48 protein-coding genes and 1 pseudogene (1 of these 49 running past the window's edge) are annotated in these 57671 nt (G+C 36.9%); 16 read left to right on the top strand and 33 right to left on the bottom strand.

The window, feature by feature from the left end; translation table 11 throughout:
* Window positions 1–61: 61 nt before the first annotated feature.
* Complete coding sequence (gene coaBC, locus CNR22_21755) at window positions 62–1258, top strand: bifunctional phosphopantothenoylcysteine decarboxylase/phosphopantothenate--cysteine ligase CoaBC (protein PBQ34285.1); 1197 nt, start codon at window positions 62–64, stop codon at window positions 1256–1258.
* Between the two features lie 4 nt (window positions 1259–1262).
* On the top strand, window positions 1263–2168 hold the full coding sequence (locus tag CNR22_21760; GenBank protein PBQ34286.1) for a DUF4835 domain-containing protein: 906 nt from the start codon (window positions 1263–1265) through the stop codon (window positions 2166–2168).
* A gap of 43 nt (window positions 2169–2211) precedes the next feature.
* Here CNR22_21760 and CNR22_21765 read toward each other — a convergent pair whose 3' ends face one another.
* Window positions 2212–3039, bottom strand: a complete 828-nt coding sequence (locus CNR22_21765; protein ID PBQ34287.1) for a hypothetical protein — start codon at window positions 3037–3039, stop codon at window positions 2212–2214.
* A gap of 129 nt (window positions 3040–3168) precedes the next feature.
* Here CNR22_21765 and CNR22_21770 point away from each other — a divergent pair, with 129 nt between their 5' ends.
* The 4 genes from CNR22_21770 to CNR22_21785 all read left to right on the top strand — a co-directional run bounded on the left by CNR22_21770 (window position 3169) and on the right by CNR22_21785 (window position 7338).
* Window positions 3169–3702, top strand: a complete 534-nt coding sequence (locus tag CNR22_21770; GenBank protein PBQ34288.1) for a 30S ribosomal protein S16 — start codon at window positions 3169–3171, stop codon at window positions 3700–3702.
* A 67-nt stretch (window positions 3703–3769) separates the two neighbouring features.
* Window positions 3770–4618 (top strand): ATPase, encoded by an 849-nt coding sequence (locus tag CNR22_21775; GenBank protein PBQ34289.1) that lies wholly within the window; start codon window positions 3770–3772, stop codon window positions 4616–4618.
* Window positions 4619–4622: 4 nt separating this feature from the next.
* Window positions 4623–6062, top strand: coding sequence for a hypothetical protein (locus CNR22_21780; protein PBQ34290.1), 1440 nt, complete (start codon window positions 4623–4625; stop codon window positions 6060–6062).
* Window positions 6063–6552: 490 nt separating this feature from the next.
* Window positions 6553–7338 carry a hypothetical protein gene (locus tag CNR22_21785; protein PBQ34291.1) on the top strand — a complete coding sequence of 262 codons (786 nt, stop codon included), beginning with the start codon at window positions 6553–6555 and terminating at the stop codon, window positions 7336–7338.
* Window positions 7339–7434: 96 nt separating this feature from the next.
* Here the strand turns inward: CNR22_21785 and pnp are convergent, their stop codons facing one another.
* From pnp to CNR22_21800, 3 genes are all read right to left on the bottom strand, one after another.
* Window positions 7435–9585: a polyribonucleotide nucleotidyltransferase gene (gene pnp, locus CNR22_21790; protein PBQ34292.1), complete on the bottom strand. Its 2151-nt coding sequence runs from the start codon at window positions 9583–9585 to the stop codon at window positions 7435–7437.
* Between the two features lie 244 nt (window positions 9586–9829).
* Window positions 9830–10099, bottom strand: a complete 270-nt coding sequence (locus CNR22_21795; protein ID PBQ34293.1) for a 30S ribosomal protein S15 — start codon at window positions 10097–10099, stop codon at window positions 9830–9832.
* Between the two features lie 131 nt (window positions 10100–10230).
* Entirely contained in the window at window positions 10231–12621 is a 2391-nt protein-coding gene (locus CNR22_21800) for a hypothetical protein (protein PBQ34294.1), read from the bottom strand.
* A 175-nt stretch (window positions 12622–12796) separates the two neighbouring features.
* Between CNR22_21800 and CNR22_21805 the strand changes: the two genes are divergently transcribed.
* Together CNR22_21805 and CNR22_21810 are read left to right on the top strand one after the other, a co-directional pair.
* A complete protein-coding gene (locus CNR22_21805; GenBank protein PBQ34295.1) occupies window positions 12797–15979 on the top strand; it encodes a hypothetical protein in 3183 nt (1060 codons plus the stop codon).
* Between the two features lie 133 nt (window positions 15980–16112).
* Window positions 16113–19916: a hypothetical protein gene (locus tag CNR22_21810; protein ID PBQ34296.1), complete on the top strand. Its 3804-nt coding sequence runs from the start codon at window positions 16113–16115 to the stop codon at window positions 19914–19916.
* A 165-nt stretch (window positions 19917–20081) separates the two neighbouring features.
* Here CNR22_21810 and CNR22_21815 read toward each other — a convergent pair whose 3' ends face one another.
* From CNR22_21815 to CNR22_21835, 5 genes and pseudogenes are all read right to left on the bottom strand, one after another.
* Window positions 20082–20468: a hypothetical protein gene (locus tag CNR22_21815; protein PBQ34297.1), complete on the bottom strand. Its 387-nt coding sequence runs from the start codon at window positions 20466–20468 to the stop codon at window positions 20082–20084.
* 101 nt (window positions 20469–20569) lie between these two features.
* Window positions 20570–23383, bottom strand: a complete 2814-nt coding sequence (locus tag CNR22_21820; GenBank protein ID PBQ34298.1) for a carbamoyl phosphate synthase large subunit — start codon at window positions 23381–23383, stop codon at window positions 20570–20572.
* Window positions 23384–23452: 69 nt separating this feature from the next.
* A pseudogene (locus tag CNR22_21825) lies at window positions 23453–23795 on the bottom strand (RNA-binding protein).
* Between the two features lie 114 nt (window positions 23796–23909).
* A complete protein-coding gene (locus CNR22_21830; GenBank protein PBQ34299.1) occupies window positions 23910–24290 on the bottom strand; it encodes a reactive intermediate/imine deaminase in 381 nt (126 codons plus the stop codon).
* 65 nt (window positions 24291–24355) lie between these two features.
* Window positions 24356–26404 (bottom strand): phenylacetic acid degradation bifunctional protein PaaZ, encoded by a 2049-nt coding sequence (locus tag CNR22_21835; GenBank protein PBQ34300.1) that lies wholly within the window; start codon window positions 26402–26404, stop codon window positions 24356–24358.
* 138 nt (window positions 26405–26542) lie between these two features.
* On the opposite strand from CNR22_21835, the gene CNR22_21840 reads away from it, so the two are divergent.
* Entirely contained in the window at window positions 26543–27259 is a 717-nt protein-coding gene (locus CNR22_21840) for a hypothetical protein (GenBank protein ID PBQ34301.1), read from the top strand.
* A gap of 4 nt (window positions 27260–27263) precedes the next feature.
* Here CNR22_21840 and CNR22_21845 read toward each other — a convergent pair whose 3' ends face one another.
* Both CNR22_21845 and CNR22_21850 read right to left on the bottom strand, forming a co-directional pair.
* Complete coding sequence (locus CNR22_21845) at window positions 27264–27875, bottom strand: DEAD/DEAH box helicase (GenBank protein ID PBQ34302.1); 612 nt, start codon at window positions 27873–27875, stop codon at window positions 27264–27266.
* A gap of 16 nt (window positions 27876–27891) precedes the next feature.
* On the bottom strand, window positions 27892–28590 hold the full coding sequence (locus CNR22_21850; GenBank protein PBQ34303.1) for a DNA-binding response regulator: 699 nt from the start codon (window positions 28588–28590) through the stop codon (window positions 27892–27894).
* Window positions 28591–28669: 79 nt separating this feature from the next.
* Between CNR22_21850 and CNR22_21855 the strand changes: the two genes are divergently transcribed.
* Window positions 28670–28963 carry a hypothetical protein gene (locus CNR22_21855; protein ID PBQ34304.1) on the top strand — a complete coding sequence of 98 codons (294 nt, stop codon included), beginning with the start codon at window positions 28670–28672 and terminating at the stop codon, window positions 28961–28963.
* Between the two features lie 167 nt (window positions 28964–29130).
* On the top strand, window positions 29131–29349 hold the full coding sequence (locus CNR22_21860; GenBank protein ID PBQ34305.1) for a hypothetical protein: 219 nt from the start codon (window positions 29131–29133) through the stop codon (window positions 29347–29349).
* 191 nt (window positions 29350–29540) lie between these two features.
* Here the strand turns inward: CNR22_21860 and CNR22_21865 are convergent, their stop codons facing one another.
* The 3 genes from CNR22_21865 to CNR22_21875 all read right to left on the bottom strand — a co-directional run bounded on the left by CNR22_21865 (window position 29541) and on the right by CNR22_21875 (window position 31710).
* Window positions 29541–29789, bottom strand: a complete 249-nt coding sequence (locus tag CNR22_21865) for a hypothetical protein (protein PBQ34306.1) — start codon at window positions 29787–29789, stop codon at window positions 29541–29543.
* Between the two features lie 744 nt (window positions 29790–30533).
* Window positions 30534–30794, bottom strand: a complete 261-nt coding sequence (locus tag CNR22_21870) for a hypothetical protein (protein ID PBQ34307.1) — start codon at window positions 30792–30794, stop codon at window positions 30534–30536.
* Window positions 30795–31107: 313 nt separating this feature from the next.
* Window positions 31108–31710, bottom strand: coding sequence for a hypothetical protein (locus tag CNR22_21875; GenBank protein ID PBQ34308.1), 603 nt, complete (start codon window positions 31708–31710; stop codon window positions 31108–31110).
* A gap of 402 nt (window positions 31711–32112) precedes the next feature.
* Here CNR22_21875 and CNR22_21880 point away from each other — a divergent pair, with 402 nt between their 5' ends.
* Window positions 32113–32787 carry a uracil-DNA glycosylase gene (locus tag CNR22_21880; protein ID PBQ34309.1) on the top strand — a complete coding sequence of 225 codons (675 nt, stop codon included), beginning with the start codon at window positions 32113–32115 and terminating at the stop codon, window positions 32785–32787.
* On the opposite strand, the gene CNR22_21885 is transcribed toward CNR22_21880, so the two are convergent.
* The 7 genes from CNR22_21885 to CNR22_21915 form a co-directional block, all read right to left on the bottom strand.
* Complete coding sequence (locus CNR22_21885) at window positions 32768–33451, bottom strand: hypothetical protein (protein PBQ34310.1); 684 nt, start codon at window positions 33449–33451, stop codon at window positions 32768–32770. The two genes, CNR22_21880 and CNR22_21885, sit on opposite strands and share 20 nt — an antisense overlap.
* Before the next feature lie 81 nt (window positions 33452–33532).
* Window positions 33533–33979, bottom strand: coding sequence for a GNAT family N-acetyltransferase (locus tag CNR22_21890; GenBank protein ID PBQ34311.1), 447 nt, complete (start codon window positions 33977–33979; stop codon window positions 33533–33535).
* A complete protein-coding gene (locus CNR22_21895) occupies window positions 33979–34341 on the bottom strand; it encodes a CoA-binding protein (GenBank protein PBQ34312.1) in 363 nt (120 codons plus the stop codon). The genes CNR22_21890 and CNR22_21895 overlap by 1 nt, the downstream gene beginning before the upstream one ends.
* Window positions 34341–35600 carry an MFS transporter gene (locus CNR22_21900; protein PBQ34313.1) on the bottom strand — a complete coding sequence of 420 codons (1260 nt, stop codon included), beginning with the start codon at window positions 35598–35600 and terminating at the stop codon, window positions 34341–34343. Before CNR22_21900 ends, CNR22_21895 begins: the two co-directional genes overlap by 1 nt.
* Window positions 35601–35638: 38 nt before the next feature.
* Window positions 35639–37555 carry a hypothetical protein gene (locus CNR22_21905; GenBank protein ID PBQ34314.1) on the bottom strand — a complete coding sequence of 639 codons (1917 nt, stop codon included), beginning with the start codon at window positions 37553–37555 and terminating at the stop codon, window positions 35639–35641.
* The gene (locus CNR22_21910; GenBank protein ID PBQ34315.1) at window positions 37542–38261 is read right to left on the bottom strand and encodes a hypothetical protein; all 720 of its coding nucleotides are present in this window, start codon (window positions 38259–38261) and stop codon (window positions 37542–37544) included. The genes CNR22_21905 and CNR22_21910 overlap by 14 nt, the downstream gene beginning before the upstream one ends.
* A 192-nt stretch (window positions 38262–38453) precedes the next feature.
* Window positions 38454–39305, bottom strand: a complete 852-nt coding sequence (locus CNR22_21915; GenBank protein PBQ34316.1) for a hypothetical protein — start codon at window positions 39303–39305, stop codon at window positions 38454–38456.
* 131 nt (window positions 39306–39436) lie between these two features.
* On the opposite strand from CNR22_21915, the gene CNR22_21920 reads away from it, so the two are divergent.
* Window positions 39437–40525 (top strand): hypothetical protein, encoded by a 1089-nt coding sequence (locus CNR22_21920; GenBank protein PBQ34317.1) that lies wholly within the window; start codon window positions 39437–39439, stop codon window positions 40523–40525.
* A 3-nt stretch (window positions 40526–40528) separates the two neighbouring features.
* Here the strand turns inward: CNR22_21920 and CNR22_21925 are convergent, their stop codons facing one another.
* A complete protein-coding gene (locus CNR22_21925) occupies window positions 40529–41104 on the bottom strand; it encodes a protoporphyrinogen IX oxidase (protein ID PBQ34318.1) in 576 nt (191 codons plus the stop codon).
* A gap of 49 nt (window positions 41105–41153) precedes the next feature.
* On the opposite strand from CNR22_21925, the gene CNR22_21930 reads away from it, so the two are divergent.
* On the top strand, window positions 41154–41663 hold the full coding sequence (locus tag CNR22_21930; protein PBQ34319.1) for an acyl-CoA thioesterase: 510 nt from the start codon (window positions 41154–41156) through the stop codon (window positions 41661–41663).
* Here CNR22_21930 and CNR22_21935 read toward each other — a convergent pair.
* Genes CNR22_21935 through CNR22_21950 form a run of 4 tightly spaced genes read right to left on the bottom strand, consistent with a single transcriptional unit; the run spans window position 41652 to window position 47042 of the window.
* The gene (locus CNR22_21935; protein PBQ34320.1) at window positions 41652–43241 is read right to left on the bottom strand and encodes a hypothetical protein; all 1590 of its coding nucleotides are present in this window, start codon (window positions 43239–43241) and stop codon (window positions 41652–41654) included. The genes CNR22_21930 and CNR22_21935 overlap by 12 nt on opposite strands.
* Entirely contained in the window at window positions 43234–44400 is a 1167-nt protein-coding gene (locus tag CNR22_21940) for a hypothetical protein (GenBank protein ID PBQ34321.1), read from the bottom strand. Before CNR22_21940 ends, CNR22_21935 begins: the two co-directional genes overlap by 8 nt.
* Window positions 44393–45652 (bottom strand): hypothetical protein, encoded by a 1260-nt coding sequence (locus CNR22_21945; GenBank protein PBQ34322.1) that lies wholly within the window; start codon window positions 45650–45652, stop codon window positions 44393–44395. The genes CNR22_21940 and CNR22_21945 overlap by 8 nt, the downstream gene beginning before the upstream one ends.
* On the bottom strand, window positions 45594–47042 hold the full coding sequence (locus CNR22_21950; GenBank protein ID PBQ34323.1) for a hypothetical protein: 1449 nt from the start codon (window positions 47040–47042) through the stop codon (window positions 45594–45596). Before CNR22_21950 ends, CNR22_21945 begins: the two co-directional genes overlap by 59 nt.
* A gap of 60 nt (window positions 47043–47102) precedes the next feature.
* On the opposite strand from CNR22_21950, the gene CNR22_21955 reads away from it, so the two are divergent.
* The gene (locus tag CNR22_21955) at window positions 47103–47852 is read left to right on the top strand and encodes a glycosyl transferase family 2 (protein ID PBQ34324.1); all 750 of its coding nucleotides are present in this window, start codon (window positions 47103–47105) and stop codon (window positions 47850–47852) included.
* Window positions 47853–47857: 5 nt separating this feature from the next.
* Complete coding sequence (locus CNR22_21960) at window positions 47858–48532, top strand: hypothetical protein (GenBank protein PBQ34325.1); 675 nt, start codon at window positions 47858–47860, stop codon at window positions 48530–48532.
* A gap of 3 nt (window positions 48533–48535) precedes the next feature.
* On the opposite strand, the gene CNR22_21965 is transcribed toward CNR22_21960, so the two are convergent.
* From CNR22_21965 to CNR22_21995, 7 genes are all read right to left on the bottom strand, one after another.
* Entirely contained in the window at window positions 48536–49078 is a 543-nt protein-coding gene (locus CNR22_21965) for a hypothetical protein (protein ID PBQ34326.1), read from the bottom strand.
* An 84-nt stretch (window positions 49079–49162) separates the two neighbouring features.
* Window positions 49163–50629: a hypothetical protein gene (locus CNR22_21970; GenBank protein ID PBQ34327.1), complete on the bottom strand. Its 1467-nt coding sequence runs from the start codon at window positions 50627–50629 to the stop codon at window positions 49163–49165.
* Window positions 50630–50837: 208 nt separating this feature from the next.
* Complete coding sequence (locus CNR22_21975) at window positions 50838–51926, bottom strand: hypothetical protein (protein ID PBQ34328.1); 1089 nt, start codon at window positions 51924–51926, stop codon at window positions 50838–50840.
* A 70-nt stretch (window positions 51927–51996) separates the two neighbouring features.
* Complete coding sequence (locus tag CNR22_21980; protein PBQ34329.1) at window positions 51997–52752, bottom strand: hypothetical protein; 756 nt, start codon at window positions 52750–52752, stop codon at window positions 51997–51999.
* Window positions 52745–55753: a hypothetical protein gene (locus CNR22_21985; protein ID PBQ34330.1), complete on the bottom strand. Its 3009-nt coding sequence runs from the start codon at window positions 55751–55753 to the stop codon at window positions 52745–52747. The genes CNR22_21980 and CNR22_21985 overlap by 8 nt, the downstream gene beginning before the upstream one ends.
* 113 nt (window positions 55754–55866) lie before the next feature.
* Window positions 55867–56163, bottom strand: a complete 297-nt coding sequence (locus CNR22_21990) for a hypothetical protein (GenBank protein ID PBQ34331.1) — start codon at window positions 56161–56163, stop codon at window positions 55867–55869.
* Window positions 56164–56277: 114 nt separating this feature from the next.
* Window positions 56278–57671, bottom strand: partial view of a hypothetical protein gene (locus CNR22_21995; GenBank protein ID PBQ34332.1) — the 3' portion only. 43 nt of this gene lie beyond the right edge of the window; the window shows 1394 of its 1437 coding nt (coding positions 44–1437); the start codon falls outside the window, past its right edge; it ends in the stop codon at window positions 56278–56280.

Below are 57671 nucleotides of genomic sequence, written 5' to 3' on the forward strand. Positions count from 1 at the left end.
AGCACATTCATTAAAAGGCAGTAGTAATTATTCTACTGCCTTTTTCCATTCATGATAAAACATGCTTGAGCAAAAGAAAATAATACTTGGAATTACCGGTGGCATAGCGGCGTATAAATGCGCTCAGCTGGTGCGCCTCTTAGTTAAAGCAGGCGCTGAAGTTAAAGTAATTTTAACGCCGGCAGCATCACAATTTGTTACCGCACAAACACTTTCAGTACTTAGTAAAAACCAGGTAACTACCGATTTTTTTGACGCAAACTTCAACTGGAATAATCATGTGCATCTGGCAGAGTGGGCCGATGTACTTTTAATAGCTCCGCTTACAGCAAATACGCTTGCTAAAATGGCAAATGGTATTTGTGATAATAGTTTACTAGCCACTTACCTTTCTGCAAAAACCAAAACCATAGTTGCTCCGGCGATGGATCTGGACATGTACCAACACCCTACAGTAAAAAAGAATCTCGATGCGTTGCGTTCCTATGGAAATACGATTATTCCGGCAGAAAGCGGCGAACTTGCCAGCGGACTTGTAGGAGAGGGCAGAATGGCGGAGCCTGAACATATTGTGGATTTTATTGTCGATTTTTTTTCTAAAGACCTACCTTTAAAAGGATTTAGTGCTTTGGTAAATGCAGGACCTACTTATGAAGCCATAGATCCTGTTCGCTTTATTGGTAACCGAAGTAGTGGAAAAATGGGTGTAGCTATCTCTGAAACCCTTGCTGCAATGGGCGCAAAGGTAACACTAGTGCTTGGTCCATCATCTTTAGTTATTAAAAACAAAAACATAGATCTTATTCGCGTTGAATCTGGAGAGGAAATGTACCATGCAATGCTTTCTAATTTTTCGGAGAAGAGCATCGTAATTTGTAGTGCAGCTGTGGCTGATTACAAGCCGGCAAACGTAAGCGATGTTAAAATTAAAAAGAAAGAAGAAAATTTTAAGCTGGATCTGGTAAAAACAAAAGATATTTTAAGTGAATTAGGAAAACAAAAAACCAACCAATGTCTCGTTGGTTTTGCATTGGAAACAAACAATGTTGAAGAGTATGCCCGTGAAAAACTAAAAAACAAAAACCTTGATTTAATTGTAGCAAATTCGGCGAGTGTTGCAGGAGCTGGCTTTGGCGTTGACAGTAACCAGGTAATGATAATTGACAAACACAATAAAATTACTAATTTTGAGTTAAAAAGTAAGCAGGAAGTAGCCGAAGATATAGTTCACTACATTATTGCCTTTATAAATAATTGATCTTATGAAACTAAAAGTTCTCTTTATCTTATTCATTTTTGTACTCGTTAATCCTTCGTTTTCGCAGGAGTTAAATTGCCAGGTGGAGATTAATTCAACACAGGTTCAGGGCTCTGCAAACAAGCAGATTTTTGATCAGTTGAAACGTTCCATCCTCGAATTTATGAATAACACCAAATGGACTAATGAAGTTTTTACTCAGCAGGAGAAAATAGAATGTTATATTCTTATCGTTATTAAAGAACAGGTAGGAACTGACGATTATTCAGGAACTATTCAGGTAAGTAGTGGCCGCCCGGTCTTTAAAAGTTCTTTCTCTGCAAAGGTTTTAAATATTGAAGATGAGTACTTTCAGTTTAAGTTTCAACAATTTTCTCAGTTGGAATATAACATGAACACCTTTCAAAATAATTTGACCTCGGTTTTACAGTACTATGCCTATGTAGTTCTCGCTTCAGATTACGATACATTTGCTCCGCAAGGCGGAACAACTTATTGGCAAAAAGCTCAGCTGGTAGTTCAAAATGCGCAGTCAGCAAATGAGTCGGGATGGAAACAAAGCCAAACAGGACAAAAAAACCGGTATTGGTTAGTTGAAAATGCTTTACAACCACTATTTAAAGGCATCAGAGATTGCATGTATTCGTACCATATGCAAGGCCTCGATCATATGCAGGAGAGTGCAGACGAGGCCCGGGCGGCTATTTTAAAGTCCTTAGATTACCTTGTACCTGTTGCCAAAGCCAGACCAGCATCTTATAACATGCAACTCTTTTTTAATGCTAAAAGAGATGAGTTAGTTAGTATATTTAAAGGAGGAACTCCTGAGGAAAAAACAAAGGTTTTGGAGCTTCTAGGTACTGTAGACCCTTCGGGAACAACAAAATATTCGAAAATAACTGAAAGCTAATTAGTTTCGTTTTCTTAGACTTCTTAATTTGAACAAGATTTTTCTATAGTCCCGTACCAAAGCTCATTATGCTTTCACGTTTCATTGGCTGAATCGTCATTACCGGGATAGCACTTATATCAACTATTTTTTGAGAATCTGTTCCTTTAAAAAATTCGCGAACGCCCAGGTCAGGTTTGTTCATGATCATAATTAGATCGGCTTCAATCTTATCAGCGTAATCTACTACACTTTGAGCGATATCGAGAGTAGGAATAGACTTATTTGTGCAGGAGATTCCTTTGCTCTTAATAAATTGTTTTACCTGGTGAGAGTAGGCTAGAAGCTTGTTTTCATAATCAGCATCTTTGGCATCAAAAACGCCAAGAATACGTATACTCGCGCCAAAGTATTTAGCAAATTGTATCGCTATATCTGTTTTTTCGCGGGTTTCCGCAGAAAGATCAAGGGGTAATAAAATATTTTCACAACCATCGCGGTGATCATTTCCACGAATGGTAATTACCGGGCAAGGTGCTTTTCTTATCAGTTTGCTGGCGCTGGAACCTATAATGTTACGGAACTTCATATGACTTTCAAGTCCTGCAATTATAAGAGTAGCATTAATTTCCCCCGCAACTCTATCAGTTTCATCATAAATATCGCCCTTAACGCTCATAAAGTCTGTAGGGACAGTACTTTCTTGTTCGGTTTGTTTGGCAAGTTTGGCCAGAGCTTCGAAGCTTTCGTCGCCAGGAGCCTGATAAACATGTAGCAACACCAATTTTGAGTGCGTGTATTTTGCTAAATTGTAGGATTGCTTTACAGCAGCTAATGATTGTTTGGTAAAATCAATGGGAATTAGAATAATTCCTCTTTCTTTAATTTGCATAGGGAAAATAATTAGCAGGTACGAAATTAGGAGTTTTAATCGGTTTTACCTGTATTTTTGTTAGGTTTTTTTGGTAAAACCAGATTAAAGTTGGATATTTGCATCCTCAAATTTTAAAACAATAAAAAAATGGCAGTAAAGATTAGACTACAAAGACATGGTAAGAAAGATAAAGCTTTCTTTCATTTAGTAGTTGCGGATGGTCGTGCACCACGTGATGGAAAATTCATTGAAAAATTAGGAACTTATAATCCTAATTCAAACCCTGCAACTATTGACCTTAATTTTGATTCAACTTTAAGTTGGTTAATGAAAGGCGCTCAACCTACAGATACAGCTCGTGCGATTCTTTCGTACAAAGGTATTATGATGAAAAAACACTTATTAGAAGGTGTTAAAAAAGGCGCTTTAACCGAAGCTCAGGTGGAAGAAAAATTCAACAAATGGGTTGGCGAAAAAGCAGGTAAAATTGTTGGAAAAAGCGATCGTTTAAAAACTGAGTCAAGCAAACAAGCTTCTGAACGCCACAAAGCAGAAACAGCAGCAAAAGATGCGAAAGCAGCTAAAATTGCAGCTAAAAATGCAGCAGCAGCAGAAACACCAGCAGTTGAATCAGAAGCTCCAGCTACAGATGCACCCGCTTCAGAAGAAACTAACGGATAAATAAAACTCTTAATTATATTTAAACCGTCCCGCTTCCGGGACGGTTTTTTTTTGTTATTTTGCGCCCATGTACGTGATATTAGCCGATAGCGGATCAACGAAGACTGACTGGATACTTTTAAAAGACTCTGAAGTTATTAAAGAGGTAAAAACCATTGGCTTTAATCCTTATTTTCAAACAGTAGAGCAGATAAGCGCTGAACTGATCAATAACCTAAAGCCACACTTTCATAACCACCTTCAAGAAGTTGAGGAGGTACATTACTATGGTACTGGCTGTTCTACGGATGCGAATCGTAATTTGATAAAAGAGAGTATAACTAAGGCTCTTGGTATTTCTAAAGTAAATGTCGATCATGATCTTTTAGCAGCGGCACGGGCATTGTGTAAAAAGGAGTGGGGAATAGCCTGTATTCTTGGTACCGGCAGCAATAGTTGTCTTTACAACGGCAAAGATATTCTTGAAAATGTTCCTTCAACAGGTTATTTATGGAGCGATTACGGTGGAGGATCACAAATAGGAAAGTATTTTATACGTGATTATTTTGAAGGAAGAACACCTTCTGAAGTGGTTAAAGCTTTTGAAGATGCCGGCTACAACAGAGAAGTTATTCTGGATAATGTTTATAAACACAGTGTACCTGGAAGATATCTCGCTTCGATAAATGGGTTTGTTTGTACGCATTTAAATCATCCTTACATTATTAGCCTTTTAAAGGAATGCTTCGAATCTTTCTTTGTTCAGCAGATTAATAAGTATTCAGAATCAAGAAAATACACCGTGCATACTGTTGGATCTATTGGGTATTATTATAAAGACCTTATAGCCGAGGTTGCAGCAAAACATGGTTACACAATGGGCACAGTAATTAGATCGCCTATGGAAGGTTTGATAAACTTTCATTCAAATTTATAAATCCATGCTAAAAAAATTGCTGCTACTTAGTTTTGTTGAAGGCGCTGCAGTAATGGCTGCAGAGTTGTGCGGAGCGAAACTTTTAGCACCTGTTTTTGGAAGCAGTCTTTATGTTTGGGCTTCTGTAATGGGCATTACGCTGGCTGCGCTGGCTTCTGGTTATTTTTTCGGCGGAAGGGTCTCCGAAAAAAAAAACAATCATTCTCTTAATCTATTTCGCTTGCTGAGTGCGGCAGCTATGTTTCTTTTGATAATGCCGGTTATCAGTTATTATCTGGTACCTCGCATCTCGTATCTTCCTTTTTTAACAGGCGTGGTTGCAAGTACTTTGGCTTTGTTATTTCCTCCCATTTTTTTTTTAGGAGCAAGTTCTCCCTTATTTATTTTAGTACAAACTTCAGAAAATGAAAAAGCAGGAAAAGTAAGCGGTACTGTTTACGCGGTTTCTACGCTAGGTGGTATTTTTGCAACGTTTCTATGCGGCTTTTATTTCATTCCTGAATTTGGATTAAACACTTGTTTACTTGCGTTTGGAGCTGTTTTATTTGTAATGAATGTTTTTGTATTCCGAGTTTTTAAAGGGCTTCATTTTTTTTTAGCAATTTCTTTCGCGTATCTTAACCTTCAGTTTACTGAAAAGAAAAAAGATTTTTTGCTGAGTTCTGATAGCATACTCGGATACTTACAAGTAAGAGATCTAATGGATGGAAGGAAAAAACCTTACCGCATTTTAACCATCAATGATATCATTCAAAGTGAGATGGATTTACAAAGTAAAAGATCACTTTCAAAATATGTAACGTTAATTGACACACTGTTGAAGAACATCTCGGTTAAGCAGAACGCCCTGGTATTGGGTTTGGGGGGAGGATTAACCGCTAATCTTTTAGTGAAAAAAAATTATAGAACAGAAGGAGTAGAGTTGGATGCAAGAATTACCAAAGCTGCAAGAGATTTTTTTTACCTTGATGAAACTGTAAAAACATATGACGAGGACGCGCGTTATTTTTTAAATCATTGTGATAAGAAATACCAGGTTATACTTGTGGATATATTCAAAGGAGAAGAACAGCCTTCTCATGTGCTTACTTTGGAAAGTCTTAAGAAACTAAAACAAAATATCACAGATTCTTCGGTTATCCTCATTAACTGGCATGGTTACACAAGCGATGCAAAAGGTTTGGGTACAGCTATTTTAAACAATACGTTGCAAAGGGCAGGATATAAAGTGAAGTTATGTTCTTATTCTTTAAACGAAGCTTACCGCAATATTCTCTTCGTAGCCTCTCTGAAAGAGTTAGGTATTTTGCCATATGAATTAAACGAAAAATTGCAGGAGGTTACTTTATGTAACACTGATAACGCTCCACTACTTGAAAAATATAATGCAAAAGCAAACAAAGCCTGGCGCTTAAATTATTTGCGCTACTACCAGGGAAATTAAATCAGTAAAAAAGTAATTTGTCTTGGTGCTTTTGTTTTCTTTATAGTTTAATTCGTAATAATACTGCCGGCGGGAAGTCCTGGTTCACTGAAGGTTTCAATCGAAGTAAGTTCGGTTCAAAAAGCTTTTGTCCACATGAATTTTAATTAAAAAGTTCCTTTCAATAAACACGGCATTTCTGATTATACTGAGCAAACGTTTTAAGAAATTGCCAGACATTAATTGAAAATCAGAAATTCTACCTTTTTAAATAATGTAATTGCTTTTTGCCGTGGGGTAAATTCTCATTATCTTTTATAGCGCCGTAAAGATTTGTTATAGTACTAAAACCGATGTTTTGCAGAAGATATGTTGCGGCCTGTATCAAGTATTTACCAGATAGCGATTTGCCTGAATGTTTTTTTTAGTTTTTTATAAAGGATTACTGAAAAGGTATTATTAATTTTAAGATTGAGTGTGGCGGACCTTTACATATGCTTTACTGATTTTTTTGTTAGGATGCAGAAAGGATCCTGTTATATGGCAAATCGAAAATTTAAACAATAATAGTATTTCGGTATTCGGTCACGGCGGAATGGGGATATATAATAGTTATCCTATGAACTCCTATGAATCTTTGTCAGAGTGTATGGACAAAGGAGTTGATGGAACTGAAATGGACGTCTGTGTTACAAAAGACAGTGTACTTATATTATGTCATACGCAAGATCTCGACGAAAATACAGATTGCAGTGGTTTAATTAGGAATAGCAACTCACGTGACCTGCAGGGATGTCGTTTTAAAAAGCCCTTATTTTCAAAGGCAAATCTTATTGAGGCGTCCTATTTTTTTGAAAGGGTGCAGAGGAGCGAAAAACAGATTTTTACTTTTGATTGTAAAACTATGGATGATAGCTACGAGTATTACGAACTCTTTGCAAGAGCCTTACTAAAACATATTAATAAATATAAATTACAGAACAACTGTTTTATTGAAAGTTTCAATGTAGACTTTTTGAAAATTGTTCAATCGAAAAATAAAGATCTTCGTTTGTTTTTATATACTGATGAGAGTACGGTTGGTTTGGCAACTGCAAAAGAAATATCTCTTTACGGGCTTACCATGGATATGGCGAAGATTAGTGAAGAGGAAATTGAGCAAGCTCATAAGCAAAATCTAAGAATTGCATTGTTCAACGCATCCACAGAAAAAGACAATTTGGAAGCTATTCAAAAAAATCCTGATTATATACAAAGTGATAAAGTTGAATATTTAATAAATGCTTTGAAGGAATAAGTTTCGTTTAAAGTTTAAGTTTTACAAAAAAACCGCCCTTTATTAAGAGCGGTTTTTTATTAGAGTTAACCAGGCCAGATTCAAGCTTTAGTATTTTTAAGCTTCTTTTTTCTCAGGTCTTTCAACATGCCCTTCCGGTTTCGGTAAAAGAACTTTGCGGCTTAATTTGATTTTTTTGGTTTTAGGATCATCTCCCACATATTTTACTTCGATGGTATCACCTTCTTTTAATAAACCTTCTAAAGTATCAATACGTTTCCAGTCGTATTCGCTGATGTGTAATAAACCATCTTTACCTGGCATTATCTCTACAAATGCACCGTAAGGCATAATTGTTTTTACTTTAGCCTGGTAAACGTCTCCTAGTTCAGGAACGGCTACTATACCTTTAATGCGATTCTTCGCAGCTGTTACGTCTGCTAAGTTTGTACCAAAGATCTCTACAATACCATTTTTTCCATCTTCAGTAATGACGATAGTTGTATTGGTAGTTTTTTGCATCTCTTGAATAACTTTTCCTCCTGGTCCGATTATGGCACCAATGAATTCACCAGCTATAACAATCTTCTCAAAACGAGGAGCATGTGGTTTGTAATCTTCACGTGGTTTTTCAATGGCTTTCAGCATTTCGTTCATAATGTGTAAACGTCCTTCTTTAGCTTGTGCCATAGCTTTCGCCATTACTTCATAAGGTAAACCATTTACTTTTAAATCCATTTGAACTGCTGTGATACCGTCTTTTGTACCACATACTTTAAAATCCATATCACCTAAATGATCTTCATCACCTAATATATCCGATAAAATAGCATAACCGCCTTTGTCATCTGTAATTAAACCCATAGCGATACCAGCAACCGGCTTCTTAATTTGAACACCCGCATCCATTAAAGCTAACGAACCTGCGCAAACAGTTGCCATACTTGATGAACCATTACTTTCTAAAATATCGCTCACTACACGAATGGTATATCCTGAATCAGATGGAACAACTTTTTTCAAAGCACGTAAAGCTAAGTTACCGTGACCAACTTCGCGGCGACCAACGCCACGGTTAGGTTTTGCTTCACCTGTACTGAACCCGGGGAAGTTGTAATGTAAAATAAAAGTTTCTTCGCCTTGATTAAAGGCTCCGTCAATTCTTAATTTGTCCATTGGAGTTCCTAAAGTCACTGTGGTTAAAGATTGCGTTTCTCCACGTGTAAAAACTGAACTACCGTGTGGTGAAGGGAGGTAACCTACTTCAGCCCAGATAGGACGGATCTGATCGGTTTTACGACCATCTAAGCGTACTTTTTCATCAATCGCTAAACGACGAACCGCAACGTATTCTACTTCGTGGTAATATTTGTTAATTAACGACTCAATTGGCTTCAATTCCTCAGGAGTGTATTGTTTTTTGAATTCTTCTAAAGGAGCTTTGAAATTTACTTTACGGTTGTTTTTGTTCGGATCTAATTTTTTAGCGGCCGCGTAAACTGCATCGTAAGTTTCTTTCATTACTTTTGCTTTCAAATCGGCATCATTGGTTTCGTGGTTGTATTCACGTTTTGGTTTTAAACCAGCTTTTACAGCAAATTCGTTGATAGCTTTGATTTGAACTTTAATAGCTTCGTGCGCAAATTTAATTGCTTCTAACATTTCTTCTTCACTTACTTCGCTCATTTCACCTTCTACCATCGCTATATCCGTAGCCGAAGCTGCAACGATCATCTCCAGGGTGTTACCAACCATTTGAGATTTTGTTGGATTGATAACTAATTTGCCATCAATTTTAGCAACACGAACTTCACTAACCGGACCATTGAAGGGAATGTCACTCACTGCAATAGCAGCAGCAGCAGCTAAACCTACAAGAGCGTCAGGCATATTTTCTTTATCAGATGAAATTAATGACAACATTAATTGTGTATCTGCGTGGTAATCTTCCGGAAATTGTGGACGTAAAGCACGGTCAACGATACGGCTAATCAATACTTCATAGTCAGATAATTTTGCTTCACGTTTAAAGAAGCCTCCCGGGAAACGGCCTGCCGAAGCATATTTTTCCTGGTAATCAACTGTTAAAGGTAAGAAGTCTACGCCTTCTTTTGCGTCTTTGTTACTTACAATGGTAGCAAGGATCATGGTATCTCCTAATCTTACTACTACTGATCCATCAGCTTGTTTGGCCAATTTGCCTGTTTCTAAGCTTACCATGCGGCCATCGCCGAGGTCAAAGCTGTGGGTGATTCCTGTTTGTGACATGTTTTTATTTTTTTGTTTTATGTTCCGACGTTTTCGAAACGGGTTTATATTGTTTTATTTTTCTTTTCAACACAGAGGTACTGAGGCCACTGAGTTTTAGTTTTGTTTTTAACCAAACTAAATGTCTTCTTTGCTACCCGGCGGCTTCCGTACCTCAGTGTTTAAGCGTACCACGATTTAACAAAAAAGGCACTTCGAAATTGTTATTCGAAATGCCCCCTTTAAATAAGTCTAATATCTTTAATTATTTACGGATATCTAAAGTCTTAATGATCGCGCGGTAACGCATCAAATCATTTTTCTTTAAATAATCCAATAATGCACGACGCTTTCCTACTAAATTTAATAGAGCACGTTGTGTACCAAAATCTTTTTTATTACCTTTTAAGTGACCCGTTAAATGGTCAATACGAAGAGTAAATAATGCTATTTGTGATTCAGAGCTTCCAGTGTTTTTTTCCGTTCCACCGTGCTTCTTAAAAATGTCTTTTTTAACTTGTGATGATAAATACATTATTCTTTTTTTTTATTGAGGCGACAAATATAATAAATAATTAATTAACCGCAAAAAATGTAAGCAAAATGCTTCTCTTTTTTAACTAATAAAACGATTCTGCCCAGCCATACAGGGTTGCTATTCAATTTCTATTGTTTTACGAGTTTAGTAACAGCATAAATCCTGTTATTCTGGAACAAGCGCACGCTATAAATGCCCGTTTCCTCATTTTCAATGGAAATTATATGATTGTTTCCTGAAACACTTTCTGATTTTATCAATTGTCCCAGGGCATTAAAAATTTCTACCGAATAACGGGAAGATAAATCTGCTTCAAAGTTTAGTTTGAACACTCCATAACCGGGATTTGGAGAAATATTTATTTTTTTTGACCCATTATAACTTTCATTAACACCTACGCAGGCATAAACGGGTATCATTACTGAAGCGGAACAACCTGTAAGGAAATTTGTTACTACAACGGTATATGGGCCGGGGTAGTTTGTAGTGAGGTTCGCTCCGCTAATAGATACTGAAGCGTTTGGCGGTGTTGTCCAACTGTAAGTTAAACCTGAAGTAGAACCAATAATGAGTGGTGATATGGTAACAATACCAGGGCAGGGTAGGAATGAGAAAGTGGCAGGCGTAACAACATTCGGATAAATTCTGTTGTCCATTACCGTTGTAATAGTCTTAGAGGTACAACCATTATTTAGATCCAAAGCTGTGAGGGTGTAAATTCCAGGAACGAACGCCGTGTACCCAGTGCTATTTTGTAACGGCAGTTGTGGCGCAGGTCCTTTCCAAAGAGTCGCCATAACAAACATATAGTTTGGAAATCCGGTTTGTGGAGGGATAGTGGATTGACTATAATTTAACAGCATAATGGAAGGATTATTACAAGTTAACGCCGTTATAGAGGAGCCAATTATGGCCTTCGGCGGAAATATATTTTGAAACACCGGAACTACCTGTTTCGTAATACAGAGATTAGAACTGTCCTGCATAGTGAGCGTATAGTTATTTACCAGGGTGTTTGAAGGAATGGATGAGATCGAGGTAACATTTATAGTGTTACTATTAACAACGGAGTTTGGAAATACCCAGCTATATCCCACGTGATTTGTAGAGCTGATCCCTTCGAGTTTAATTTGTGTAATAGAACATGTAATCGTTCCAGATGGCGAAACAGAATAAACCGAGGGACTTGTTGTATTTTGCAAGATAGTTATGGGCACGCGCGACTCACAAAAGCTTGTATTGTCTCGTGTTATGAAGGTGTAAGTGCCTGGAATTGTAATAGAAAAAAAGGAAACGGGTCCGAGTGATCCTGAAGGAAGACTTGATGAGCTCGATCCTGGCGGCAGAATGGTATAAGAAACTGGTCCCCCGGATGGAGAAGTGATACCATTAATCAGAGAGACTATAGCAAAACTTTTACTCGAACAGCCAAGTGTAAAGTTTTGGGGACTTGTTGCGGTGAAAGAAGGGAATCCGTTATTGCTAACAACTGTGAAAGTCTTGAAAGTGCTGCAGCCACTGATAGTATTCGTTAGAAAATGTGTATAAGTGCCCGGAGCTCCGGGCACATAAATAGTGGAGTATGAAGGACTAGAAAATGTTCCAGCCAAAGGAGAAATGAATTGATGTAATACATTTAAAGAAGGATTTGCGAATGCGCTAACCGAAGTAACACTTGAAAGATTGCATGTAATGTTTTGAAACAGAGGAGACAATGATGAAGTTGGAGTAGTGGTATTTTGGCTAACATTAAAAGTTTGCTGTGCATTACAACCCGTTATCGGATCAGTTGCAATTACAGTCCAATTTCCTATAGATGAAGCGTTAAAAGAAATAACGGACCCAGTGACTGTTGATGAATTTGTTTTCATCCATGAATAATTATATGTTGAAGGGTTCATGTTAACTGTCAAAGTAGGGGTGTAGCAGTTAATAACAAAATTGGGTTGGTTGCTTGGGGGAAAGGAAATTATAACGGGCATTATCGGACTCCCTATGCTGAAACTGGCTGTGGTAGAACATCCACCGGCAGCGGTAATAGTTGCCTGATACAATCCAGCAACAAATGTTCCCGAGGCGTTTGTTTGAGTGGAGGAATAAACATTATTCGGAATAGTTGCCCAGTTAACTGTATAAGTCGGTATAAGAGTTGACGTGAATGTCAATCCTAAGTGAAATGCTTGCAGTGAATTTGTGCAGGTACTGGAAGTGACAGTTGGGGCAGTTTGTGGCTGTGCCTGGACGCTTATTGTGATCACAACCGACGTGGTAGTATTAGTATTTGAAGCGTTTTGACCATTTGTGAAAAGTGTATAGTTTGTGGTTGAGGCTGGGTTAACGGTCCATGTTCCAGTAGAGCTATTAAGACCTCCGGGATTCATCGAATAAGTTGGAGTGGTTAAATTCTGTGGATTGGGGGCAGTTAATATTACGGCCGTTCCGGCACATGTGTTTATTGTAGTTTGACTTTTGATAAATGAGGTGGTAACAAATAAAATTAAAAATAAAAGTTTTTTCATATGTGTTTTGGGTTTGAAATGCCGGCAAAAGTAGCTAAAAAAATGACTTATTTTTTTGCGTGAAGCTCTTTTTGACGCAAGCTTGTTATCCCTTAAATTAAATCACCCTACAAGATATTTTAACTTCATATGATAAATATATTTATAGATTTGTAATTCCAATAAATCCATTTCTATGAAAAAAGTATTTTTATTTTTTTTTCTGACTACTCTCTTTTTAAGTAAAGCTCAAAATACATGTGCCACTGCATTGCCTTTTTGCGCCGGTGGCGTATCAGGAGTTACTTTTCCGGCATCTACTTTAACAGCAATTGGTGAGACAGGTCCGAATTACGACTGCTTGCCAGGCTGGCCTGTTGGCAGTAATATCTCTTTTTATGTTCCTAGTCCAGCGTGGTACTATATCCAGGTTGGTCAATCGGGCAGTCTTGATATTCTTATTCAAGGGCAAATAGGCACAGCTCCGAATACGAGTCCGGGTACCGATGTGGATTTTGTGTGCTGGGGACCATTTAGTTCTCTCACCGGAATATGTGGAAGTCTTACTGCGAACATGACAGTGGATTGTAGTTACTCTTCAAGCTTCACCGAAACTTTAAACATTGGAAGTGCCGTGTCGGGGCAGTATTACATGGTAATGATTACCAATTTTTATAGCACACCTCAAAATATTGTTTTGAGTCAGATCGGTGGAACAGGAAATACCAGTTGTTCCTTAATAAATAATGCGTCGATTTGTTTCGGCGCCAGCAGAACGCTTACCGTAGCTAATACAACTACGCTTTCAAATATTACTTATTCTATACAACCTGGCGGTACTGTTAATACTACAGGATCATTTGTTGTAACACCGACTGTAAGTACAACTTATACAACTTATCTTACCGGAGTAACAAGTTTGAATCAAACGCTTACTGCAACAACCATTAATAACGTCTCTGTGAATCCCCAGCCCACAGTAGTTCCCACGGTAACGAATACGAGTTGTACGAGTACTCTGAACGCGTTTAATTTAAATTTGAGTTTTTTCCCGGCCACTCCTGCTCCTGGTTACACGGTTAACTGGGCTTCGGTTCCTAATGGGGTAACATCTAATACAACAACATTTTTGTCGGGCAGTGGTATTCCTGCTGGTCCTTATACGGCTACGGTAACGGCAGTGGGTGGTTGTTCAGCGGTGGCGAATTTTACGCTTAATCCTGTTCCTGCACCAGCTCTTATTACCATACTTCCGGCAGGGCCTGTATATTCGGTTACCTGTTTAACTCCAACTGTAAATTTAATTTCTCAGGTATCTACTAATACTTATACCTGGACGAATGGAACCAGTACGGTGATTAATGGTTCAGTGGCAGCCATTACCAATTCAACGATAGGCAATTACACGCTCTATGCTCTAAATCCTGTTTCAGGGTGTACCTCTTTTCAGACCTTTACGGTGGGGCTCAACATATCCACGCCCTCAGCAACATTAAATCCTTTGTTTCAGAACATTACTTGTAATTTAACCTCTATAACAACAATTACATCAGTTGCTAGTCCAACGATAAATATTACCCAGCAAATACAGTCTCCCTCTGGAGGAACTTTTGCAACTACCTCTAATACCCTGGTTTATTTACCCGGTGGGGTAGGTAACTTTACGCATTGTGTTATCAATGATATTAATGGTTGCTCCTCTTGCCGTATTTTTACAGTGAGTTCCAACCAGGGATTTCCTACTTACAATGTTTTGAGTCCTGATAATTTCACTCTTGGGTGTAATTCAAAAAGTGTGGCTGTTATTAATATCGTCAACGGAAATACCTCTCCCCAGGGCGGACCGGTGTCTTACACTTTACTTCCCCCGGGAGCAAGCAGTGTAACGTTAAGTGGAAATCTTAGTGTTTTATCTACGTATTCAGTAAATGTACCGGGTACCTGGACGGTGATTACAAAAGATAACACGAGTTTTTGTGAAACCCGTACACCGATTTCAATTTTATCAAATACTTTAGGCCCAGACCTTAACACCAGCGTTCCAAGAACCATATTGGATTGTTATGTTCCAACTATCACTTTGAGGGGAAGCAGTAGCACTCCCAATGTAAATTACCTATGGTCATTTGCCGGTACTCCGGGTAGTTTGCAGGGAGATAGCATTACAGTTTATTCCAACTCCATAGCTCCCACCAGTTCAGTGGTTGGTAATTATACCCTGACAATAAGGGATAACAGTAGTACTTGTAAAACAGATACAGTGGTGATTATGCGCCAGAATTTATATAAACCCATTGCAGCAATCTCTGCAGGTTCACCTTCTCTTACCTGTTTAACCTCTACCATTGTTTTAACCAATCAAAGCAGCAGCACCATTCCACCCGCTACGGGCTTCTCTCAAGGACTTCCCGCTATAGGCTTTTTATGGCAGGGGCCCTCTCCGCAGGAACCAAGACAATTAACCACTACTTACATTGCCGGAACAACGGGTATTTATACGATCACTGCTAAAGATTTAAACAATGGTTGTACCTCTACAGGCACAATTGTTATTGGCGACTATAGAAAATACCCTGACTTAGAACCAAATTCTACCATCAGTATCGATACCCTGGATTGTGGTTCAAATTTTTTCAACATCACTCCCCCCTTAATACTTTCGCCCGAAAATAAGAATTATGCATACAGTTGGATCGCTCCTTCCAATGCTTCTATTTCTTCATCCAGCTCAGCTAGTATAAGTATAAACAAAGCAGGTAACTACCGTGTGGTAATTACCAATACCGCTAACGGATGTTCTACCCCTGCACAGGTAACGGTTATAAATGGAACACTGGATGCCAGCTTTACAGCAGATAACATGAGTGGTTATGCTCCATTGAATGTTACCTTTAGCAATACCTCTTCATCGAGTTTAAACAGCTCTGGAATAAATGCTTATTGGAATTTTGGAAACAGTACAGCTACCCCAACTCTAAGCACCTTATCAACGGCTAATGCTATCTACACCCAGCCTGGAACTTATACGGTGAGTTTATATGTTACCAAAGGCAGCTGTTTGGATACAGCGCAGCTTGTTATACAGGTAGATATTCCTTCGGCCATCGAGATTCCAAATATTTTCACCCCAAATGGTGACAATGTAAATGATTTATTCTTCTTAAAAAGTTCAAATCTTGATAAGATCACCATGCAGGTTTTTGACCGTTGGGGCAATCTTGTTTTTGATATCCAAAGCGCCTCTGGCAATGTATCATGGGATGGAAAATACGAATCAGGAAAAGAAGCTGCTCCAGGAGTTTACTTCTACATTATCAAAGCAAACGGGAAAGACGGTTCTAAATACGATAAAAAGGGTACGATTACGCTGGTTAGGTAGTTAATTGCTTTCTACAATTACTCATGCCCTGTTTCTGAATAAAATCAGAAGTGGGGCATTTTCTTTTATATTAACATTATTTGGTACTATATTTGAATCGTTAACACACTACTTAACTCTAAAAAACCAATCAATGAGTAAAATTAAAATTTCCATCCCGCTAATAATTTTGTTATTATTATCTATATGCAAAACGGGCTCTGCTCAATTTGCTATCGATCCACTATTTTATCATGTATTCGATAAAGATTCATTAGTAGGGTTTGACGAAAATGCTGCACGTGCGTCTGCGATCTCCGAGCGCTTCTTAGGCTCTGAATTCAAGATTAGAATGTTCAGGTTGAAGAGGGAGTTTATTAATAATAAATATAATCTGGTTCATACTTCACCTATAATGTATGATATCAATACTTATTTGGATAATAACAGACCAGCAGCGCAACCTGGTTGTGTAAATGAGGATTTTGAAGCTTCATCTCCCGGAGTTATAACAAGTTCAACGCAAATTACGGGCTGGACAATTACTGGAGGCTTAAATAATCCATATCTATCTACCAGTTCCACTTCCGGACCATTTAGTCCGACAAATTCAGCGGGTTACAGCCCTTATTTTCCCAGCGGACTTCCTGGAGTAACATCTTGTAATTTACTTGGTTGTTGCCCAATGCCTCCAGCACACTCTGAACTCATAGATTGCAGTGCCGCAGGTGGATATTTCGACGCAACAATTGGAACCCAATATTCTATTTACTCTGTATTTGGTACAGGCACAGTGAGTGGAGCTGCAGCTGCCAATAGCCAAATAACTCAGGGTTTATTTGGAACCAAAGTACTAAGATTAAATGATGAATTGACTTCAGATTTTAGCTTGGAAAAGTTATCGAAAACTTTCGCTGTAACAGCTTCCAATGCATTGTTTCAATTTGCTTTTATTTCAGTTTTTGCCCCAGGCCACTCTTGTTGCGACGCGGGTGGTTTTCAAATCCGTTTAAGTAATGCGAGTGCTAATACAGTTATTCCTTGTCCTAATTTTTCAGTGTCGGCACCCAGCAGTAACTGTACAGGAACGGTTCCTGTTACATACTACAATTGCGGCGACGGATCGGTTTATGATCCGAACAATAATTTCGGTAACATTTATCATCCATGGAAAATTAACTCCATGGATTTAACTTCGTACATAGGGCAAAATATAACCATCGACATTATCATTTCTGATTGTAACGCAGGTGGTCACTTTGGCTGTATTTATTTTGACGCGCAGTGTGGACCGATGATGGTTTACGGAAACGGGAATGCTTATGATGCCGGGTTAAACGTCACTGTTCCTACTTGTGGCGCTGCTGGTGCAACAATTTGCGCTGCTGATGGACTAGGGCCATACTCTTGGTCAGGGCCAGGTTTAACTGCAAGTCAAACGTTCCCATCTTATACAAACCAATGCATCACAGCAACAGTTTCTGCTCAATTTACACTTTCGATGCAACCCGCGGGTTCTTGCGCGCCTATTTCACGTGTTGTTAATAGCACCATTACTCCAGCACCATTACTAAATGCATCAGCTATTCAAGCCCAATGCGGAAATTCTTTAGCGGTAGTATCAATTACCCCTAGTGGTTCAGCAGCTAACCCATCTTCTATAACATGGTCGCAAGGAAATTTAGTATCTCTCAATAGTACAACCACACAAGGTACTTATTCTGTTTTGCCCGTTGGTGGACCTCCTGTTGTTGTTGCAATAACGGCGAGTGACCCTTTAGGTTGTAAAATAACAACAACGATAAACGTTGATGCCGCTCCCCCAACTCCTACATTCGCCCTTCTTAATAATACAGGTTCACCAAGTATTACGTGTACATATCCAACGATTGATTTATCGGCAACTACCACCTATTCTTACAATAATGGATCTCTGAATTATTTCTGGGCAAGTGCCAGTGCCACCTTTGTTACTAATACCATTACCGCTATTAATCCTGGAACTTATACCGTGACTGGTACAGATCCGGTTACAAATTGTAAGAGTACAAATTTGATTAGTCTTGGAATCAACACTGTAGCTCCGCAATCAGTTATAAACCCAAATACTCAAAACATTACCTGTAACTTAACAAGTGTAACGCCAGTTACGATTACTGCAAATCCAACTGTAAATGTTACCCAGCAAATTTTAGCCCCTCAGGGTGGTACTTTTTCTTCTACCTCTTATACTGCGCTATATTTACCAGGCGGTGTAGGAACGTTTACATATGTTGTAGTAAATGATATCAATGGATGTACAACATTAAAAAACTTCTCAGTAACATCCAATCAGGGCTTTCCAAGTTTTAATGTTAGTAGTCCTCAAAACTTCAGTTTAGGTTGTAGCTCTAAAAGTTGCGCCATTGTCAATATAGTAAATGGAAATACAACCCCTCAGGGAGGGCCGGTATCTTATACACTTCTTGCTCCTTCGAGTTCCTCTGCAACACAAAGTGGGCCTTTAAGTACAAATTCAACATATACTGTTTGTACTCCAGGAACATATACGGTCATTACAAAAGACAATACCAGTCTTTGTGAGACCCGTGTGCCAATTTCTATCTTACAAAATACAGTTACTCCAGCAATGGCAACCTCTTTCGATACGCAGGTTTTAGATTGCGATCGTCCGAGGGTAACTTTAAAAGGATCGAGTACAACACCAAATGTTGCTTACTCCTGGATGTTTGTCGGCACCCCTAACACACAGCAGGGCGATACTATAACAGCGTATGCACTTAATTCCACCCCTAATGCTACAACCGTAAACAGTTATACTTTTGTAATCAAAGATCAGAGCAGTGAATGTGTAAGTTATACTACCATTCCAATTTATCAGAATCTGGCACTTCCATTACCTTCGATAAGCAGATCAACACCTTCTGTAACCTGCAAGACTCCAACGATCGTTTTGACTAATAACAGCGCTTCGGGTATAACAGCATATCCGCATCCACAACCTGTTATAGCGTATATTTGGAACGGACCTTCGCCACAACAGCCTTTATCCACATCTACAACGTATACCGGTGCTACTGTTGGTATTTACACAATGACTGCAAAAGATCTAAATAATGGTTGCACAGCTATTGCTACCACCACTGTTTTTGACGGTAAATTATATCCTGATTTAACAGGCAGTAAGCTCATAGACACTCTAGATTGCGGCGCAACATTAGTTAAGCTAAAAGCTGTCCCTATTGATCCGACACAGAAATATGAGTACAAATGGACATCGCCACCTACAGTAAGCGTGTCAGGATCGGATAAGCAAGAGTTTTCGGTAGGTAGTACCGGTGAGTATGCTGTTATAGTAACTAATACAATTAACGGATGTTTAAGAGGTGCTAATTTTGCAGTGGTTAATGGATCATTAAATGCTGATTTTGTTGCAAGTACTGAAACCGGTTTCGCCCCACTTACTGTTAATTTCACAAATTTATCTTCATCATCAAATGGTTCATCCAATGTAAATTCGGTATGGAATTTCGGTAACAGTTCTTCTCTAACCTATAGCAGCGTAGCAGGTTCAAGTGCTTTATATACGCAACCTGGAAGTTACACGGTTACCCTTTATGCTACTAAAGGAACTTGTCTGGCCAGTAAACAAAGGGTAATTAACGTCGATATTCCTTCAGTACTGGAAATTCCGAATGTTTTTACTCCGAATCAAGATGGTGTAAATGACCTGTTTTATATTAAGGCAAGTAACCTAACGGATATTAAGGCGGTAATTTTTGACCGTTGGGGTAAAACAGTTTATGAATTGCATTCAAAAAGCGGAAACATTGAGTGGGATGGAAAAAATCTCCAGGGTAAGGAAGCTGCTGAAGGCGTTTACTTCTACACTATTAAAGCCACCGGTAAAGATGCATCGACTTATGATAAAAAGGGAACTATAAGTTTATTCCGCTAAAACTAACTTATACTATCAAAAAATCCGGTCAATTGACCGGATTTTTTTTTGATATGATTTCTGAATAACTTCTTCAGGATCATCAAAATATAATTATGTATAGCCATAAATATAAAAGCGGCAGATGTTATTTCATCTGCCGCTTTCAATTTTAGTAAAATAAAACTAGTTTGGCTTCACAACTGCATTCGCCTCTCTATAAGATAAGATGTGTTTACTCATTTTAAGTTTTTCATCGTCTGTTAACTTAGCTTTTGGAGACATTTTTTCAATTTCATGAACCCATTTTTTTTCTCCAAATTCCATAATATCGTAAAGCATATGGCAGCTGGCACACTTACCAGTATAAATACCCTGACCTTCCTGTATTTCTGCAAGAGTAGTATTTGGCCAACGTTTGTTTGCAACTTCTAACTGTTTGTCAGAAGGTGTGTAAGAGGGCTTTGCTACTAACGGAGCGGGTGGGGGAGTAGTCTCGGTTTTTTTTGTAGTCTTGCAATAGGCTAAAAAAACAAGGCCAACTGCAATTAAGGAATATTTAATGTTTTTCATATGGTGTTAGTATGGCTAATTTATACTCGTATGTTATAGCGCTTGACACTTATTATCCTTGTTTGCTAGTATTGGGCAAACATGGTTATTTCAAGCACTTACTATTTACTTAAATAAAGGTTTCTTTCGCTATAAACATTTTGAAAAAACTCATCCTGTAAATCATCAATAAAATAAATTGCTTCACCAGTGCTTTTCATTTCGGGACCTAATTCTTTTTGAATTTCAGGAAACTTCTCATAACTGAAAACTGGGATTTTTATGGCGTACCCTTTTTTCTTTGGAGCAAATTTAAAATCTTTTACTTTAGCTCCCAGCATCACTTTCGTAGCATAATTTACATAAGGTTCATCGTACGCTTTGGCAATAAATGGCACAGTGCGTGAAGCTCTTGGATTTGCTTCGATAATATAAACCTTACCATTTTTAACAGCAAACTGGATATTTAGTAAGCCCACGGTTTTAAGAGCAACAGCAATCTTTTTAGTGTGATCTTCAATTTGTCTAATAACATCGTCACTTAAATCGAAGGGCGGCAGAACAGCATAACTATCACCGCTATGAATACCTGCAGGTTCAATGTGTTCCATAATTCCGATGATGTAAACATCCTCTCCATCACATATTGCATCTGCCTCGGCCTCGATGGCACCTTGTAAAAAGTGATCCAGTAAAACTTTATTATCTGGAAGATCGTTTAATAATTTTACAACGTGTTGTTCCAGTTCTTCCTCATTGATAACAATCTTCATGCTTTGTCCACCCAATACATAACTTGGACGCACTAATAAAGGAAATCCTAATTTTTTGGAAAGTGTAATTGCTTCTTCTGCATCTTCAATTACGCCAAACTCAGGATAAGGAATATTATTTTCTTTTAATAAGTTCGAAAAGCTTCCACGGTCTTCGGCAAGATCTAAAGATTTAAAATCTGTACCAATGATTTTAATACCATACCTATCAAGTTTTTCAGCAAGCTTAAGTGCGGTTTGGCCGCCTAATTGTACTATTACACCTTCAGGTTTTTCATGAAGAATGATATCATAAATATGTTCCCAGAATACAGGTTCAAAATACAGTTTATCTGCCGTACTAAAATCTGTACTAACAGTTTCGGGATTACAGTTAATCATGATGGTTTCATAACCCATTTCTTTCGCTGCCAGAACTCCATGTACGCAGCTGTAATCGAACTCAATACCTTGTCCGATACGGTTAGGACCACTTCCCAGGATGACGATTTTCTTTTTGTTGCTACTTACACTTTCATTTTCGTCTTCGAAAGTAGAGTAGTAGTAAGGCGTTTTCGCTTCAAACTCTGCAGCGCAGGTGTCCACTAATTTATAAACGCGTTTAATTCCTAAATCATTTCTTTTTGCATAAACTTCACTTTCCTTGCAACGAAGTAAATGTGCAATCTGACGGTCGGCATAGCCTTTTTGTTTTGCTTCGTATAAAAGATCTTTTGAAAGGCCTTTCAAATCAAATTTTTCTATCTCTTTTTCGAGCGCAATCATTTCTTCAATTTGCTGAAGAAACCACATATCGATGCGGGTTAATTTCTGAATAGTTTTGATAGAGATACCCATTTTCATGGCATCGTAGATCATAAACAAGCGGTTCCAGCTTGGACGTTCCAATGCTCTGAGAAGTTCAGCCTGATCGGTAATTTCTTTTCCGTCAGCCCCTAAACCATTACGTTTAATTTCCAAGCTCTGACAGGCTTTTTGTAAAGCTTCCTGAAAACTTCTTCCGATAGCCATCACCTCGCCAACAGATTTCATCTGGAAACCTAATTCGCGGTTACAGCCTTTGAACTTATCAAAATTCCAACGCGGTATTTTTACAATAACATAATCTAAAGTAGGCTCAAAGTAGGCTGAAGTAGATTTTGTAATTTGATTTATTAATTCGTCAAGTTGATATCCTATTGCTAATTTGCTTGCAATACGTGCGATCGGATAACCTGTTGCTTTACTGGCTAATGCTGATGATCGCGAAACGCGAGGATTGATTTCTATTGCGATAATTTCTTCCTTCTCGTCATCACTTACCGCGAATTGTACGTTGCATCCACCCGAAAAATTACCAATGCTGCGCATCATTTTGATGGCCATGGTACGCATTTTCTGATAAGTGCTGTCGCTAAGAGTTTGTGCAGGAGCAACAGTAATGCTATCTCCGGTGTGAACTCCCATTGGATCGAAATTTTCGATAGAACAAATAATGGCTACGTTATCATTTTTATCACGCAATAATTCCAATTCATATTCTTTCCAGCCAAGAACAGCTTTATCAATAAGTACTTCGTGTATCGGGGAAGTTTGAAGCCCACGATTTAATAACGCATCGAAATTTTCCTTTTCATAAACAACCGAACCGCCGCTTCCACCAAGGGTAAACGAGGGGCGGATAACTAAAGGGAAACCAAATTCCTGTGCAACACTTTTTCCTTCGAGGAAAGATTTTGCTATTTTACTCGGTGCCATTGCCACACCAATCTCCTCCATACGAGCACGAAAAAGATCGCGATCTTCAGTTACTTTAATCGCCTCAATGTCTACTCCAATCATTTTCACATTGTACTTTTCCCAAATGCCCATGTCTTCACATTTAAGAGCCAGGTTTAAAGCGGTTTGTCCCCCCATGGTAGGGAGTACAGCATCTATTTGTTGTTCTTCAAGAATTTTTATTATGGATTTAACTTCCAATGGCAACAAGTAAATATTATCTGCAGTTACCTTGTCCGTCATAATTGTTGCAGGATTGGAGTTGATCAGCGTCACTTCAATTCCTTCTTCGCGAAGACTTTTAGCAGATTGTGAACCAGAATAATCGAATTCGCAGGCTTGTCCAATAACGATGGGACCTGAACCTATAATTAACACGGATTTTATGGAAGTATCTTTAGGCATTTGTTTTTTTGAGATTAAAAATCCTGCAAAGATAATAAGAAGATGCGTTTTTTTTAGGAAAGATATTGACTAAATATTAAATAAAACACAAATAAAAAACCCGGAACTTTTGATTCCGGGTTTTATAGAACAAGACCTATAATTATTGTTGTGCTTCCTGCGCAGGTTCTTTTTTACCTTTTGCTTCTGCCACAACAATGTTGCGTTCGTAATGCTCTGTGCCATTTAAAGCGTTGATGGCAACGTTTGCATCGTTGTCATTAGCCATCTCGACAAAACCATAGCCTTTACTTCTTCTGGTTTCCTTGTCTTTAATGATTCGTACACTAGTTACCTCACCATACTGTGAGAAAAGTTCGCTGAGTGATTGTTCTCTAACTTTAAAACTGATGTTGCTGATAAAAATGTTCATAGTTGTCTGTTTTTGTGTGTCTAGTAAAGGTAGAGATAAAAAATACAAAAGCAAATATTTCAACAAAATTTGTTAAATATTAATCAATATTTAACAAAATTGACTTTTGTCAACTTAAAACAGAATTGCTTCAACACTAATTTCAACATTTGCATCTTTTGGAAGACGCGCTGCCTGGATAGTTGCCCTTGCCGGAAACTCCCCTTTAAAATAGGAAGCATAAACCTCATTAACATGTACGAAGTTGTTCATATCATTTAAAAATATAGTGCTCTTAACAACATTGTCAAACGTGCATCCGCCGGCCTTCAGAATTTCTCCAATATAATCCATTACCATTTTAGCTTCTTCTTTTATACTGGTTTTTACAAGTTGTTTGCTTTGTAAGTCCATAGCTATGGTGCCGCTAACAAACATAATATTATTTACGATAATAGCCTGGTTGTAGGGCCCGATAGGAGCAGGTGCGTTAGGGGTATTGATGATTTTTTTCATTGTATTGCTTAGTTAGTGAAACAAATATAAGATTTATACAAAACGGTAATTATTATTTTTAAGCTTTAATCCTGATTCTTCATTTTAACCATTGTTAGAATAGTTGCTATGGCAACTGTTTCGCCGGTTTCGTCGTAAACGTCTACCAGCCATTTAACAATCCCTTTTGCAATATCTTCCTCATTCTTTTTTTCCTGCGCTATTTTTTCTTTGCAGGTAAACCGCACGCCAATTGTACTTCCCATATAAACAGGCTTGGTGAAACGGCATTCATCAATGCCATAATTCAACAAAACCGGACCTTTTTTTGCATTTACGAACAAGCCAGCCGCTTTACTTAAAATATAGTATCCATGGGCAACACGGCCTGTAAATATTGTACCATCGAGGCTTGTTACATCTGTATGTGCATAAAAATGGTCTCCGCTAACATTGGCGAAATTCACTACGTCGGCTTCAGTTACTGTGTGCTTAGCCGTTATCAGAGTTTCCCCAATTTCAAGATCTTCGAAGTATTGACGGAAGGGATGGATATCCTTTTCAATTTGTTTTGCGCCTTGTTGATATTGGTTTAAAATATGCGTAATAGTTGTTGGGGATCCTTGTATTGCAGTACGTTGCAGGTAATGAAAAACCCCGCGTTTACCACCCATTTCTTCTCCACCACCAGCACGCCCCGGTCCGCCATGCACAAGCAGTGGCATAGGGGATCCATGTCCGGTACTTTCTTTTGCGCATTCGCGATTAAGAACAAGAATTCTGCCGTGCATGCAAGCTGCGCCAATAGTGTACATACGAGCAATACGATCATCAGCTGTGATTATGCTACTTACAAGACTTCCTTTGCCCATACGGCTCAATTCAATAGCTTCATCAATGGTTTTGTAGGGCATTAATGTACTTACCGGACCAAAAGCTTCTACATTGTGGCAATCGGTATTTGAAAAAGGCTTTTCATTAAGAAAAATAATTGGAGGCATAAAGGCACCTTTCTTTTTATCAGCACCTTTAACTTCAAATTTTTCGAAATCGCCAATAATTATTTTTTGAGATTTACTGAGAAGTTCTACTTTTTCTTTTACCTCCAGAAGTTGTGCTTGGCCTGCCAATGAGCCCATCTTAACACCTTCAACGTTAGGATCTCCGATAACACTTTGTGCCAAACGTTTTCCTAAAGCAATTTGAACATCCTCCACCATATTTTCGGGAACAATGATTCTTCTAACAGCTGTACATTTCTGTCCGGCTTTGGTCGTTATTTCCCTGGCTACTTCTTTAATAAAAATGTCAAACTCAGGCATCTCAGTGGTAACATCGGTTCCAAGTACACAACAGTTAAGTGAATCAGCTTCCATATTAAAATGAACGGATTCCTGCAAAAGCCGAGGATGTGCTTTTAACATTTTGCCGGTTGATGCAGATCCGGTAAATGTTACCACATCCTGATTCATCACATGATCCAAGATCCCGTTGGCACTTCCACAAATAAGTTGCAGTGCCCCTTCTGGCAGAATTTTACTGGCAATAATTTCCTTTACAACAACCTCGGTAAGGAACGAAGTAACAGTTGCGGGTTTCACAATTGCGGGAACACCTGCTAACCAATTCACTGCCACTTTTTCAAGCATGCCCCAAACCGGAAAATTAAATGCATTAATATGAATAGCAACACCTTCTTTAGGAACACAAATATGATGCCCGATAAAAGTATTGTTCTTTGAAAGTCTTGCTACATCTCCATCATAACAATAGGTTTCGTTAGGAAATTGACGACGCAAAGAGGCGTATGAAAATAAATTTCCTATTCCTCCTTCAATGTCTACCCAACTGTCTATTCTAGTTGCTCCCGTGGCCCAACTCACTTTGTAAAATTCTTCTTTTTTACTCATTAAATGCAGGGCAAGGGCTTTCAACATCAGCCCACGTTCCTGGAAGGTCATTTTTCTCAGCTTTGGTCCACCCACATTGCGGGCGTAATCACACATCATTCCAAAATCGAGTCCTCTGCTGCTTGTTGTAGCAATGGTTTCACCGGTAATGGCATTAAATAAATCCTGTCCTTTTTCAGATCCTGCAACCCATTGTCCGCAGGCATAATTATGTAGCTGGTTCATATTTTAGAGTGCTTTTTAAGCAGGTTAAAAGTAAGAAAGGAATATTTAATAAACCATCTTTTATTTCCATCTTGATTTTAAATTTTAAGTAATTTTAGGAACTTCACTCAAAAGATAGCACGCCGTTTGAATTATGAAATGAAACACACATCTATGAAAAATTTATTTATTCAAATCTGCCTTTGTATCGCTTTATTTTCAAGCCTTAGCGCACAGGACCTTGGAAAGGTTATCATTCGCAATGCAAGCCCAAACTACCCCGGGTTTATAATATCCCTGAACGGGGTTAGAACCAGTAATGAGTACAGTTCAACGATCTGTTTCGACTATCTCGAGGAAAAAAATTACCGGGTAAAACTGTTGCAGGCCGGTTCTGCGAACATCCTTTCTTTTATGGTAAGCAGCGCTCCAAATTATGTTTCCAAATATATTTTAAACAAAGACAATACAGGAAATTACTCTTTGATTTTGGAAAGCAAAGTCCTTATAACGGAACAAAATCAATCGCCACAGCCTTTACCGGGCGCAGAGAGTTTTAGTCCGGCTCCTCAGGCTAACGTTGTAACCGCCATGTTGGATGCGGATTATAATGAAATGATCAAATCAGTAAAAAAGGAAAGCCTTGAGGGTACAAAACTCGAAATGGCAAAAACGTTTTTTGGAAATCAGCATCTTTCTTCAGCGCAGGTAGCGGGTATTTTAAAAGTTTTTTCCCTCGAAAACTCCAAATTAAACTTCGCGAAATATGCTTATTCACGCACCATCGATAAATCTAATTACTTTAAGGTTTACGATGTTTTCAGCTTAAGCGGATCGAAGAAAGAGATGTCTGAATACATTAAGAATAATCCGTAATGGATTATTCAATCTCTATAAGATATGGTGCTACCATAAATTTGTGAATCAACTTCTCTACCTTTTCATTTAATTCGGTTGTAAAAACCAGGTGTTGACATTTGGGCAGACTGGAAGTAAGGCGATCTACCTGGCCCTGCCATGAATGTTTAATCATCAGTTCAGGATCATCCATAACAAACAATTTCAGCTTATTAAGGTTAATGCTGCTGGCAAAATAAAGATCGAGAAGCCTTTTTGGAGTACCTATCAAAATATCGGTGCCTTCGTAAATCTCGGCATTTTGAGCATCTATTTTGCCATCTTCGAAAGCTGCGTTTACTCTAAGATCTGTACCACGGGTAAATGACTTTAATTGCTCCAACAAGGTTTTTCCAGTCTCGTTACTCCCGGCCAGAATCAATACTTTAGGCACATCATCGATGGCACGTTGCAATTTATGAATGGAGGCAATGCTCACGAGTGTACTTTTGCCGGAGCCTTCAGGAGCCACAAAAATAACATCGCCGCCTGAATTAATTTTCGGAAGTCCTTGTTCCTGCAATGGAGTAGGGGTTTCCAATTTATTTTCTACAAGTGTGGTATAGAATCTCTTATTTAATTTTTCTTTGAACATCAGTCGTGCAAAGATATTAACTATTTGCGATAAACTTATACCCAACGCCTCTTATAGAGTGAAAGTGTTTGGGTTCTTTTGGATTTTCTTCAAAATATTTCCGAAAATTGAGTATGTAATTGTCAATTGTTCTGGAGGATGCATTTTCATTAACGTCCCAAAGCTTTTCTATAATTTCATCGCGGGAAATAACTTTGTTAGGCTCGGAAGTAAGAAGCTCAAGAAGTCCTATTTCACGTTTGGACAAATTTTGTTTATCGCCCCTGATATCCACAATTTCGTAGGTTTGAAAATTAATACTACAGCTTGCAAAACTAAATACAGTGTCTACTTCCTTCTGAGTTCTTTTTAATAAATTACTTATGCGAAGTAAAAGTTCCTCAAGATCAAAGGGTTTGGTAATGTAGTCGTCGGCGCCTAATTTCAAGCCTCCAATTTTATCTGCTGTTTGATTTTTTGCTGTTAAAAAAATAACCGGAATCCCGGGTTCCATAATTTTAAACTCTTTGCAAAGGTCGAAGCCATTTATATCCGGAAGCATTACATCCAGCAAGACAAGATTTATATACGTTCTGTTTTTGGTAAAAAGCTTAAGCGCTTCATCTCCGGTTCGGGCCACTGTTACCAGATAATTTTCAAGTTTTAAATTCAATGCAAGGGTGTTTGCAAGATTTTCTTCGTCCTCTACTAGTAAGATATGATACTGACCTGTCATTAATTTCTAAAAGTAATGGGATAAGGCTTTATTAGTACATATCTTTATAAAATTAAATCACCAATTACCTGTTAACTAAGTGAACGAGGCACCAATAAAAATATACACAGATGGCAGCTGTCACACACAATTGCTTTGCGGTGCATGGGCAGCCATTGTTTTTATCGGCAACGAAAAAATTATTTTGAAGGGTGAAGAAGCGCAAACTACGCATAACCGGATGGAATTACTGGCAGTGATAAAAGCTGTAGATTATCTTGACCAAAGAGCGTTTCAAAATTCAAAGGTGGAAATATGCTCTGATAGCCAATATGTTGTGAATCTTTTAGTTCGCAAAGAAAAATTAAAACAAAAAAAAATTTATAACCAATAAAGGTACCCCGATTCAAAACGTAGATCTGGTTACAAGGTTAATTCAACAGATAGAAACACACGATTTAAATTTTTTTAAAATTAAAGCGCATCAAAAAGATGGCGACGAAATAAACCGCGAAGTAGATCTTATAGTTAGAAAACAAGTTAGAAAATCTGTATTAAATTATGACTAATCCAGCGTCTAAAGACCCTTTACATGGAAAAACACTGCAAATGATCTTAGAACATTTGGTAAACTATTACGGTTGGGATCATCTAGGCTTAAAAATAAACATCCGGTGTTTTAATGAAAATCCAAGTATAAAATCGAGCCTGACTTTTTTACGAAAAACACCCTGGGCGAGGAAAAAAGTGGAAGACTTGTATATAAGTCTTGTCGCTTAAAATGAAAAACCGCCTTCCTCATTTGCAGCTGAAAGCGGTTAACCAATCTATATCTGAAAAACTGAACTACCAAAACAGCCTTTCAACGTTACAAAATTACGCTTCCAGAGAACAATAGAAATTATGCAAATGTTATCAAACTGAAAAGTTTAATCCATTTCATAAAATAAAAAAATAAATTTCAGTTCAAACTATCTGATGCGTTTAACGAAATCAGGACAACAGTAGCTCACAATTTCAGCTTTGGGATCGCCATTTAAAACAGCATACATTCTAATCTTATTCGGACTGCTAGGGTGCTTTCGGCATTTTCTTTTACCGATAAGTTTTTTTAAATGATTACAGGTGAACTGAGCAACTTCGTTGGAATGGGAAATTGCATTTGAATCCGCGGTGTTGTTACCGTCTTGTTCAAGTAACTTTAGGTCGAATCGTATCATATTTCACAATTTTAAGATTATAGTAAATATAGAACTTTTTTCAATTAGTTCACGATTTAAGCCGGCGGCTTGTAAAGGGAAGGTAAAAGTAAACCGCTCCAGTATGAGAGCGGTTCAGATGAATAAATCTAACACACTTTTTAAATTCATCTTTCTAAAAGTAAAAGATTAAAAATAGAAACAAATCACTCTTTGGGGGGAAATGAGTGAACGGAAATTCAGATCAAAATTAAGTTCCAGAGTTTTAATAGTCCCAGGAATCGTTTGTCTTTTTTAAAAAGCCAGACTCTTTTTTTAACTGGCTTTCGAAGAGGGGTGATTTTTTAACTGTCGCTAATTTAACAGTCTTACGAACAAAATTAGTAGGACTTTTCTTAGCTGAGTTGCTGTCCGATTTCGGAGAATTCCCTTGTTTATTCATTTTATAAAATTAATTCAAATAAGAGGGCAAAGCTAGTTTTTTAACCTTTAATAGTATGTGTTAAAACTGCTATGTCGCGTTTTACCAATATTGGTATTTCCCGTTAAATCAGGCTATTCAACCCATCTATTTTGAAATATAATTTACATTATGTTAAATAGACCCTCACCACGCACCTGTGTTTCGCGCTTCGTATCGTCCTATAATATTAGCAGCACCTGCGGTGCAGACGTTGGAGAGATCGAGTAAATATAAAGCCTATAATTTTACGTTTGGTATAACAGAATACGTTATACTACTTTTTACTTTACTGTCTCTATATTCTATTGGGCTTTGTTTTTTCTTTGATAAATAAAAACTGATAAACTAAACCAGAAAACCGTAAAGCCAAATAGCGCATCAAAAATATCTATTAAATTCCAGCTTCTAAAATACCCGATAATGGTGAAAAAAGATAAAACAAATACCGCGTATAAGTTTGCTAAGATTGGAACTACATTATCTTTATTCTTCTCCATTTCTCTTCCGTCGGCTTTGTCTTTTATGCTTATTAAAATTAAATTGAAAAAAGAAATGGATGACACATACGATGCTAAGTACCAACATCAAAACCCTTTTTAAATAAATAAAGGTCTAAATACCAAAATGGAGTTAATAATATAACCCCAACAATTAAAGATTTTATATCTAAATGCAGTTTGCTAAACCCGTCAAATGAAAATCCCATTCAACGAATATACACAAAACCTCGGCTACATGGTAGCCTCGCCCACCCACCGCCCAAGTATTTGGGCGCACCCTTCGGGACGGGCTTTACGTTTCAATTCCTCGCTTCGCTGCGGGATTTTCACTCCAATCCCTTGCGCTACCAAATGAAACGAAGCTGGCTATTAAAACTTATCGACGCACTTTTTCCAGTGAATCTCGCAACTCAAGAACTCGTTGACGCGCGTAAAGTTCAGTTATTTTGGCTTTGGCTTCAAGCAATTCTTTGTCTAATGTTGATGTCTTATAGTATGGGTAAATTGTAGCCAGTACTGCAAGAATTGAAATAAATATGGGAACTATTTGAAATACTTGCCTTTGAATAACAGTATCTCCACGCATCCAATAAATTCTAAATCGCTGAAAAATATTGAGCTGTGCGTAAAGAAATCCATGTATCCCTTCCACATCAAAACTGAAATTTGGTTTTTTTTCGCTACTAAGCCTCTTTGCCAGCTTGATATAATTAGGATCATAAGTATAGTCATAAAAAGCAAATATTCCATATTCATTGTATATTACTCTTTCTTTCGTTATATCAATTGTAATATCGTATCTATCAGATCCGTTAATCCTGAAAACCTTTACTAGCATATTCCAAATATAACCAATTCCCGTTACCCTAAACCCGTCCCCCAATACGTACCTTCGCCTCTCACGCACAACCAAAGCTATTGAGACATAATGTGATATTATACGTTGCCTGTCGGCTTTCAGCTTCGACAGTCCCCGCATAATACCCGATTATGTTAAATAGAATTAAGCAATATGCACACTTTTACTATTCGTGACTGAGGCCAAAAGCACTTACACTATGATCTAATTAGAGAGATTTTAGAATAAAAGCTAATAACAATTAAAGCTTTAAACAAATAAAGCCGTCTTGGAAGAGACAGCTGGATCAGTAAGGCAAATAATGCTTAAAGAGATGTTTTATGGTTCTGCTCTACTTTACCGTATGCAGGACATCTTTCATGGCTTTTGCAAGAAGATAAAGAAATGGAAACTACAAAAGCTATAAGGGTGATAGAAATTATTTTTTTCATGCTTAGTATATATTTTATAAAGATAACTATTTACTTTCGTTTTTGTATATTAAAAACTTAATTTAACCTTAGTTTTATTAACAACATTTTGATGCCACTAAAAACGCTGAATGACGATTGGAGAGAATTACTTAAACATGAATTTGAACAACCATATTTTTCCAGCTTAATTGAATCCGTAAGTCGGGCTTATAAAACCTCAGTTGTTTATCCACCCGCTGAATTGGTTTTTAACGCGTTGCAGCTTTGCTCCTTTCAGCAAACAAAAGCCGTAATCATTGGACAAGATCCTTATCATGGCTATGGTCAGGCAAATGGGTTAAGTTTTTCGGTGAACGATGGAATGCGCAAGCCCCCCAGCCTCCAAAACATTTTCAAAGAACTTCAATCGGATATTCCTGGATTTCAAATTCCTGAATCAGGGAATCTGGAAGCATGGTCAAAACAAGGTGTTTTGATGTTAAATGCTGTATTAACGGTTGAAGAAGCGAAACCTGGAAGTCACAAAGCGTTTGGTTGGGTACTCTTTACCAATGCATTGATAAAATTAATAAGCGATAAAAAAGAAAAGGTTGTTTTCTTATTGTGGGGAAATTATGCCATTACCAAGTCGGAATTAATTGATTCAACCAAACATTTGGTTCTAACGGCAGCGCATCCGTCACCGCTGGCAAGAGGTAAGTTTTTTGGAAGTAAACATTTTAGTAAAACAAATACCTACCTGATAGAGAATCAATTAAAGCCTATCAATTGGTTTTTAACTTAAGCTTGAATTTTTCACTATGTTTCTTTTTACCGCTGCTTTCGTAGGTAGACCAGGTCCCGGTTTTTAAGTACTCACGAGTTTTTGGAAGGTAAACCAATTCGCCATCTTCTTTTACCTGGCCGTTGGGATAAAATGTTTTATGAGAATATTTTTTACCTTCTTTGTCCAGCATCACTAATTCAGACTGAGTTTCAGCATTTAAAAACCAATTACGCTTAGAAAAAACACTTTGTTGTTCTTTATCGTACTCGATGTTATTTTTGGGAAGGCCGTTGGGAAAAAAGTCAGTTAATTTTTTAGGCATTCCGCTGTAAAAAGCTATTTGATTTTTAATGCTACCGTTATCAAAATAGACATCGATGTTGCAATTTAAGGAATCGGTGTAAGCTACATTGTGTTCGCATTGGCCGTTCTCATAAAAGTTTTTGAAAAGTACAAGGCGCCCATCCCGGTAATAACTTATATGAAGTAATTGTCCGCTATCATAATATTCTTCGTTCCAGCCTTTTACTTCATAGCCATTCTTTTTTATAAGCGCGTAATCCTCTTTAAGGATCTTCATCATTTTATTATAAATAAGAATGCCTTCAGTGCTATCTAGTACATGGGTTTGCGTGCTCCATAGCACATTTTCATTCGACCCGCTATCCTGCGCCTTTGACACATAGCTAATAATAAAAACTGAAAATAATATGAAACAGATCTTTTTCAAAAGGATAAGAAGTGATAAATATACTGAATTATTTTAATGCACTTTATACCTCATTTTTATATGAGGAATATCGTCTTCAAGATATTCTTCGCCTTCTTTAGTGAAGCCTAAATCGGTATAAAATTTAAGAAGATAAGCTTGTGCGGAAATTACAATAGCTTGATTATTATATAATTCCAGTGTTTGTTTAATGCTATGCTTCATTAGTGATTTTCCAAGCCCTTGAGTTCTGAACTCTCTTTTCACGGCTACTCTTCCAATGGAGGGTTCCTGATAAGAGGTTCCTGGAGGTAAAAGACGACTGTATCCGGCCAGCTGGTGATCACTAAAAAGCATTACATGAAACGAAGAAAGATCTTTGTCGTCTACATCCTGATAAGCGCAATTTTGTTCAACCACAAAAATATCACTTCGCAGTTTATAGATCTCAAAAAGCTCTTGAGTGGATAACGATGTAAAGTCTTTTAGAATATAACGCATTAGTATTGTCCTGTACTTAACATCACTAAAGTACAAGCTTCAATACATTCAATGCCTTTTTCAGTTGCTTGTTTTTCAAAATCAGAATTTTCAGTTCCTGGATTAAAGATAATTCTTTTCGGTTTAAGGCTTAAGATATAATCTATCCAAGCTCCTTGATTTTGAGGTCCCACGTATAGCGTAACTGTATCAATATCTTTTAGTTGAGGCTTGTCAGTTGAAATTGTTTCACCTTCAATATTCCCTTGGTGAATTCCTATTGGGTAAACGGGATGTCCGTATTTTTTTAAACGGCTGGTGGCCATGTATGCATAGCGCTCAGGTTTTGGAGAGGCTCCTATGATGGCGGTTGCTTTGCTCATTATTCTGTATAATTAAGGTCTTTGTGGAAAGTTTCTTTAAGATTTATCCACGCTATTAAAGCAAGAATTGCAACTACTATGCCAACCACGATGGCAGCTTTTTGCAGATCTGATGTTCCATCTGAATTTCGAAACTGAGTCTCAAAAAAACGAAATAAGAAGCTGAGAAAAATAACTGAGCCCCTAACAAAATTAGGAGCAGTTGTAGTGGCGGTGGCCCTGATATTTGTGCCAAAAAGTTCAGCTGCTGTGCTCATAAAAACAGCCCAGTATCCGGTTGCGAAACCTATTATAGTTACAACACTGTAGTAATATACTTCTGAAATAATGGCACATTTAAAATAAAGAATAATGGACAAAAATGTCATAATCATAAAAACGGCAAGAGCTTTTTTCCTGCTTTTTAAATAGTGGCTTAACAGACCGCTTGCAATGTCGCCCAAGGTAATTCCCAGGTAGGCGTACATAATTGATTTTCCCGCATCTGGTTTAAAACTTGTAACTTTCATCGACACAAAAATTTCAGGGGCGAAAGTGATAAGAATACCCATCACATACCAAACCGGTACAGCGATCATAATTACACTGAGGTACTGCCCTGCTCTTTTACGATTTTTAAAAAGATCAAGAAAATTTCCTTTGCTGACTTCGGTTTTACGAAGGCTCTCAAACATACCAGACTCTAAAATACCAATACGGAGTATGAGTAGAACCAGACCCATGGCGCCTCCCAAATAAAAACTCCATCGCCAGTTTGTTATCACATCGCCCATAAACCCTGCTACAACCGCTCCAAATACACCCACGGTGGCAACAATCATAGTGCCAATACTTCGCCGCTCTTTACTCATGGTCTCGCTTACCAGAGTAATTCCTGCCCCTAACTCTCCCGCTAGTCCAAATCCGGAAATAAAACGAAGCGCCGAATACATGGGGATGCTTGTAACAAATCCATTGGCGATATTTGCGAGTGAATACATTAAAATAGAACCGAACAAGACCGAAAGTCTTCCTTTTTTGTCTCCGAGTATTCCCCAGAATATTCCTCCTAAAAGCATTCCTCCCATTTGCCAATTGAGCAACGACATGCCAATAGACTTAAGGTTTTCAGAAGTTGCAGCCCTGCCCAAAAGCTCTGTAAGACTATCTTTCCGCTCGACGCTGAAAAGGACAAGATCATAAATATCAACAAAATAGCCTAGGGCAGCTACAATGATTATTTTATTCAAAGAAGAAGAACCAGAAACTATTTTACTCATAGTTGTAGTGGGATATTTTTTCTATACAGGTGAAAGAACTATTTTCTTTTTAAAACCTTAATGGTTTTTGTGCCCAAAGAAGTTTTTACTTTAAGAAGGTAAATTTCACTTGCGAGTCCGGAAATGTCAAAGCTAATTTTTGTAAGAGTAGGTTCAGTAGTTGTAGAAAATAGAGTTTTGCCGGCAAGATCAATGAGTTCTACTTTAACATACTCGTAACCTGCATCTGTTAGCAAGATTGTCATGGTTGTATTCGCCTCGTTAGTATAAGCTGTAAAATCAAATGCCGGAACAGGTATGGCAGTCAAAGTCACAGAACTTAATCCTGGACAAATATCGATAAGAGTTGCTGCGCCTGAATTAAAGTTCTTAGTATTATAATTGCGTTTGGAAAAAATGACGCGGTACATACCGTTGTTTAAAAGAGCGGAATACGAACCGTCAGCTAGTGTATAAGTAGAGTCAGTAACCGCACCCGAGGATACTGCTGCAAATTTAATTTTAATGCCGGCATGGTTTGTGTTCCCATCGAGCAATGCTGATGACTTTACAAGTGTTTTTGTGGCCGGGCACATTTTCGGAATTCCCCAGCCTATGGAATTGTTTGGTGCACAGTAGTTTGTAGATGTTTTCTTCAAGGTATCAATTACCTTCATGTTGTTGAAATTTTTATGAGCCTGCCAAAAGCAGGTCATGGCTCCGGCGAGAACTGGTGTTGCAAAAGAAGTTCCGCTACCAGGATATCCATCGTTACCAATTTCTCCCCCGGTAATCCAGGTATTTACTCCTGTGGCAACAAAATCTGGTTTAATTCTTTTGTCGGAGGTGGGTCCAACTGAACTGAAACCACCAATTATTCCAGCAGTATCCACAGCACCGACAGTGCAAATACTATCTGCGTCGCCCGGAACACTAATATATTTCCAACTGTTCGCTCCTTCATTTCCAGCGGCATTTAAAACGAGCATACCTTTTCTTGCGGCCATATTTGCAGCAATACTCATAGGGGCAGTTCTACCATTTAACGAAGCGTAAGTGTGATTTTGATTAGGGTCATCAAACTGCGTGTAACCCAACGATGTTGTAAGCACATCGATACCTACACTGTCGGCAAACTCAGCTGCCCGAATCCAATTATATTCTTCGCTCAGAGTTTCCTGCGCCTCTTCGGTTCTGAATAACCAGATATCAGCAAGCGGTGCTGAACCCAACATGCGTCCCGGAATGTTTCCGGCAATTGTTGACAGAACTGCTGTTCCGTGAGTGCTACCCATGTATACATTTGTGCCACCATCGGCAAAATTTCTTGTTCCAATAATCCCTCCCCTATTTCTTAAACTATCAAACCCATGGTAAGTGTCTACATTTGAAAAACCTGCATCCATAATACCTATTGTCATTCCCTGGCCGCGATAACCTTGTTCGTGCAAGCAGACAACATTAAGTTGTTGATTTTGCCAGAATGATCCGCCGTAATTATAACTTGTGGATGAAGTTTCTTTCGCTTCGCGTCCCTGGGCAAAGTTGGTTTCAGGATTGGTGTTTACTGGTTCGTTTATGGAAATATGGTATTTTTTTACTTTAGACGTATCTAAAACAAAACTAAAAGTGCTGATTGTTGCAAGGGCTGTAACAGCTTGAGATCGGCTTGGTACAGAAATAACTACACCATTGAGCCACTTGGAGGAAAACAACACAGTAACATCTGTAACACTATCAATTTGTGAAACATAACTTGGATTTACGGGCAAGTCTGTGACATTGTAATTAATAGAATAAGCCAATCGCCTGGAAATGGATTTTTGAGTCAGAAAGGCAGAAGGGTTGGTAAGTGTATAAGGGGTTCCTGTTTTATCTTTCAGCTTGATCCAGTACTTAAATTGTGAAAAGGATGTGAATCCTGAAAAAATAAAACAAATTAAAATTAAAGCAGAGAGTTTTTTATTCATAACCATAAGTAACCAAAGTTTGTTTATAAATTATACCACTTTCAATTCTGCTTTCCACAGGCATGTTAGCGACAATAGTATTTGACAGAAGGTCTTTAATTTCGCGGGATACCAGTCCTACTCCCTTTGCATATTTTTCAATATAATATTCGTACGAGATTAAAGTTCGGTAATCTTTTTGTTTTACAAGTAATACACTTGGGAAACTTGTGCTTGCAATAGTTTCTGTTCTATCTATATAGTCGTAGGTAAATTCTTGTATTCCCAAAGTATTATTTGCATTTCCATCCCAACTGATTTTTTCCTGAACCGGAAAAATAAGCTTGGTGATACGTTGATTTGATTCCACAACCTGGATACTACTTTTATTTGCATTAATCATCCATGCTTCTTTAATGGTCCAGGGAATACTGTCGTAGGATTTTAATGGATCAAATCTTTTAACAGAACGTTCTATTCGAATAGCGGGTTGACCAGTATTATCTGTAAAATTCTCTACCAATTTTTCTTTGATACGGTATTTGTAAACAAGGGTATCTTTAGGTAACTGCGTATAAACGGTACTATCAATATCATAAATAACAAATTTGCCAAGATCAGTTGGATAATACTCGAGCCCTAAAAGGGATGAATCTTGAGCAATCTCTTTTTTAGAGCAGGATACCAGCAAGAATAAAATGAGACCAGCAACTATAAATACATGATTTTTCAAGTATTTAAATATAGTGAAAAGAAACAGAAACTTGAGAGAATGTAGGGTTGTAAAAAAACGCAATTTGTTAACACTTCAATTTTTGAAAAATAAAGTCTGAAATACCCTGGTTAAAGCTGGTGTAACCCTGGCATCCCTTATATGACACTTTCTAAGGCAAAGATGGAAACTATGAGCGTAAAAACAAGAGGGTTAAAATCCGTAATCTTTGTAGGTTTTTGTAAATTCGCCTTCTTCAAACTTGGGATTCACTTGCAGGAAGTGATAATTGTATTCTTCAAAGATTCCCTTTTCATCATTAACTTTCATACTGATTGGTAAAAAGTAAAGTTGATCAATATACATGGTAACTGTTCTGGCATACCAATTTGGAATTTTAATAACCTGACCTTTTTTAAGAATATCAAAATAATCCTTGAATTTTGGATTTTTTTCGAGGATCATATATTCAGCAATGTGAAATTTACGTGCTATAGATGTTATACTTTCATTCTCACCAATGGTATAATCGATGTACTTAAAATCTTTATTATCAATTAAAATTTTATAACAAGGTCGGTTATTAACCCGTTCTTCACCAGCGTAAGAAAATACATCATCAAACTTCTCACCCAGTTTGTCTATAGTATTTTGAATAATACTGGCGAAATAGTCATAACCCATCTCATTCAGCGTATGATGCTGATCCTGGCGCATTAAATTCCCCATGGGATCCAGATTCAGATTAAAATAGGGGAAAGAATTAGGTTTAACGAGCGCTTTTCCTTCGTTTTGCCCTTGCAACCAAAGCACTTCAATTCCTTTGATGTAAAGATATATAAGACGAGGGTTGCGGCTGAATTTTACGGCACTTTCATAATAATTGTACCCTTTTTTTCCGCGCTCGGTTATCTTAAGGTGGTATTTAAGCCCTTTTACTTCTTTAATTGACTTTAGACTCTTGATAACAATGTCTTTACAGTTAAGATCTGATTTTTGGGAATAGCCAAAACCCAGTTGAGTAAAAAAAAGTACAACAAATAGTAGAGATATATTTATTTTCATACGAAGCGCAAAAATACTATAATCGTTATAATCATTACGGTTTATTAAAAATTATTTAATAAAAAATTGTTTCTGCATAAAATTCATTCTATATATTTGAAATAGAAGGTTACATTTGTGGTCCATAATCAATGAGCGTTCAGCAAACCATAATTAAAGGAATTAAAGAGCAACTCTTCTTTAATAACTATCTTGTTTTGCCAAATTTTGGAGGTTTCGTTCTTAAATCGACCCCCTCACACTTTTCCGCTTCCGGCGGATTACTTGTACCTCCTTCAAAAACAGTTAGTTTCAATGCTCAGTTAAAGCAAAATGATGGTATTCTTGCAGTCTGGCTTCAAAATGCTTTAAAATGCCGTGCCAACGAGGCGCTAAATCATTTAACTGACTTTTCAGAATTTTGTACTGGCATTTTAAATGCTAAAAGGCGTTTGGCTCTTGAAGGAATAGGTTTCTTTTATCTTGACTTTGAAAATAATATTTGTTTTGAACCACAACAGGATTCTAACTTTTTAACAAAAAGTTTTGGTTTAGGTTCTGTTTCTATAAAAGAACTAGAGATTACTTTAACAGAGCCTAAAAAAGAAACTGTCTTTGTTGACCGTACTTTACATACATCAGAACATATTTCAGAGCCAGTAAATGGTCCGGTAAAAAGCAGAAGAAATTATTCGAAGATAGCGATTCCTGTTTCGCTTGTTGCGGTGTTAATTGCTCTTCTTGGATTGCTTGTAAACAACACGCAATTTAAAGGAGATTTGAGAGCTTCGTTATACGGAGAAACTACAAAAGGTATTTATACGCCACTTAATTACGCTGATCTAAGTATTCTTGGTAGCGATATAAAACAACCCACCTATGTTGCAGATGCCAATGGAATTGCAACGCTTGAACTGGATGCTAAAAAACATATCGCAGTTAAAGCCCTTGAAAACAGCTTTAATACGCCCGATTTAAAACACTCAGGATCAACTCATATAACCAACCTTGGGTCTGGAAAATTCGAAATTGTTTTAGGTTGTTTTACGGTACTTGAGAATGCTGAACGTATGGTAAGCAAGCTGTCTTCTAAACACATTCGCGCCACGGTAAGTGGTAAAAATAACAAAGGAATGTATGTTGTAAGCAATGGCAATTACGCCACAAAAGAAGAGGCTATCACAAAACTTATTGAAGTGAAGGATTTCTTTCCTCACGCCTGGATTAAAAAAGATCAGTAAGATCTACTTTTTTTCTTCTAAATTTTCACTACTTTCTTTCTTACGACTTTTTCTATAAATCAAGACCCCAATCATCAACGTGGCTGCAAAGCCAAAGAGTCCTAGTATTCCAACTAATAAGCCTGAAGTGGATTTTACTACCACAAGAAAAACAATTGCTACAAGTAATACTGTAGCCAATTCGTTTAAGAGTCTGAGTTTTAATGATGAAAGATTGAATAATCCTTTTTTCTGTTGCGATAAAATGCGTTGACAGCCGATATGATAAATGGTGAGAACGCCAACAGAAATTAATTTTAACCACATCCATGGTTGACTTAAATAGAATTCCCAATTCAGATACAACATCCATCCACCAAAAACAAAAGTCCCTATCATGGACGGCCACCCGATAATATACCAGAGCTTGCGTTGCATTAAAGTTAACTGATCGGTTAAAATCTTTTTTGCTACGTCATCTTTTTTTTGAGCTTCTGCAGCGTAAATAAAAAGTCTAACAATATAGAAGAGCGCCGCAAACCAGCATACTACGAAGATTATGTGTAGCGAAAGAATATATTTAATTTGTGTAGAATCCATGTCGCAAAAGTAAGGTATAATTACCTAAATTTGTAACCTTACAAAAATTATGAAATCCAAGACGCCATCGCAATCCGCAACAATAAACACCGAAATGATTCTTCCCACAGATACCAATCACGTTGGAAATCTATTTGGAGGAACTTTAATGAAGTGGGTTGACATTACAGGTGCGATTGCCGCCCAACGTCATTGCGGCCGAGTGGTTGTCACAGCTGCTATTAATCACGTATCGTTCGATAATCCCATCCGCCAAAACAGTATCGTAACACTTGATGCGAAAGTAAGCCGTGCATTTTCAAGCAGTATGGAGGTTTTTGTGGATGTTTTTGTAGAAAATCCAACTACCGGGGCAAAAACCAAATGCAACGAAGCAATATTAACGTTTGTGGCCATTGATCAGAATGGCTCTCCCCTGCCCGTTCCACCTTTGAGTCCTGAAACCGAAACGGAAATTAAGCGTTATGAAGGAGCTTTAAGAAGAAGGCAATTATCTTTAGTTATAGCAGGAAGAATGAAGGCCGAGGACGCTACCGAATTAAAAGCATTATTTACTTAGTCTTTTCTTTTTAGAATTTTCGGGCATTTTATTTTCTTCTGGTAACTGTTTTGGGAGTGTATGAAGTTCAAATCTCGAACGGGGACGTTTAGCATACTGCCAGTTAAACCCTTTGATCTTTGCATTTTCAACATCCACAAGTTTAATCGGATCAATGTCTCCATTCGTCAATGGTTTCATAGTTACTTTTTCAATATCCCCTTTTTTAAACCACATGTAGATTTCGGAGCAATTTGTTTTGTTGAGACCTATTAATTTCTCTTTGTTTTTTGGATAATAAAGAACATCTGCATTGCCTGTTACAATTACACGCCTTATAGTATCGTTCGAAATGAGTCCGTCTATAGCTCTGCCAGACAGCTGGTTAAATTTATTTTTATTGTTTAGCGTATCGACCTGTTGAATAAGAAAAGCTTTGCCTTCGAGATGAAAGCCTTTGACCGAACTTTTTCCTATATCTACTTTTATAATTTTAGAAGTTGCCTGTGAATTTGTGCTCCAGAGTACCGGAGTATTAAATAGTTTCATTAAAGAATCTTGTGTGTTCATGGTTGCCGAATCACACATGGCCTGAAGATCTGTTTTATAAATCTTAACATGATGATAAGCATTTAGAAAATTATTTACAGAATCAAGATCTCTGTGGTAAAGTGTATCGGCGGCAATGAATAAAGTATCCTTTTCCATGATGCGTGCGTAGATGGCTTTTTTCGTTACTAGTGCTTCTGACTTTAATTCATGATATTCAACGTAATCGCCATATATAATAGATTTTTGGGAAGTATCTACCAGAGTGACATTTCTAAAAGCTCTCCCATATTTTAGAAGTCTGTCATACACCAAACTGTCGCCCCTCAGTTTTTGTTGGGATGTAACAAGTAAAGCGTTTTTACTGAAAGCTGCTTTCTCTTTATTGGTATCGTACCAGCCATTTTCGCAATAAATATAATCTGTTTTACTTAAAATGATGCTTGGCCCTAGAAAATACGAAGTTCTTGTTGGGATTTTATACTTAAGTGTGTCGGAGTTCATTTTGTAATCCGGATTGGTGAGAACCACATCATAATGAAAGGTGGCTTCTTTGGTAGCAGAATAATAATGTCCGTTTTTACTTACCAGTGTGTTTTCTTTGTTTACAATAGTTCCGCCGTTGTAATAATTAGCAATAGAATTTCCTACGTCAAAAGTCAGGTAATTTGTTGTGAGAGTCATGTCTTTTTCCACACACTTTACATTGTTTTTAAGTGTTGCAATTCGGGTTTTACCTTCGTATAAGAGGCTGTCTCCCGTTACCCTGATACTGTCTCCCTTAGTAATTAGAATATGCCCGTAAGCTTTCATCCTGTTTGTTTCAGAATAGATATACGCTGTATCGCAATACAATAAAGCACCTTCGTGTTCACAAATTACATTTCCACTTAAAATTTTTGCTTCATTCTTTTCACCGTCGTATTCAAGATTATCCGCATTTCTGATCTCAATTTGTTTTTTTGAGGGCGGCAATAGAGGCGATTTTTGTGCTACAATTTGAAAATAGCTCACCAGACTAAAATATATAAAAAAAACTTTTTTAAACATCTCTTTTAATCGGTTGCCAGACACTTGTTTTAATGCCTTGTGTAAATTTTATAAACCCATCGAGTAATGCCAGGTTCATGAGGTAAAAATGACTAATGAATTTCAAAAAAGAGTTTTGAAATTTAAAAAAATGGTCAAGAATGGGAAATGAAAGTCCGAAGAGTTGCATAAAAAATAATACGCTAAAAATAGGCTGGAATGAACAAAGAAAGAGTGATGAAAAAAGGCTCAGGATGAGAAAAAAAGGTGTGAGCCAGCGTAAAACCTTGTGTGACCAGAAGGTATAACTAATTGGCTTCCAGAAAGTAATAAGCAGTTTCTTAAAGAAAAAAAGATTCTGAAAATTTCCGGAAGAGATTCTGACCTTTCGTTTATATTCGCCGGCAGTATCAGAGGGCACATCCTCAATGCAAATTGCTTCTGAATTAAAAAGTGTATATTTTCCACGGTTTAAAACCTGCATGGTAATAAAAAAATCGTCTACTATAAATTTTAGTGGCACTTTGCTAAAAAGGTTATCACGAATAGCATAACAGCCTCCTTCAGCCCCCATAATTAAATTAAATGCATTGCTTTCGCAGGACTTAATTTTATTTTCCATTGAGAGGTATTTTTTCTCTTGAATTGCTATTCCCTCATCGTTCAATGACTCTTTTACAATGTTACCAGCCACAATTCCAACCCGGTGATCTTTAAATTTTTTCACCAGTTCAAAAAGTGTTGTTGGTTTAAAAATTACATTGGCATCGGTCATGATCAAAATTTCTTCATCTCCCATAGATTGCAGATGGTTAATGATACTGATTTTACCAACCCTTCCCGTAAATTTTACGAGTTCAAGATTTTGATATTTTTTCTTGAGAGATTCCACGATGGCGTCTGTATTATCGGCAGAAGCATCGGATCCCACATAAACTTTTATTTTAGCTGGCGGATAGGTAGTGTTAAAAATAGAGTCGATTTTTTCTTTAATTACTTTTTCTTCATTGTAGGCAGCCACTAGAACTGCGACATTTGGAAGAAGTTCGTCAGCTTGATATTCAAGGATTTTATTTTTTGATTTTGAAAAAAAAATCATCATAACTGCGGGATAAAGCAGGTAGGTATGCACTATCAAAGCCACTGACGCTGTAAAAACTATCAGCAGAAAGCTATGCATTTAATAATTTGTTGTAAAATTCAACAAGGCGGGCCGCTACTTTGAAGTTATCAAATTCAGCACGGGCAAATTCAGCAGCATTTTTTTCCAGGTCTGTTCTTATCGAATTGTCTTTTAGAAGTTTTATAACTGCATTTGAAAACTCTTTGGCATTATCAGCTATAAGAATATTTTTACCATCCGTGTAATTTATACCCTCTGCGCCAATGCTGGTGCTAACTATTGCTTTGCCATAAGCCATACCTTCAATAATCTTTATCCTTAAACCACTACCCGACCAAAGTGGAACTATCATTACCTGGTGTTGTTGAAAAAATGCTTTTCCATTTTCAACATTTTCAACGATTACTACGTTAGGTCTGGTTATATGAAAAAATTCAAGAGGCATGCCCCTGCCCGCTACTATTAATTTTGCTTCTGGTACCTCCTTGTGAATTGTATCCCAACAGTTAGTCAAAAACCAATTCGCCGCTTCCTGGTTGGGAAGCCAATCCATCGATCCGAAATAAAAAATAGTTTTGGCTTTCTCGTTCAGATTGAGTTTGGTCTGGTAACTCTTAACGTCGACACCAGTTATGCAACTAAAAATCGGTTTAGTAAACCCTAATTTTTTAAACTCATCCTCATCTGTTTTCGTGATAGGTACAATTGCATCCACCTTCGCCATAACTTCCATCTCAAACTTTTTAAGACGCTTGTTCTGGAGGGTTAAATAGATTTTTTTAGCACTCATTTTTTCGTGAGCAATATGCCTTCTCCAGATAAAATGTTCAATATTGTGTGCTCTCAAAACTACCCTGGCTTTTGAATATTTTTTTATGGTGTCGATATAAACACCCATAAACAAGCCCTCTACCTGCACTATGTCAAAGGTTTCTGACTTTAATGTTTCGATCAATTTTCGTTCAAACGCTTTAAAATAAAACCTTGAAACAAAGTAGGAACTACCTGTAAATAGATTAAAAAACGCTCCAAGGGCGGATGTATTGGTGTTATTATATACAGAAGCGTAGTGTGATTTGATTTTAAATTCTTGAGGAACTTCAGAATCAGCCTTAAAATGTTTTTTTGTATTAATGGTTAGTAAATGTAAAGGAATGTTGTTTTCAATGAAGCCCTTGGCCATATTAAAGATAGCAATACTACTCCCGTCATTTGTAGGGTAAGGCGCTTTATTAGATATCTGTAAAACTTTAAACACGTGTTTTTTTCTTGAACAATTTACCAATCCATGTATAATAGACCGTGGCATCAAATATAGCAGAATCGTTGGCTGCTTTAACTGTTAAAAAAATACTTATCGGCATAAAAATTACCAGAGGCGCCCACAGAGCTTGCCATGGAGGCATAAGGCCATCTATCGCCAACGAATTAAACATTTCCGTTAAGATATAAAAAGTAAGAAAGAAAAATACAGAAACTATTACCGGAAGCCCCAAACCACCTTTTTTAATAATTGCACCAAGCGGTGCGCCTACAAAAAATAAAATAATGCAGGCAAAACACACTACAATTTTTTTATGCCATTCCATCAGAAATTGATTAATCTGCATGTCTTCCCCCTCTCTGCCGATGCTGTAACTATCCACATTGCCTGCCGCCGTGCGGGCAATATTTAATGCATTTTGAATAGCCATATTAAACTGATCGGTCTTTAAACTATCATAAAAAATTTGAACATTGCTAGTAGGAAAAGCATTTTTAGAACCTATGAGCGCAGAAGTTCTGCTGTAAAAGGAAGTTTTGGATTGATGAATTAGATTATCTACACGCCTCCTTAAAACCCTCCTGGTGGAATCTACTACCGAATCTATTTGCCAGACATTCAGCATTTCACCATGATTTTTAAAAAGTTCTTCATTTGTACGTTTCATTTTAAAATCCTCAAGCGGAATTTTAACCTGGAGTTGTTTGTAGATAAGATGAGAAAGCGCTTTTTGAGAGCCTGATTTATTTTGATCATCTTCCATATAACGGTTACCATCTCTTAAAATTAGCACTAATGCAGACGTATCGGCGGTTGTGGTGATCTTTCCAGTTTTAGAATACATCTGAATGGTATTGCCCTGGTGAGAACTATGATCATAAATATAAACATCATAAAGTACGTCTTTTTTTGGAGATTTTTTTCCAACGCGTAAACTGTAATTATCGATCTGATTGTAGAATATCCCTTCTTTAATATTTACTGCGGGTTTTTTTTGCCGTATATCGTACAAGAGTGCGGTAGAATTTAACTGCACTACAGGTAAAATAAAATTATTGAAAAGAAAAGTGAGTCCGGCAAGAAATAAGATCAGAATAAAAACAGCCTTCATAATTCTGAAAAGCGAAAGTCCGGAAGATTTCATGGCGGCCAGTTCGTAAGCTTCGGCCATGTTACCAAAACTCATAATAGACGCCAGTAAAACTGCTAATGGAATACATTGGGGAATTATGGCGATCCAGGCGTAGGCAAACAGTTGTAATAAATCTGTGGTTTTAAGTCCTTTACCTATAAAATCGTCGAGGTAAGTAATAACAATTTGCACCAAAAACAATAGAAAAACACTTATGAAAAGTGTCGCAAAAAAAGGAGGTAAAAACGACTTGAGCGTTAGTGTATGTAATTTTTTCAGAAACACAATTTCGTGTATAAAAATACAGTTATTTGCTTACTTTTAATTTATAAATTAAACAAACTTTGTTATTTTTGTTGACTTATGATAAACGGAAAAAAAATAATTGCGGTTCTTCCCGCTTACAATGCGGCACTCACATTAAAGAAGACTTACGACGAAATTCCATTTGATATTGTAGACGATGTTGTGCTGGTAGATGATCACAGTAAAGATAACACTTCGGAAGTTGCAAAAGGAATTGGAATAAAGCACGTGATCCGTCACGAAAAAAATAAAGGATACGGCGGAAACCAAAAAACATGTTATGATACTGCTATGAATCTGGGAGCTGATATTGTAATTATGCTTCATCCCGATTATCAATACACTCCTAAACTAATTCAAAGCTTGAGCTATTTGATCGCAAATGACCTTTACCCTGTAGCCTTTGGTTCAAGAATTTTAGGAAAAGGCGCGTTAAAAGGTGGTATGCCATTGTATAAATACATTTTTAACCGTATGCTTACCTTCACTCAAAATGTTTTAATAAATCAAAAATTATCTGAATACCATACGGGTTACCGTGCCTTTTCTAAAGAAGTAATTCAAAAAATTAATTATCACGCAAACTCAGATGATTTTGTGTTTGATAACCAGATGATCTCACAAATATTTTACGCCGGCTTTGATATAGCTGAAGTTACTTGTCCTACAAAATATTTTCCAGAGGCCAGTTCTATAAATTTTAGAAGAAGTGCAAAATACGGAATGGGAGTTTTAGGAGTTTCGTTCACACACTTCTTCAACCGTATAGGATTGTTAAAATCAGAAATTTATAAAACCAAAAACTAAATAAGATGGCGGTTTATCGTTTTAAAGTTTTCCTGGAAGATAATGAAGATGTTTTTAGAGACATTGACATTAAAGCTGCACAGACCTTTGAGCAGTTCCATACCATTATACAAGAGGCTTTCAAATTTGATGCAAAGCATGCCTCCGCGTTTTTTGTAAGTGATGATTACTGGCGCAAAGGTCAGGAAATTACTCTTCGAAAAGAGGATCTTCCTCTAGAAGAAGAAGAAATTCGCAAAAATGTAGATCCAAAGAAGTTAATGTCTGAGACGAAAATTGCAAAGTTTATCGAGCAGCCGCACCAGCGTTTTGTTTACGTTTTTGATCCTGTTGTTCAATGGACTTTTCTTATTGAGATGATTAAGATTGTGGAAGAAAACTCTAAATTAAACTACCCTGCAATTATAAAAAGTTACGGTACTGCCCCAAAACAATATAAACAAGTTAATCTTGCTAAAGAAGAACTTAGTCCAGATATGGCGATGGCCGGTTTGCTTGCCGATCCTGAAGAAGATGAGGATGACGCCGCTTACAAAACACTTGACACAGGTGAAGAAGGGGTTGAGGAGGATGATATAAATAGTCTTGAAGGTGAGGAAGGTGAAGAAGTAGAAAACGAAGAAGGACACGACGAAGAAGGCGCTGAGGATTTAGGGTTTGATAGCGAAGAAGAACATTAACCTTTACTTGGAAGAAGTTGTTGTGGTATCACTATTCAGGTGTTGAAAATCTATATTTATTATTTTTATATTCTTGTTTTTAGTCATCTTAACCCGCACAATTCCAATTTCTCTTATTAAAAAACCTGTAGCTAACAAAGCGGCCGAAATGTAGGCCGCTTTTTCATTGAAAACAGGCGAAGTATCGGTAATAACATTATTAACAGTATTGAGTGTGACAAATCCCACTCCAACCATAAAAAAGATTGTCTGAAAAGTAGTTATCAGCGGATTGTGTTTTCTCAAACGTAAAGCCTTTATCTGGTCCAACTTCACTTCTGTATAGTTTTCAAAAAGAATGGTACTGTCTTGTAACTTGATAATCTTGTCTTTATTAAAATGATGCTCACCTTTTAACTTAAACTCCAGCATTTCAGTGTTTAATACGTCAATAATTTTAGGGCTTCCAAAGCGCATATAAGTCACGCGTAAAAGAGATTGTGATTGGGCTTTTGCTAAACCCGCAGATAAAACAATTAATAAGAGAATATATTTTAAATATTTCATCATGAAGGGCGTAATTAAAAGTACGTTATTAAATTGAATCTTTCAATTTATATGCCAACCACTTATATCCCAACCAGGCAGTATCTATTTTATGAGTTTAAACCTTTTGAAGACCTTGTTGACTTCTTCAATGGTTTTAAATTTAAGATTCATAAGGGAGAAGATGATGACTGTAAACGCGCTACCAAGAGATGCTTTTACAAGCGGATGCCAGGATGCTGGAATAAGCAGAATAAAAGCTACAGAGGTTATAATGCAGATCAAAATAAAAAAAGTGTGTTTTGAAAAAGGCTGCATTTTAAAGCGCAGAATGATATAGAAATATTTCAAAATATTGAAAACGCCAATCGCTAGAAGTGTAGCTGTAGCGGCACCAGAAATCCCGAAACGGGCAATCAGTATATTGTTAGCAAACAAAGAAACTACTATAAGTATAAATAAGAAAAAGGAAGCTGCGAAATACTTGTGAGAATAAAGAATGACGGAAGAATTAACTCCCGTAAGCAGATTAAATAAGGACGAAAATGAAACGATAAAAAAAGCTGTTTTACCCTGGTGGTACTCAGCAGGTAGATTCATAAAAATTAAATCAATACCAGACCATAACAAACAAAAAAGAACTCCGCCTGCAAAAAACATGTAGCGACTGCTCATTTCGTAAATTTTTGCCACCTCTGCCCTGTCATTAATATTCCATGCGTAGGCTATTTTCGGGCTGGCAATTCTATCAAGACTGTTAAATGGAATCTCCATAACCGCGCACATCATCACGCAGGTTGCATAAACTCCCACCAATTTTTCATTTAAAAAATGTCCGATAAGCAATTGATCTATAAACTTAATACCAAGCGATGCGAAGGCGGTTAACATCATTAAAAAACCAAAAAAGAAAATTTCTCTCAGATTTAAAGTTTTAAAAAATGCCAGGTTTATCCTAAAAGAAATGGAATTGTTTTTAAGAAGGTAAATAAGAAGTAAGATGAGTTGCACTAAAAAAACACCTATGAAGCACAATACAAAAAAGTGTTTATCTATAACGTTATAACTATAAAGCAGAACCACAATAAGTTGTCCAACCCTTGTAAAAATATCGGTTAAAAATACAGTAAAAGTTGTTTTAAGTAAGGCAGTGGAATAAATGGTGTAAACAGAGATTAAAGATAATATGTAGGCAAAAACAAGTGATTCGTTAAAATATTTGGGGAACTCCGGCGAATTGTGGTAGTAGCCGACAAAAAAAGATTTACCCAGGTATATGAGAAAACCAATAATACAGGCTCCAAATGAGCTTACTAATAAAATTAAGGTAAACAGCCCATGATGCCGATTGTCGTCGTTTCTAATTTTAGGAAAAAAACGAAGTGTAATACTCCCTATTCCAAGCGGCATTAAAACTGCGGCCATCCAAGAAAAAGAAAAAAGTAAACGTACTAACCCAATGTCTGACGATGAAATTAAATTTGGTTGAATGTAAATTATTAAGAAGCCAAGAGCAGCACCAATGTAGCTTAATAAAGTGTTGTTTATACTTTGTTTTTTTATTTCCCCCACTTATATAGACTTAAAATTGCATTTGATATTGTTTATGGCACATTTGTCGCAATGAAGATAACATTCCAATACCTTTAATTTCAGAGCAAAAATAATATTATTTCGGGGTAAATTTAGTCAAAGCTTGTTAATCATTTGAAGCATAAATTTATGATTATCAGTACTGAAAAAGAAATACACCACATATCGCCGTGTGCGAATTGCTTTACTACTTCGAAGATAACACTTTATTATACAAGCTAATTTGAGTATCAATGTTGGAAGTAAGCTGATAGTTTTCATAAGCTTGCTTATAAGCCCTATCGATCATGGAATAATATTTTTCAGGGTGTAAAACCAGGTCCGTGATCGCCTCCGCCGTTTGTTGTGCATTATTAAAATCGACAAATACAGCATTATTCGCGTCAGCAACAACTTCTAAAAAACCAGGTGTGGGTGTAACAACCAAAGGTATCTTGCATGCCATTGCTTCAATTAACGAGACTCCAAAACTTTCTTGTTTCGATAAATAAACGCAAATGTCGATCTTCTCTAACCGATCTGGAATTTGTTCAGAATTAATCCAGCCTGAAAATTCAACTTTATCTTCAATTTTTAAATCTTTTACCAGTTGCCTCATCTTGTGCAACTTACTGCCATCGCCCGCCATTAGAAGCTGTAACTTATATTCCGGAATTTTTTTTGTTACCAGAGAAAATGCTTCAAGGAGTATTTCTGGTGCGTATATATTTTCGATTTTTTTAAAACATCCAATATAAATTATCTTGTCTTTGCAAAGCGGTGTATGCTCTCTTTTTCTAAAAAGGCTAAAATCTATTCCAAAAGGAATAACACAAATAGGCCGATTTGAATATAAACTCATCTCTTTGGCCATAGCATGACTTGTAGAAATTATACTGTAAGCCCTGCTTAGGTTGTATTTAATGATCTGTTTATTTATAAAACCCTGTGTGGGGAAAAGAAAAACATCGCTTCCCCATGCCGTTACAAGATGTCTTTTAAAGCCTGTAAGGTTTGCAAGAAGTGAATAATTTGTAATGAAATGAGAATGCAAAATATCTGGCTTAAATTGCCTTATCATAGTCCTTAATTTTAAATAAAGTTCAATATATTTTGATACTAAATTTCTATAAGGCTTTTTAGGGTAATACACGTCTTTAAGCACTTCATACCACTTATCTTCTGATGTTGGGGCGTTTATACTAAACAAAGCTACCGTTACCTGTTTGTGTTTAAGAGCCAGGGCCCATTTTTTTGTATGAGACGAATTAATATTTGCTACTAAAAGAACTCTCATAAAATACAGAATACTACTCCCTAATCTTTTTTATTAGTCAAATTTAGCAAAAAGATCTGTCGGGAGTAACCTATTGCCCTAGCAATGCGATTATTTCTTTTTTCTTTAGTTCTGAAATATAAAATACCGTAGAATTTTTCATAGTTATATAGTGTTTTAAACCGGTAGAACATTTCTCAATAAAATTTACGTTCACATAACTAGTTTCATTTATTTTCAGGTAATTAGAGAAATTTTTGAGGATGAATTCAAATTCGGATAAAGGCTTCGCAGAGGTATGCTTTTCGGAATAGTACTTTGTGAATAGCGTTTCGCTACTACCTTGTTCTATATACATAATCTCTTCAATATCCAGTAGTACCGCAGTGTTGTTGATGTTCAGCAATAATTTATTTAAAACCTTTTCAGAATTATATAAGCTGACAATTTGTTTAAGATTATCCGACTTGTTTTGTTTACTCTTTATGCTTTGTTCCACTTTTTCTAAAGTGATTTTAAACTTATCAAGATCAATTGGTTTCAAAACATAATCTAAAGCATTAAAGTCAAAGGCTTGTAGAGTATATTCGTCGAAGCCAGTTATAAAAACAACATCAAAATCTATTTCCAAGAAGTGGCTTAAAAGATCAAAACCACTACCATCCGGCATTTTGATATCCAAAAAAACCACATTCGGCTTAAACTGCTTTATAACACTAATTCCATCGCGAACGTTTTCTGCTTCGCCTACGATCTCAAACCCGGGGTTTATTTTTACGACCAAAAGCTCAATCAGTTTCCTGTTTAAATATTCGTCGTCAATTATAACTGCTTTTATTTTACTCATAAACTAGGGGAGACAAATTTAAAGGTAATTGTATAGTGACTCTTGTTCCGCACGGTGCATTTTTTTCATCTACGAGATCAGTATAAAGAATATCAGCCGTGTTAATTGCAAAAAGATAATTGATATTGCTTAATCGCTGCTCTGTTAGTTGTAAACCTTTTGATTGCCTGATATTTCCAATATTCTTCTTTTTGGTTTGACGGCCAACGCCATTATCTTCTATAATAATTTTTAAAATATCCGAATCTTTAACAATACTAATAATTAGCTTCCCCTTCCTTAAATTTTTCAGTGGTAATAACCCATGCCAGATTGTGTTTTCGATAAGAGGATTTAATATCAGAGCCGGCACATATATTTTTTCCTGATCAATATCTTCACCCACATGGATCTCATAATTAAATTTATTCTCAAATCGCAATTGTTCAAGATCCATATTTAAAACAGCTATTTCAAGTTCTTCGCGCACAGTAGCCAACGAACGTGTTGAAAAATTTAAGATTTGTCTAACCAGTAAGCCGAACTTAGCAATGTACTTTGTTGCGGCTTCTACCCTATTGTTCACAATCAAGAGTTGAATGGCAGATAAACAATTTGACATAAAGTGTGGATTTATTTGCGCTTTCAGCGCAATAAGCTTATACTCCATAATAAGTCTTTCAGCGTTCTCTTTGCGGGTTCTTCTATTTTTTAAGTTTTTAAAAACCAACGAAAGGCTCAAAATTATTGTAAGAATTATTATTACCGCTACAACTACTACAAAGTAAGGTGTCTGCCAGAACGCAGGTACAATGGAAAATGGGACAACGAGTTTGAAATTTTCTCCCTGAATTATTGCAGGGTATGTGTTTAATGTATAATTTCCTGGAGGTAATTTTTGAAATTTAATACTTGTTCCATATGTTAGGCCACTTTCGATAGCCGGCCCGCTAAGAATATATTTTATTTCAGTTTTGCTATTAGAAAAATGAATCAGATCAAAGTCAAATTCAATATTATTTTCATAATAACTCAGTGATTTTAAAACAGTCGTAGGTTGTTCAACAGAATTAACATAGATCTTGTTTAAATTAAAATTGATATTTTCCTCTGTAGCAATTTTATCATAGTCAACAATTACAAGTCCGTTTTTTGTAGCCATATAGATCTTTTTTTCAAAATACACCGCATTCTGAACATCACCTGTGTAAATACGAACCCATTTTAGAAGCATAGGGTTATTTCGGTTTGATTGGGCATAAAACAACCCTTTATTTGTAGATAATAAAATAGCATCTTGTTCGGTAAAATTAACAGCGTTCACAATATCACTTGGAAGCCCTTCTTTTGTAGAAATGTTAATCAGATTATCGTGTTTGTCGAGAAAAAAAATGCCGTATCCCGTTGAGCTAAACCAAAAATTATCGTACTTGTCTTTTGTGATTTTGCGGATAATCTTGTGTTCAGTTGATTTTAGATAAACTGGCCGATCTAATTCAACTTTCACAACGCGCCAAGCATCTTTAAAAGTTTCGGGCGATCTAAATATTCCCAGGTCGCACAGGTAAAGTCCATTTTCAGTAGCTACGATCAAATCTCCTTTTCTGTACTCACAGTCTAAAGTTTTAGAATTTACGTCAAAACGCTTAATAAGCTCTTCTTTTACAATAGCGCCAAACCCCCTTCTTTGAAGATAAACGATTGTATCAGATTTTTTATAAATAAACTTCTGAATATTCTGCATTTTTTTGAGATTCCAGGAGTTAGTGGATTTGCCAGCGCCTATTTTCTTTTTCTTTAGGCTGTACATGAATGAAAGAAAATAATTCCCATCAAACTTTGCGATATCTAAAGTACTCTCTGATTTATAAAACGGATCTGCGGTTTCGTTATGCTGATAAATAGCTTCTATTTGGTTGTTGCGGATTTTAAAAACATCATCGTTAGAGGTGGCAACATAAAGCTCATTATCAATTATTTTTAAATAATTGATTGAGTGAGACAATAAACTATTACCGCTAAAATGCGAGTTATTTATATTTTCGTAATGAAACAGTCCTAGACCTGGAGTTGAGGCCCACAAGCCATTCTGCGAATCAATCAGTACGTCGTTTACGGTTGTATTTTTTAAGTAATGGTTTATGATAGAATCTTTTTCATTCAACTCATAAATCCCATTATTTAAGCATGCTACCCATTTATGATCATTTTTATCTATCGCAAAATTTGTTATAAATGAGCTAAAACCATTATATGCCATGGGTTTTTTTTGCGAAAATCTGACCAAGCGATTGTAAAAAGAGAAATAGATACCATTGCTACTCTTTTTGAAAAGTCTGGGTGCGCCATTCGCTTTGCGATCAACTTCCCCATAAATCAAATTCCCGTTACTTTCTAATACCATACCTAGTTTATCATTTGGCCTGTAAAAATTGTAAATCTCCTTGTCAAAATATTTACTTACAGCAAACAGGGTGTTTCCTCGTTCAAAAACCCTTATCGAAATTGTATCACCTTTAATCTGGTCAGCCAGATCGATGGGAATGTAGGAATTTCCCTGCCGTAAAAACTTGTAATTATATTGCTTCGTAATAGCATAAATATTCAAGCTATCGTCTACATATAGCTGGTAAATTTCACACACATTCTGTTTAAGTTTTTCTGAAATGGCGCTCGGAACATTTACGAGGAATGCGCTATCATTGATGATTTTGTAAAATTTAGCATTGGAATTTGCTACCCATTTCTCGCCATTTTTATTTTCGTATATGGAATAAATAAATGACTCGCTGAACGGCAAGTTCTTAAGAACGGGTTTAAATTCTACACTATTGTATTTTAAAACGCCATAATTGGTAAAAAGCCAAATGTAGCCTGACTTATCTTGATGTAAATTATAAACCTCGTCAGATAACAAGCCTTCTCTGGTGGTGTAACGCGTAAAACCCTCTCTCTGTGCGTTTGTAATGAGATTTTGTAGTATAAAAAGAAAAATAAAGATTTTAATTTTCTGGAAGTTCATAACGAATTAACCAATCTTATGGCTATTTAAGAGGTCTTTTATCGAGAACAAGATATAAAATTAGAACAATAAAAAGAGAAAACCCGATAATCATTTATTGTATTGAAAGTCGCTTAATTCATTATTAAATCGGGTAAAGCTTTATGGGAAGAGTCGTGAAAAGCAAGTTCGTGGATAGAAAGTGTTACGTGTTTAATTATCGGAAAGTTACTTAGCAGGTCCATCACGTCCTTTTCCGATTCCGTTTGAATAAATATCCATAGATTTTTTCTCTCCATATCGAGAGAGTAGCTTAAAATGAGCTGTTGTTCAAGCAGTTTATTGATATGTTCGCGCTGCTTGGGAATGATTTCGTAGAGTTTCTTTGAAAAAACATCAGGTAAAGTAATATGTACCAGAAATGTATCCATTGAAACAAATGTAGACTAAATACTAAATCCTCTAACATAGTGCCCGATTTTTTTTTAAGCATTAAAAAGGCGAAAGTATCTACCTTCGCCCTATTATTTTGGTTCTGCTTATTTTTAGCCAAATGGACACACCCTGATTCCTGCCGTAAAAGCATAAAGTTCAGGACCTTTACCCGATTGAAACAGCGGCGTCAAGTTGTATTCCCCGAAAAAGGTCCAACTTCTGTATCCCAAATTTATATGTGCTTTAGCGGCAAAAGGACTAAGATAGTAACCGTCTTTTCTAACATTTGTTGACTTATCTTTGCCTTCAAAGAGTACTTGTTTAGTTCTCGAAGCAATCAAGAACTGGCCAATAACACCAAAGGCAATGTGAAATGATTTTTCAGAATCCTTACTAGTATTAAATTCTAACAGCAAGGGAACCTGCAAATAGGTCGCGCGAAGTTTGTTACGTTTGTATGAATAAGTGTTGCTACTATCAATCACACCCCAGGTATAATTAGTGTCTGCATTTAAAGTCGTTTTATTGGCAAACTCGTAAAGATGATAATCAAATCCAAATCCGGTAATAATTTTTACATTATCGCTCGCAAGATTTATTTGGCGTTCAATAATATTAAACTGGAAGTTTAGACTTTTTCTGTATTCAAGATCCAGGAAGTTGTATTTCTCATTAAGATTTACTCCCCCGCCCGGATTCATGTAACCATTGATTCCCATTGAAAAACCTCTCCAATGTTTAAAACGCTCATCTTTTACATTAGCCGTTTTCTCCTGAGATTCGTTACTGCCACCTATAATTAGTATTTTTTTATTTTTCCAATTGAGAAAAGTAGTATCACTTTCGGATTTTAAATCAGCTGAAGACATGTCTTTTATTCGCGTAACGCTCGCTGCGGTGCTTGATTCGGTTACCACATCTTTTGGGTCACCCATTATTTTTATTTCACTAGCACTGCTGGCAGTGGCTCGCAATTTTTCGGTAACATGTACCTTTGCGCTGGAAGCCCCAGACGTTAAAAGAGCCGCATCCTTAGCCAAGAGATTATAACTTTTTAAACTGGATGCTCCCGAAATTTCTACGTTAAGTTTATCGGTGCTGCCTTCCAAAACAAGGGAAGCGGCACCATCTTCCTGGCATCTCAGGCTTTTCGCATTCACTTTAGCAAAAACATCGGCAGCACCGGTTAAATTAAATGTCAGAGAATCGCCTGTTAAGCCATTTATAGTTTTAAAGCTGGAAGCGCCCGATGCAACCAGGTTTTTTAATTGGTTGTTTTTTACATACACCAGAAGATCTGAGCGAGTTGTTCCTTTACTCGAAATAATAAGTGTCGAGTTTTCAATCTTTGTTTCAATGTTATCCAGATCATTTTCTTTAGCCTTCACGCTAAGAGAGAGAGTATCGGAATTTGTATAGATAACAGATACAGCTCCTGATATTTTAATTTTATTGAAAGCAGAAATTGTTCTATCCTGAGTTTTCTGAGCATTGCAACTAAGAA

Source organism: Sphingobacteriaceae bacterium (assembly GCA_002319075.1).
In the GTDB taxonomy this organism is placed as follows: Bacteria; Bacteroidota; Bacteroidia; order B-17B0; family Aurantibacillaceae; genus Aurantibacillus.

Coding starts and splice junctions, on each gene's coding strand:
- coaBC (PBQ34285.1), top strand. CDS start 62: ATGCTTGAGCAAAAGAAAATAATACTTGGAATTACCGGTGGCATAGCG.
- CNR22_21760 (PBQ34286.1), top strand. CDS start 1,263: ATGAAACTAAAAGTTCTCTTTATCTTATTCATTTTTGTACTCGTTAAT.
- CNR22_21765 (PBQ34287.1), bottom strand. CDS start 3,039: ATGCAAATTAAAGAAAGAGGAATTATTCTAATTCCCATTGATTTTACC.
- CNR22_21770 (PBQ34288.1), top strand. CDS start 3,169: ATGGCAGTAAAGATTAGACTACAAAGACATGGTAAGAAAGATAAAGCT.
- CNR22_21775 (PBQ34289.1), top strand. CDS start 3,770: ATGTACGTGATATTAGCCGATAGCGGATCAACGAAGACTGACTGGATA.
- CNR22_21780 (PBQ34290.1), top strand. CDS start 4,623: ATGCTAAAAAAATTGCTGCTACTTAGTTTTGTTGAAGGCGCTGCAGTA.
- pnp (PBQ34292.1), bottom strand. CDS start 9,585: ATGTCACAAACAGGAATCACCCACAGCTTTGACCTCGGCGATGGCCGC.
- CNR22_21795 (PBQ34293.1), bottom strand. CDS start 10,099: ATGTATTTATCATCACAAGTTAAAAAAGACATTTTTAAGAAGCACGGT.
- CNR22_21800 (PBQ34294.1), bottom strand. CDS start 12,621: ATGAAAAAACTTTTATTTTTAATTTTATTTGTTACCACCTCATTTATC.
- CNR22_21805 (PBQ34295.1), top strand. CDS start 12,797: ATGAAAAAAGTATTTTTATTTTTTTTTCTGACTACTCTCTTTTTAAGT.
- CNR22_21810 (PBQ34296.1), top strand. CDS start 16,113: ATGAGTAAAATTAAAATTTCCATCCCGCTAATAATTTTGTTATTATTA.
- CNR22_21815 (PBQ34297.1), bottom strand. CDS start 20,468: ATGAAAAACATTAAATATTCCTTAATTGCAGTTGGCCTTGTTTTTTTA.
- CNR22_21820 (PBQ34298.1), bottom strand. CDS start 23,383: ATGCCTAAAGATACTTCCATAAAATCCGTGTTAATTATAGGTTCAGGT.
- CNR22_21830 (PBQ34299.1), bottom strand. CDS start 24,290: ATGAAAAAAATCATCAATACCCCTAACGCACCTGCTCCTATCGGGCCC.
- CNR22_21835 (PBQ34300.1), bottom strand. CDS start 26,404: ATGAACCAGCTACATAATTATGCCTGCGGACAATGGGTTGCAGGATCT.
- CNR22_21840 (PBQ34301.1), top strand. CDS start 26,543: ATGAAACACACATCTATGAAAAATTTATTTATTCAAATCTGCCTTTGT.
- CNR22_21845 (PBQ34302.1), bottom strand. CDS start 27,875: ATGTTCAAAGAAAAATTAAATAAGAGATTCTATACCACACTTGTAGAA.
- CNR22_21850 (PBQ34303.1), bottom strand. CDS start 28,590: ATGACAGGTCAGTATCATATCTTACTAGTAGAGGACGAAGAAAATCTT.
- CNR22_21860 (PBQ34305.1), top strand. CDS start 29,131: ATGACTAATCCAGCGTCTAAAGACCCTTTACATGGAAAAACACTGCAA.
- CNR22_21865 (PBQ34306.1), bottom strand. CDS start 29,789: ATGATACGATTCGACCTAAAGTTACTTGAACAAGACGGTAACAACACC.
- CNR22_21875 (PBQ34308.1), bottom strand. CDS start 31,710: ATGCGGGGACTGTCGAAGCTGAAAGCCGACAGGCAACGTATAATATCA.
- CNR22_21880 (PBQ34309.1), top strand. CDS start 32,113: ATGCCACTAAAAACGCTGAATGACGATTGGAGAGAATTACTTAAACAT.
- CNR22_21890 (PBQ34311.1), bottom strand. CDS start 33,979: ATGCGTTATATTCTAAAAGACTTTACATCGTTATCCACTCAAGAGCTT.
- CNR22_21895 (PBQ34312.1), bottom strand. CDS start 34,341: ATGAGCAAAGCAACCGCCATCATAGGAGCCTCTCCAAAACCTGAGCGC.
- CNR22_21900 (PBQ34313.1), bottom strand. CDS start 35,600: ATGAGTAAAATAGTTTCTGGTTCTTCTTCTTTGAATAAAATAATCATT.
- CNR22_21905 (PBQ34314.1), bottom strand. CDS start 37,555: ATGGTTATGAATAAAAAACTCTCTGCTTTAATTTTAATTTGTTTTATT.
- CNR22_21915 (PBQ34316.1), bottom strand. CDS start 39,305: ATGAAAATAAATATATCTCTACTATTTGTTGTACTTTTTTTTACTCAA.
- CNR22_21920 (PBQ34317.1), top strand. CDS start 39,437: ATGAGCGTTCAGCAAACCATAATTAAAGGAATTAAAGAGCAACTCTTC.
- CNR22_21925 (PBQ34318.1), bottom strand. CDS start 41,104: ATGGATTCTACACAAATTAAATATATTCTTTCGCTACACATAATCTTC.
- CNR22_21930 (PBQ34319.1), top strand. CDS start 41,154: ATGAAATCCAAGACGCCATCGCAATCCGCAACAATAAACACCGAAATG.
- CNR22_21935 (PBQ34320.1), bottom strand. CDS start 43,241: ATGTTTAAAAAAGTTTTTTTTATATATTTTAGTCTGGTGAGCTATTTT.
- CNR22_21940 (PBQ34321.1), bottom strand. CDS start 44,400: ATGCATAGCTTTCTGCTGATAGTTTTTACAGCGTCAGTGGCTTTGATA.
- CNR22_21945 (PBQ34322.1), bottom strand. CDS start 45,652: ATGCCACGGTCTATTATACATGGATTGGTAAATTGTTCAAGAAAAAAA.
- CNR22_21955 (PBQ34324.1), top strand. CDS start 47,103: ATGATAAACGGAAAAAAAATAATTGCGGTTCTTCCCGCTTACAATGCG.
- CNR22_21960 (PBQ34325.1), top strand. CDS start 47,858: ATGGCGGTTTATCGTTTTAAAGTTTTCCTGGAAGATAATGAAGATGTT.
- CNR22_21965 (PBQ34326.1), bottom strand. CDS start 49,078: ATGAAATATTTAAAATATATTCTCTTATTAATTGTTTTATCTGCGGGT.
- CNR22_21975 (PBQ34328.1), bottom strand. CDS start 51,926: ATGAGAGTTCTTTTAGTAGCAAATATTAATTCGTCTCATACAAAAAAA.
- CNR22_21980 (PBQ34329.1), bottom strand. CDS start 52,752: ATGAGTAAAATAAAAGCAGTTATAATTGACGACGAATATTTAAACAGG.
- CNR22_21985 (PBQ34330.1), bottom strand. CDS start 55,753: ATGAACTTCCAGAAAATTAAAATCTTTATTTTTCTTTTTATACTACAA.
- CNR22_21990 (PBQ34331.1), bottom strand. CDS start 56,163: ATGGATACATTTCTGGTACATATTACTTTACCTGATGTTTTTTCAAAG.